General features: G+C 72.0%; 51 protein-coding genes (1 of these 51 running past the window's edge). 17 read left to right on the plus strand and 34 right to left on the minus strand.

Annotation, left to right across the window (positions count from 1 at the left end; translation table 11 throughout):
* Positions 1 to 305 carry the 3' end of a UDP-glucose/GDP-mannose dehydrogenase family protein gene (locus ACFYYW_RS09370; protein WP_352321611.1) on the plus strand. It extends 1,009 nt beyond the left edge of the window, so 305 of the gene's 1,314 nt are visible here — the last part of the coding sequence; its start codon lies beyond the left edge, outside the window; the stop codon is at positions 303 to 305.
* 214 nt (positions 306 to 519) lie between these two features.
* Here ACFYYW_RS09370 and purE read toward each other — a convergent pair whose 3' ends face one another.
* The 3 genes from purE to ACFYYW_RS09385 are packed head-to-tail and all read right to left on the minus strand — an operon-like array spanning position 520 to position 2,993.
* On the minus strand, positions 520 to 1,032 hold the full coding sequence (gene purE / locus ACFYYW_RS09375; protein WP_352321612.1) for a 5-(carboxyamino)imidazole ribonucleotide mutase: 513 nt from the start codon (positions 1,030 to 1,032) through the stop codon (positions 520 to 522).
* On the minus strand, positions 1,029 to 2,177 hold the full coding sequence (locus tag ACFYYW_RS09380; RefSeq protein WP_352321613.1) for a 5-(carboxyamino)imidazole ribonucleotide synthase: 1,149 nt from the start codon (positions 2,175 to 2,177) through the stop codon (positions 1,029 to 1,031). The genes purE and ACFYYW_RS09380 overlap by 4 nt, the downstream gene beginning before the upstream one ends.
* 42 nt (positions 2,178 to 2,219) lie before the next feature.
* Complete coding sequence (locus tag ACFYYW_RS09385; protein ID WP_387646816.1) at positions 2,220 to 2,993, minus strand: hypothetical protein; 774 nt, start codon at positions 2,991 to 2,993, stop codon at positions 2,220 to 2,222.
* A gap of 227 nt (positions 2,994 to 3,220) precedes the next feature.
* Here ACFYYW_RS09385 and ACFYYW_RS09390 point away from each other — a divergent pair, with 227 nt between their 5' ends.
* On the plus strand, positions 3,221 to 3,697 hold the full coding sequence (locus ACFYYW_RS09390; RefSeq protein WP_352321617.1) for a GtrA family protein: 477 nt from the start codon (positions 3,221 to 3,223) through the stop codon (positions 3,695 to 3,697).
* Here ACFYYW_RS09390 and ACFYYW_RS09395 read toward each other — a convergent pair.
* The 10 genes from ACFYYW_RS09395 to ACFYYW_RS09440 all read right to left on the minus strand — a co-directional run bounded on the left by ACFYYW_RS09395 (position 3,681) and on the right by ACFYYW_RS09440 (position 11,517).
* Positions 3,681 to 4,958: an ATP-binding protein gene (locus tag ACFYYW_RS09395; protein WP_352321619.1), complete on the minus strand. Its 1,278-nt coding sequence runs from the start codon at positions 4,956 to 4,958 to the stop codon at positions 3,681 to 3,683. The genes ACFYYW_RS09390 and ACFYYW_RS09395 overlap by 17 nt on opposite strands.
* Positions 4,959 to 4,962: 4 nt before the next feature.
* Positions 4,963 to 5,631 carry a response regulator transcription factor gene (locus ACFYYW_RS09400; protein ID WP_043620820.1) on the minus strand — a complete coding sequence of 223 codons (669 nt, stop codon included), beginning with the start codon at positions 5,629 to 5,631 and terminating at the stop codon, positions 4,963 to 4,965.
* Positions 5,632 to 5,898: 267 nt separating this feature from the next.
* Positions 5,899 to 6,438, minus strand: a complete 540-nt coding sequence (locus tag ACFYYW_RS09405) for a hypothetical protein (RefSeq protein ID WP_352321622.1) — start codon at positions 6,436 to 6,438, stop codon at positions 5,899 to 5,901.
* A 149-nt stretch (positions 6,439 to 6,587) separates the two neighbouring features.
* Positions 6,588 to 7,073: a bacterioferritin gene (gene bfr, locus ACFYYW_RS09410; protein ID WP_387646819.1), complete on the minus strand. Its 486-nt coding sequence runs from the start codon at positions 7,071 to 7,073 to the stop codon at positions 6,588 to 6,590.
* 25 nt (positions 7,074 to 7,098) lie between these two features.
* Complete coding sequence (locus tag ACFYYW_RS09415) at positions 7,099 to 7,275, minus strand: bacterioferritin-associated ferredoxin (protein ID WP_125632481.1); 177 nt, start codon at positions 7,273 to 7,275, stop codon at positions 7,099 to 7,101.
* A 121-nt stretch (positions 7,276 to 7,396) separates the two neighbouring features.
* Entirely contained in the window at positions 7,397 to 8,017 is a 621-nt protein-coding gene (locus ACFYYW_RS09420; RefSeq protein WP_387646822.1) for an MBL fold metallo-hydrolase, read from the minus strand.
* Positions 8,017 to 9,102, minus strand: coding sequence for an S-(hydroxymethyl)mycothiol dehydrogenase (locus ACFYYW_RS09425; RefSeq protein ID WP_352361822.1), 1,086 nt, complete (start codon positions 9,100 to 9,102; stop codon positions 8,017 to 8,019). The genes ACFYYW_RS09420 and ACFYYW_RS09425 overlap by 1 nt, the downstream gene beginning before the upstream one ends.
* A gap of 15 nt (positions 9,103 to 9,117) precedes the next feature.
* Positions 9,118 to 10,098: an adenylate/guanylate cyclase domain-containing protein gene (locus ACFYYW_RS09430; protein WP_387646824.1), complete on the minus strand. Its 981-nt coding sequence runs from the start codon at positions 10,096 to 10,098 to the stop codon at positions 9,118 to 9,120.
* Positions 10,099 to 10,119: 21 nt separating this feature from the next.
* Complete coding sequence (locus ACFYYW_RS09435; protein WP_352321630.1) at positions 10,120 to 10,638, minus strand: PH domain-containing protein; 519 nt, start codon at positions 10,636 to 10,638, stop codon at positions 10,120 to 10,122.
* A 57-nt stretch (positions 10,639 to 10,695) separates the two neighbouring features.
* Positions 10,696 to 11,517, minus strand: coding sequence for a biotin--[acetyl-CoA-carboxylase] ligase (locus tag ACFYYW_RS09440; protein ID WP_352321632.1), 822 nt, complete (start codon positions 11,515 to 11,517; stop codon positions 10,696 to 10,698).
* Positions 11,518 to 11,602: 85 nt separating this feature from the next.
* Between ACFYYW_RS09440 and ACFYYW_RS09445 the strand changes: the two genes are divergently transcribed.
* A complete protein-coding gene (locus ACFYYW_RS09445; protein WP_387646827.1) occupies positions 11,603 to 13,807 on the plus strand; it encodes an FdhF/YdeP family oxidoreductase in 2,205 nt (734 codons plus the stop codon).
* Positions 13,804 to 14,646 (plus strand): formate dehydrogenase accessory sulfurtransferase FdhD, encoded by an 843-nt coding sequence (gene fdhD, locus ACFYYW_RS09450; RefSeq protein WP_387646829.1) that lies wholly within the window; start codon positions 13,804 to 13,806, stop codon positions 14,644 to 14,646. Before ACFYYW_RS09445 ends, fdhD begins: the two co-directional genes overlap by 4 nt.
* Here the strand turns inward: fdhD and ACFYYW_RS09455 are convergent, their stop codons facing one another.
* Both ACFYYW_RS09455 and ACFYYW_RS09460 read right to left on the minus strand, forming a co-directional pair.
* On the minus strand, positions 14,647 to 15,684 hold the full coding sequence (locus ACFYYW_RS09455) for a hypothetical protein (RefSeq protein ID WP_387646832.1): 1,038 nt from the start codon (positions 15,682 to 15,684) through the stop codon (positions 14,647 to 14,649).
* A gap of 80 nt (positions 15,685 to 15,764) precedes the next feature.
* The gene (locus ACFYYW_RS09460; RefSeq protein WP_387646835.1) at positions 15,765 to 17,564 is read right to left on the minus strand and encodes a hypothetical protein; all 1,800 of its coding nucleotides are present in this window, start codon (positions 17,562 to 17,564) and stop codon (positions 15,765 to 15,767) included.
* 160 nt (positions 17,565 to 17,724) lie between these two features.
* Here ACFYYW_RS09460 and ACFYYW_RS09465 point away from each other — a divergent pair, with 160 nt between their 5' ends.
* Positions 17,725 to 18,804 carry an epoxide hydrolase family protein gene (locus ACFYYW_RS09465; protein ID WP_352321638.1) on the plus strand — a complete coding sequence of 360 codons (1,080 nt, stop codon included), beginning with the start codon at positions 17,725 to 17,727 and terminating at the stop codon, positions 18,802 to 18,804.
* 51 nt (positions 18,805 to 18,855) lie between these two features.
* Here the strand turns inward: ACFYYW_RS09465 and ACFYYW_RS09470 are convergent, their stop codons facing one another.
* From ACFYYW_RS09470 to ACFYYW_RS09480, 3 genes are all read right to left on the minus strand, one after another.
* Positions 18,856 to 21,432, minus strand: a complete 2,577-nt coding sequence (locus tag ACFYYW_RS09470; protein WP_352321665.1) for a phosphoenolpyruvate carboxylase — start codon at positions 21,430 to 21,432, stop codon at positions 18,856 to 18,858.
* A 113-nt stretch (positions 21,433 to 21,545) separates the two neighbouring features.
* The gene (locus ACFYYW_RS09475; RefSeq protein WP_387646838.1) at positions 21,546 to 23,138 is read right to left on the minus strand and encodes a hypothetical protein; all 1,593 of its coding nucleotides are present in this window, start codon (positions 23,136 to 23,138) and stop codon (positions 21,546 to 21,548) included.
* The gene (locus tag ACFYYW_RS09480) at positions 23,135 to 24,076 is read right to left on the minus strand and encodes an ABC transporter ATP-binding protein (protein WP_387646840.1); all 942 of its coding nucleotides are present in this window, start codon (positions 24,074 to 24,076) and stop codon (positions 23,135 to 23,137) included. Before ACFYYW_RS09480 ends, ACFYYW_RS09475 begins: the two co-directional genes overlap by 4 nt.
* A 36-nt stretch (positions 24,077 to 24,112) precedes the next feature.
* Between ACFYYW_RS09480 and ACFYYW_RS09485 the strand changes: the two genes are divergently transcribed.
* The 3 genes from ACFYYW_RS09485 (at position 24,113) to ACFYYW_RS09495 (ending at position 26,948) form a co-directional block, all read left to right on the plus strand.
* Complete coding sequence (locus ACFYYW_RS09485) at positions 24,113 to 25,702, plus strand: acyl-CoA carboxylase subunit beta (protein ID WP_387646842.1); 1,590 nt, start codon at positions 24,113 to 24,115, stop codon at positions 25,700 to 25,702.
* On the plus strand, positions 25,699 to 25,899 hold the full coding sequence (locus tag ACFYYW_RS09490; RefSeq protein WP_352321646.1) for an acyl-CoA carboxylase subunit epsilon: 201 nt from the start codon (positions 25,699 to 25,701) through the stop codon (positions 25,897 to 25,899). The genes ACFYYW_RS09485 and ACFYYW_RS09490 overlap by 4 nt, the downstream gene beginning before the upstream one ends.
* A gap of 107 nt (positions 25,900 to 26,006) precedes the next feature.
* Complete coding sequence (locus ACFYYW_RS09495; protein WP_352321648.1) at positions 26,007 to 26,948, plus strand: NYN domain-containing protein; 942 nt, start codon at positions 26,007 to 26,009, stop codon at positions 26,946 to 26,948.
* Here the strand turns inward: ACFYYW_RS09495 and ACFYYW_RS09500 are convergent.
* Positions 26,906 to 27,904 (minus strand): DUF5937 family protein, encoded by a 999-nt coding sequence (locus ACFYYW_RS09500; protein WP_352321649.1) that lies wholly within the window; start codon positions 27,902 to 27,904, stop codon positions 26,906 to 26,908. The two genes, ACFYYW_RS09495 and ACFYYW_RS09500, sit on opposite strands and share 43 nt — an antisense overlap.
* 60 nt (positions 27,905 to 27,964) lie before the next feature.
* On the opposite strand from ACFYYW_RS09500, the gene ACFYYW_RS09505 reads away from it, so the two are divergent.
* From ACFYYW_RS09505 to ACFYYW_RS09525, 5 genes are all read left to right on the plus strand, one after another.
* Positions 27,965 to 29,221: an MFS transporter gene (locus ACFYYW_RS09505; RefSeq protein ID WP_387646847.1), complete on the plus strand. Its 1,257-nt coding sequence runs from the start codon at positions 27,965 to 27,967 to the stop codon at positions 29,219 to 29,221.
* 77 nt (positions 29,222 to 29,298) lie between these two features.
* Entirely contained in the window at positions 29,299 to 30,702 is a 1,404-nt protein-coding gene (locus tag ACFYYW_RS09510; protein ID WP_364389261.1) for a DNA-3-methyladenine glycosylase 2 family protein, read from the plus strand.
* Positions 30,699 to 31,211: a methylated-DNA--[protein]-cysteine S-methyltransferase gene (locus ACFYYW_RS09515; protein WP_387646850.1), complete on the plus strand. Its 513-nt coding sequence runs from the start codon at positions 30,699 to 30,701 to the stop codon at positions 31,209 to 31,211. Before ACFYYW_RS09510 ends, ACFYYW_RS09515 begins: the two co-directional genes overlap by 4 nt.
* Before the next feature lie 198 nt (positions 31,212 to 31,409).
* Entirely contained in the window at positions 31,410 to 31,538 is a 129-nt protein-coding gene (locus ACFYYW_RS09520; RefSeq protein ID WP_387646853.1) for a hypothetical protein, read from the plus strand.
* 94 nt (positions 31,539 to 31,632) lie between these two features.
* Positions 31,633 to 32,064 carry a MarR family winged helix-turn-helix transcriptional regulator gene (locus ACFYYW_RS09525; protein WP_387646855.1) on the plus strand — a complete coding sequence of 144 codons (432 nt, stop codon included), beginning with the start codon at positions 31,633 to 31,635 and terminating at the stop codon, positions 32,062 to 32,064.
* Between the two features lie 127 nt (positions 32,065 to 32,191).
* Here ACFYYW_RS09525 and ACFYYW_RS09530 read toward each other — a convergent pair whose 3' ends face one another.
* From ACFYYW_RS09530 to ACFYYW_RS09585, 12 genes are all read right to left on the minus strand, one after another.
* On the minus strand, positions 32,192 to 33,124 hold the full coding sequence (locus ACFYYW_RS09530; protein ID WP_352325825.1) for a hypothetical protein: 933 nt from the start codon (positions 33,122 to 33,124) through the stop codon (positions 32,192 to 32,194).
* A complete protein-coding gene (locus ACFYYW_RS09535; RefSeq protein WP_352325824.1) occupies positions 33,121 to 33,741 on the minus strand; it encodes a hypothetical protein in 621 nt (206 codons plus the stop codon). The genes ACFYYW_RS09530 and ACFYYW_RS09535 overlap by 4 nt, the downstream gene beginning before the upstream one ends.
* Positions 33,738 to 36,473, minus strand: a complete 2,736-nt coding sequence (locus ACFYYW_RS09540; RefSeq protein ID WP_387646859.1) for a BTAD domain-containing putative transcriptional regulator — start codon at positions 36,471 to 36,473, stop codon at positions 33,738 to 33,740. Before ACFYYW_RS09540 ends, ACFYYW_RS09535 begins: the two co-directional genes overlap by 4 nt.
* A gap of 70 nt (positions 36,474 to 36,543) precedes the next feature.
* Positions 36,544 to 36,930, minus strand: a complete 387-nt coding sequence (locus ACFYYW_RS09545; protein ID WP_387646861.1) for a pilus assembly protein TadG-related protein — start codon at positions 36,928 to 36,930, stop codon at positions 36,544 to 36,546.
* A 20-nt stretch (positions 36,931 to 36,950) separates the two neighbouring features.
* Positions 36,951 to 37,346, minus strand: a complete 396-nt coding sequence (locus ACFYYW_RS09550; RefSeq protein ID WP_387646863.1) for a TadE family protein — start codon at positions 37,344 to 37,346, stop codon at positions 36,951 to 36,953.
* Positions 37,343 to 37,765 (minus strand): TadE family protein, encoded by a 423-nt coding sequence (locus tag ACFYYW_RS09555; protein WP_352325819.1) that lies wholly within the window; start codon positions 37,763 to 37,765, stop codon positions 37,343 to 37,345. The genes ACFYYW_RS09550 and ACFYYW_RS09555 overlap by 4 nt, the downstream gene beginning before the upstream one ends.
* Positions 37,749 to 37,982, minus strand: coding sequence for a hypothetical protein (locus ACFYYW_RS09560; RefSeq protein WP_352325818.1), 234 nt, complete (start codon positions 37,980 to 37,982; stop codon positions 37,749 to 37,751). Before ACFYYW_RS09560 ends, ACFYYW_RS09555 begins: the two co-directional genes overlap by 17 nt.
* A complete protein-coding gene (locus tag ACFYYW_RS09565; RefSeq protein ID WP_387646866.1) occupies positions 37,982 to 38,902 on the minus strand; it encodes a type II secretion system F family protein in 921 nt (306 codons plus the stop codon). The genes ACFYYW_RS09560 and ACFYYW_RS09565 overlap by 1 nt, the downstream gene beginning before the upstream one ends.
* Positions 38,895 to 39,743, minus strand: a complete 849-nt coding sequence (locus ACFYYW_RS09570) for a type II secretion system F family protein (protein ID WP_352325815.1) — start codon at positions 39,741 to 39,743, stop codon at positions 38,895 to 38,897. Before ACFYYW_RS09570 ends, ACFYYW_RS09565 begins: the two co-directional genes overlap by 8 nt.
* Positions 39,744 to 39,745: 2 nt before the next feature.
* On the minus strand, positions 39,746 to 41,041 hold the full coding sequence (locus ACFYYW_RS09575; RefSeq protein WP_352325813.1) for an ATPase, T2SS/T4P/T4SS family: 1,296 nt from the start codon (positions 41,039 to 41,041) through the stop codon (positions 39,746 to 39,748).
* The gene (locus tag ACFYYW_RS09580) at positions 41,038 to 41,754 is read right to left on the minus strand and encodes a hypothetical protein (protein ID WP_352325812.1); all 717 of its coding nucleotides are present in this window, start codon (positions 41,752 to 41,754) and stop codon (positions 41,038 to 41,040) included. The genes ACFYYW_RS09575 and ACFYYW_RS09580 overlap by 4 nt, the downstream gene beginning before the upstream one ends.
* A gap of 1 nt (position 41,755) precedes the next feature.
* Complete coding sequence (locus tag ACFYYW_RS09585) at positions 41,756 to 42,433, minus strand: hypothetical protein (RefSeq protein ID WP_364413504.1); 678 nt, start codon at positions 42,431 to 42,433, stop codon at positions 41,756 to 41,758.
* A 351-nt stretch (positions 42,434 to 42,784) separates the two neighbouring features.
* Between ACFYYW_RS09585 and ACFYYW_RS09590 the strand changes: the two genes are divergently transcribed.
* A complete protein-coding gene (locus tag ACFYYW_RS09590) occupies positions 42,785 to 47,458 on the plus strand; it encodes an FtsK/SpoIIIE domain-containing protein (protein ID WP_387646871.1) in 4,674 nt (1,557 codons plus the stop codon).
* A gap of 370 nt (positions 47,459 to 47,828) precedes the next feature.
* On the opposite strand, the gene ACFYYW_RS09595 is transcribed toward ACFYYW_RS09590, so the two are convergent.
* Entirely contained in the window at positions 47,829 to 48,392 is a 564-nt protein-coding gene (locus ACFYYW_RS09595; RefSeq protein WP_352325807.1) for a helix-turn-helix domain-containing protein, read from the minus strand.
* Between the two features lie 829 nt (positions 48,393 to 49,221).
* On the opposite strand from ACFYYW_RS09595, the gene ACFYYW_RS09600 reads away from it, so the two are divergent.
* Positions 49,222 to 50,544 (plus strand): alpha/beta hydrolase family protein, encoded by a 1,323-nt coding sequence (locus ACFYYW_RS09600; RefSeq protein ID WP_387646874.1) that lies wholly within the window; start codon positions 49,222 to 49,224, stop codon positions 50,542 to 50,544.
* Positions 50,545 to 50,600: 56 nt separating this feature from the next.
* Positions 50,601 to 52,007: a type VII secretion protein EccB gene (gene eccB, locus ACFYYW_RS09605; protein ID WP_387646876.1), complete on the plus strand. Its 1,407-nt coding sequence runs from the start codon at positions 50,601 to 50,603 to the stop codon at positions 52,005 to 52,007.
* 43 nt (positions 52,008 to 52,050) lie between these two features.
* Here the strand turns inward: eccB and ACFYYW_RS09610 are convergent, their stop codons facing one another.
* Positions 52,051 to 52,818, minus strand: coding sequence for a hypothetical protein (locus ACFYYW_RS09610; protein WP_387646879.1), 768 nt, complete (start codon positions 52,816 to 52,818; stop codon positions 52,051 to 52,053).
* A 16-nt stretch (positions 52,819 to 52,834) separates the two neighbouring features.
* The gene (locus ACFYYW_RS09615; RefSeq protein ID WP_387646881.1) at positions 52,835 to 53,896 is read right to left on the minus strand and encodes a hypothetical protein; all 1,062 of its coding nucleotides are present in this window, start codon (positions 53,894 to 53,896) and stop codon (positions 52,835 to 52,837) included.
* A gap of 130 nt (positions 53,897 to 54,026) precedes the next feature.
* Here ACFYYW_RS09615 and ACFYYW_RS09620 point away from each other — a divergent pair, with 130 nt between their 5' ends.
* Positions 54,027 to 54,947 carry a M23 family metallopeptidase gene (locus ACFYYW_RS09620; protein WP_352325319.1) on the plus strand — a complete coding sequence of 307 codons (921 nt, stop codon included), beginning with the start codon at positions 54,027 to 54,029 and terminating at the stop codon, positions 54,945 to 54,947.
* The last annotated feature ends 335 nt before the right edge of the window (positions 54,948 to 55,282 follow it).

The following is a 55,282-nucleotide window of genomic DNA, read 5'->3' on the forward strand; positions in this document are numbered from 1 at the left end:
CCGCCCTGGACGTCGCCGTGACGATCGGCCACCAGGGCGGACAGGTCACCGTCTACGACCCGATCGCGCTCGACAACGCTCGTAAGGCTCACCCGGAGCTGAACTACGGCGAGTCGGCCGTCGAGGCGGTCCGCGGGGCGCACGTGGTGCTGCTGCTGACGGAGTGGAAAGAGTTCCTGGAGCTCGATCCGGAGGAGCTGGGCGCGGTGGTCGCGACCCGGCGCATCGTCGACGGCCGCAACGCGCTCAACTCCGAGGTGTGGCGCTCGGCCGGTTGGCACTACCGGGCACTCGGCCGCCCGTAACCCCGCCGCGACACCTCTCCGCGCGCCCGGGCCCCCGCACCACGGGGAACCGGGCGCCCGGAACCCTCACCGCGGGGAACCGGGCGCCCGGAACCCTCACCGCGGGAACGGACGCCCGGAACCCCTCACGACGGGCAACCCGGGCGCCCGGGAAAGAGCCGACCAGGCGCCCGGAAAGACACCATTGGCCCCTGAACGGCCCTGAGTTGCCTGCTCAGAGCCCCGCGGCCTCCGCGCGCAGCTTCTCACCCTTGGCGTACGCCTGCTCCTTGAGACGCCCCTGGAACTCCTCCATGCGCTCACGCAGCCCGGCGTCGGACGCCCCCAGGATGCGGACGGCCAGCAGCCCCGCGTTGCGCGCGCCCCCGACCGCCACCGTGGCCACCGGCACCCCGGCCGGCATCTGGACGATCGACAGCAGGGAGTCCATCCCGTCGAGGTACTTCAGCGGCACCGGCACCCCGATCACCGGCAGCGGCGTCACCGAGGCCAGCATGCCGGGCAGGTGCGCCGCCCCGCCGGCGCCCGCGATGATCACCCGGATGCCGCGGGAGGCCGCCTGCCGGCCGTATTCGATCATCTCGACCGGCATGCGGTGGGCCGAGACGACGTCGGCCTCGAACGACACCCCGAACTCCGCCACGGCCTCGGCCGCGGCCTTCATCACGGGCCAGTCGGAATCCGACCCCATGACGATCCCGATCTTCACGCCGCCTCCGTCTGTCATGCGTACTCCCCGGTCATGAGGTAGACGGCGGCGTGGCGGGCGCGGGCGCGGACCTTGTCGAGGTCGGCGCCCAGGGCCGTGACGTGGCCGATCTTGCGCCCCGGACGCACTTCCTTGCCGTAGAAGTGCAGCTTGATGCCGGGGTCGTGGGCCAGCACGTGCTCGTAGCGCTTGAACAGGTCGGGGTCGTCGCCGCCCAGCAGGTTGGCCATGACGACGACCGGGGCGGTCATCGCGGGCGAGCCGAGCGGCAGGTCGAGCACGGCCCGCAGGTGCTGCTCGAACTGGGACGTGGTGGAGCCCTCGATCGTCCAGTGGCCGCTGTTGTGGGGGCGCATGGCCAGCTCGTTCACCACGAGGCCGTCGGCGGTCTGGAACAGCTCCACCGCCAGCAGCCCGGTCACGCCCAGCTCGTGGGCGATCTTCAGGCCGATGCGCTGGGCGACGGCGGCCTCCTCCGGGTCCATGCCGGGGGCGGGGGCGAGCACCTCGACGCAGATGCCGTCCTGCTGCACGGTCTCCACGACCGGGTAGCTGACGCCCTGCCCGTGGGGCGAGCGCGCCACCAGCACCGCGAGCTCCCGCTCGAACGGCACGAACGCCTCGGCCATCAGCTCGACGCCGGTGGCGAACGCCTCGGCCACGTCGTCGGGGGTGCGGCAGACCCACACGCCGCGCCCGTCGTAGCCGCCGCGCACCGATTTCAGCACGACCGGCCAGCCGTGCTCGTCGGCGAACGCCGCGACGTCCGCCGCCGAGGCGACCCGGGCCCAGGCCGGGCAGGGCACGCCGATGGCGGTCAGCCGTTCGCGCATGACGGCCTTGTCCTGGGCGTGCACGAGCGCGTCGGCGCCCGGGTGCACGGCGTGGCCGTCGGCGATCAGGGCTTTGATGTGCTCGGTGGGCACGTGCTCGTGGTCGAACGTGATCGCGTCGCAGCCCTGGGCGAACGCCCGCAGGTCGGCCAGATCGCGGTAGTCTCCGACGTGGGTGTCGACGATCACTCGTGCGGCGCTCTCGCCGGGGGCGGCGGCCAGCACCCGCAGCTCGATCCCGAGCGCGATGGCCGGCGGCTGCGTCATCCGGGCGAGCTGACCGGCGCCGACGATGCCGACGACCGGCCCGATGGGACTGTAGGAACTCACGTGAGGTGAGCTTACCGGGACGGAACGACTGCCTCGCCGTTGTCAACTCGCGCGTGCCCGGCGCAGCCCGAGCGTCCTGATCCGGCTGCCCGTGCCCACCAGGCTGGCCATCACCACCAGCTCCGTGCGCCCACCTTGGTACGCCAGCCGCAGGGCGTCGAACACCAGGACGGAACCCGCGGCCACCGGGATCGCGAGGGTGCGCGTGCCGAACAGCTCGACGTCGGCGCGGTTCGCGGTGACCTCCTTGAGCAGCCCGCGCAGCGGATCCCCCGCCGGGAAACGTTCGCCCGCCACCCCGGCCGGGTCGGTGAGGTACGTCAGATGCCGCTGCGGCACCAGCCGGGCCTGCCTGACCAGCGACTCCGGCGCCTCGGCGGCCTCCCGCGCCGGCTCGCCGGGCACCGGGACCGGGCCCGCGCCCAGCCGCCAGCGGCCGTCCTCCAGGAAGAACAGGTAGTACGCGGGCGAGGGCTCGCGGGCCAGCGCGGCGAACCAGTCGCCCGCGTCGGGCAGCACGTAGACGGGGTCGGCGGGACGGGCTGGACGGCCGTTCCGGGTCGCCTGGCAGGCACGGCCGTCCAGCGTCCGCTCCGCCCACGTGGTCAGCTCCCGTACGGCGGCGCAGTCCCGCCGCTGCCAGGCCCCCTCGAGCTGCCTGAGCAGCGAGAACGCCTGCTCGGCGGTCGCCGGGTCGACCCGTGGCGCGGCTGCCGGGGCAGGCGTGCGGTCCTCCTGGAGCACGGGGGCGCCGCCGGTCGCGCCACAGCCCGCGGTGAGCAGGGCCAGGATCAACGCGAGCAGTCGAAGCGGCACAGGTGGCTCCCGGGAGGGCGGCCGTCTGGAGCGGCAGGTCCGACATCGCGGGCGGGCCCGCGATCTGAACGGCAGCGTAATGCCGATCTTTCAGAAATGCCGCCCATAAGACGATATTTCTAGAAGTGGTCTTTGCGGGGCATGTTCGGCCCCCTGACACCGGCCGTCCGACATCGCCGGTACGCTGAGGTGGTCAGTCTCGACGAGGGAAAGGACCGAGCGCGGACGTGGAGTTTGCCAAGCGCCTCTACCAGCGGTTCGAGTCCCTGGTTCACGAACTGGCCAAATTCGGGAGCATCGGGGCCGTCGCCTTTCTGCTCGACACGGGTGTCTACAACCTCTTCCTGCTCGGCTTCGAGTGGGGCCCCCTCACCTCCAAGGTGCTCGCCACCACGCTCTCGGCGACCTTCGCCTACCTGGGCAACCGCTTCTGGACCTTCCGCCACCGCGAGCAGAGCGGCCTCGGCCGCGAATACTTCCTGTTCTTCCTGCTCAACGGCGTCGCCCTGCTGTTCGGCCTGCTGGTGATCGGCTTCACCAAGTACACCCTCCACCTGCACGACGGCCTGAGCCTGAACATCGCCAACTTCGCCGGCGTCGGCCTCGGCACGCTGTTCCGCTACTGGTCGTACAAGAAGTGGGTGTTCCTGGAGGCCACCGAGCCGATCCCGGTGGAGCTGCCCGAGATCAGGCAGGACCGCTGACCACGCGGTTCCTGCTGTCCTCCTCGGCCGGGCGCAGGAAGATGGCGAACGTCGCCGGCCGGCGGCGCACCAGTTCCAGCCGTCCGCCGTCGGCGGCGGCCAGCGCGCGGGCGAGGGTGAGCCCGAGGCCGGTGCCGCCGCCCCCGCTGACGTTGCGTTCGAAGATCTTGGGTGCGATCTCGTCGGCGATGCCGGGGCCCTCGTCGGCGACCTCGATCACGATGTAGTTGTCGCCGCAGGTGCTGGTGACGGTGACCGTGCCGCCGCCGTGGCGCAGGGAGTTCTCCAGCAGCGAGGCGATGACCTGGCCGAAGCCGCCGGTGGTGGCCATGGCCTTCAGGCCGCGGGTGCCGTCGAGGTGCAGCGTGCGGCCCGCCTCGCGGAAGACCGGCTCCCACTCGGTGACCTGCTGGATGAGCACCTCGTCGATGGCGACGGGCTCGGCCTGGGCGTGGCGCTGGCGGCGGGCCGCCGCGAGCAGCTCGTCGATCACCGCGGTCAGGCGCTCGGCCTGCACGATGGCCGCCTCGCCCTCCTCCCGGACGACCTCCGGCTCGTTCGAGGCGGCGACGATCTCCTCCAGGCGCATGGTCAGGCCGGTCAGGGGCGTGCGGAGCTGATGGGAGGCGTCGGTGGCGAACTCGCGTTCGCGGGTGAGCAGGTCGGAGATCCGGGTGGCGCTGCGGTCGAGCACCTGGGCCACACGGTCCAGCTCGGGGATGCCGTAGCGGTGCTTGCTGGGCCGCGCGTCGCCCGACCCCAGCCGCTCGGCGATCTTCGCCAGGTCCTGCAGGGGCAGCGTCAGTCTGCGCGACTGTACGACGGCCAGGCTCACGGCCACCGCGAGCGCCGCGACGGCCAGCGCCACGATCAGCAGCAGCCTGGCCCGGACGTCGCGCTCGACCTGATCCCGGTCACGACTTATCCGGACGTAGACCCCGGTGTTGGTCTGGGCGTCCTCGGTCATCAGGTGACCCGACGCCGGCGCTGTGCCGACGACGGTCACCCGCAGAGGGGTTCCGCGTTCCCAGATCTGGATGTACCTGCCCGGATACTTCTGCTCCAGTTGTTGCGGGTCGAGCGGGGTCTCCTGGACCCGGGCGTACTCGACCTCGCCCACGAGACGTTTGGCTTCCGCCCCGAGCTCCTGAGCCGCCTCGTCGACGATCAGACGGCTGACCACGACGCCCAGGGGGACCCCCAGCAACAGGACCGCGATGACCGCGACGACCAGTGTGGAGGAGAGCAGTCGACGGCGCATGCGCCTACTCGCGTTCGAACCGGAAGCCGACTCCCCGGACGGTCGTGATGTATCGGGGCTTGGCGGCATCGTCGCCGAGTTTGCGGCGCAGCCAGGAGATGTGCATGTCGAGGGTCTTGGTCGAACCCCACCAGTTGGTGTCCCACACCTCGCGCATGATCTGCTCCCGGGTGACGACCTTGCCGGCGTCGCGGACCAGCACCCGCAGCAGGTCGAACTCCTTGGTCGTCAGGTGCAGCTCCTTCTCCCCCATCCAGGCGCGGCGGGAGTCGGCGTCGATGCGGACCCCCTGCACGACCGGCGTCTCGGAGGTGCCGCGGCGCAGCAGCGCGCGCACCCGGGCGAGCAGCTCGGCCAGCCGGAACGGCTTGGTCACGTAGTCGTCGGCGCCGGCGTCGAGGCCGACGACGGTGTCCACCTCGTCCACGCGGGCCGTGAGTATCAGAACCGGGGTGCCGTGCCCCTCGGCACGGATCCGGCGGGCGACCTCCAGGCCGTCCATCTCTGGCAGCCCGAGGTCGAGAACGATGAGGTCGATGCCGCCCGACAGGGCCCTCTCCAGGGCCTGCGGGCCGTCGGGGCTCACCTCTACCTGATAGCCCTCGCGGCGTAGCGCACGCGCGAGTGGCTCGGAGATCGAGGTGTCATCCTCGGCGAGAAGTACGCAGGTCATGAAGCGATCGTAGGACCTTAGGCGATCGTTTCCCGGGCACAGCGCGCGGTTTGACTTGTCGTTGACCTATCCATTGACCTGGGCAAACGAAGCTAAATAAGGGTTAGTCGTGATTAAATTACCGCGATTATCGAGGGGAAAACACAAAGCGCTCCAGGCTTTCCCATCACACCACGTACGCCCGCATCCTCGGGACGCGTCGCGCCCGGCGCGGCGCCCGGAGCGTGATACCCCGAGCCGGGCGCCGGAATGCCTGGAACGTGCCGTTCAGAGCCAGCTCGACCGAACGGAGGCGGCCGGGCCGCCGGCCGGCGCCGTGCCGAGCTCGCCGGCGCGTACCCGGTCGAGCAGGCGGCGGACGGTGTCGACGATCTCGGGGGCGGTCTCCCGCAGGCTCGCCGCGTCGCCGGGGCCGACCTCGGCGGGATCGACGCCCGACTGCCGCAGCACGCCGTCGAGGTCGGCCAGCCGCTCCCCCAGCCACTTCAACGGCTCGGCCGACAGCTCCTCGTCGAACACCCGCCGGTCGGGCTCCCAGCCGCTGGAGCCGGGGTGGTGGTGCGTACGGTCGAAGCTGCCCGGCGTGCCGTCGACCGACTCCAGCAGGTCGACCCGCCAGATGAGCTGATCGACGACGATCGGACGGGCCGAGTAGATCGACCCCTTGAGCTCGCCCGGCGCGAGCCTGCGGATCTCCAGGCGCACGCCGTGCTCGGCGCCCTCCTGGTGCTCTCCCGGGTCGGGGTCGACGAAGTACAGGTCGCCGACGGCCACGCCTATGCGCTCGAAGCCGAAGAGATAGAGCATGGAGACCACTCCCTCACAGGTGTCCTGGGCTCGCCTCCCCCAGTATCCGTCAGGCCGCCGCGGGCGGCCCGCGGGCGGCCCGGGAGCGACAGGAAAGGCGACGGCCCCGCTGCCCGGGCGGGCGGCGGGGCCGGAGAGAGCGAGGGGCTCTAGTCGTCGACGGAGCTGGGCTCGGCGTAGCGGGCGAGGTAGAGCTGCTCGCCCAGGCTGCGGATCAGGCCCAGCTCGGTCTCGAGGTAGTCGATGTGCTCCTCCTCGTCCTCGAGGATGTCCTCGAAGATGCGGGCGGAGGTGATGTCGCCCTTCTCCCTCATCAGCTGGATCGCCGGACGCAGCCGTTCGACCACCGCCAGCTCGACCTCAAGGTCGGCCTTGAGCTGCTCCTCCACGGTCTGGCCGATGTGCAGCGTGCCGAGGCGCTGGTAGTTGGGCAGCCCTTCGAGGAACAGGATGCGGTCGGTCAGCCGTTCGGCGTGGCGCATCTCCTCGAAGGACTCGTCGCGCGTGTGCTTGGCCAGCTTGGTGTATCCCCAGTTCTCCTGCATCTTCGCGTGCAGGAAGTACTGGTTGATCGCCGTGAGCTCGGCGGTCAGCTGTTCGTTGAGGAGTTCGATGATCTGCTTGTCGCCCTGCATGAACGGGCCCCTCGTCGCGGTGCGGCTATGCGGTCGTCAGTTCTTCGGACTGCTTCAGGATCGCACAGATCTTCCGTACACAACGGGCACAGTCCCCACCCGCCCCAGTGGTGTCGCGAATCTGTTTCGCGCTCTTCGCCCCGGAGGCGATGCAGTCGTGGACCTCGTTCTCGGTCACAGCACGACAAATGCACACGTACATCCGGGGACAGGCCTCTCAAGCGAGCAGGAAGGGGACGCCTTTAGGTTAGGCACACCTAAGATAGCTCACTTCGGTAAGGCTTGCCTATGTTAGAGGCGTCACATTCACCTGACCCCGCAGGTCAGTGGCCCCTCGCCCGCCACTCCTCCAGGTGCGGCGCCTCCGCCCCGATGGACGTGGAGTCGCCGTGGCCCGTGTGCACGACCGTCTCCGGCGGCAGGGACAGCAGCCGCCCGGCGATCGACTCGATGATCGTGTCGAACGACGAGTACGACCGCCCGGTGGCCCCCGGCCCGCCCTTGAACAGCGTGTCGCCGCTGAACAGCACGCCCGCGTCGGGAGCGTGCAGGCAGACCGCGCCCGGCGAGTGGCCCGGCGTGTGCAGCACCTCCAGCGCCACCCCGCCCACCGTGATCTTCTCGCCGTCGGCCAGCGGCGTGTACCCCACCTCCGGCCCGTACACCTGCTCCCAGAGCACCTGGTCGGCCGGGTGCAGCAGGATCGGCGCGCCGGTCAGCTCGGCCAGCCGGGCGGCGGCGTTGACGTGGTCGTTGTGGGCGTGGGTGCACACGATGGCCTTGACCCGGCGGCCGCCGGCCCGCGCGGCGATGGCGTCGGCGTCGTGCGCGGCGTCGATGATCACGACCTCGCGCGCGTCGCCGACCAGCCAGACGTTGTTGTCGACCTCCCACGTGCCGCCGTCGAGCGAGAACGTGCCGGAGGTGATGACGCGGTCGATCATCAGAGCACCACCACCGAGCGCAGCACCTCGCCGCGGTGCATCTTGGCGAACGCCTCCTCGACCTGGTCGAGCCCGATCGTCTCGGTGACGAACCGGTCGAGCGGCAGCCGGTTCTGCAGGAACAGGTCGATCAGCATCGGGAAGTCCCGCGAGGGCAGGCAGTCGCCGTACCAGGACGACTTCAGCGCGCCGCCGCGGCCGAACACGTCGAGCAGCGGCAGCTCCAGCCGCATCTCCGGCGTCGGCACGCCCACCAGGACGACCGTGCCGGCCAGGTCGCGGGCGTAGAACGCCTGCTCGTACGTCTCCGGCCGGCCGACCGCCTCGATCACCACGTCGGCGCCGAACCCGCCGGTCAGGTCGCGGATCGCCTCGACCGGGTCGTTCTCCCGCGAGTTGACGGTGTGCGTCGCGCCGAACCCGCGGGCCCACTCCAGCTTGCGGTCGTCGACGTCGACGGCGATGATCCGGGACGCCCCGGCCAGCGACGCCCCCAGGATCGCCGCGTCGCCGACCCCGCCGCAGCCGATCACGGCCACGCTGTCGCCGCGCGTCACGCCGCCGGTGTTGATCGCCGCGCCGATGCCGGCCATCACGCCGCACCCCAGCAGGCCCGCGACCTGGGCCGGCGCCTCGGCCGACACCTTCGTGCACTGGCCTGCCGCCACCAGCGTCTTCTCCAGGAACGCGCCGATGCCGAGCGCGGGCGACAGCTCGGTGCCGTCCTTGAGCGTCATCTTCTGGGTGGCGTTGTGGGTGGCGAAGCAGTACCAGGGCCGGCCGCGCAGGCAGGCCCGGCACTGGCCGCACACCGCGCGCCAGTTGAGGATCACGAAGTCGCCGGGCGCGAGCCCGGTGACGCCCTCGCCGACGGCCTCGACCGTGCCCGCGGCCTCGTGGCCCAGCAGGAAGGGGAAGTCGTCGTTGATCCCGCCCTCGCGATAGTGCAGGTCGGTGTGGCAGACCCCGCAGGCCTGCACGTTCACCACCGCCTCGCCCGGCCCGGGGTCGGGGACGACCACCGTCTCCAGCGAAACTTCCTGGCCCTTACCGCGGGCGATCACGCCCTGCACTTCGTACGGCATGGCAGCCATCTTGTGTCAGGAGGATGATCTCCGCAAGACATAGGGCTGGACCACGCCGAGCCCTCTTGCGGGCCGCCTCCTGATCTTGTGCACCGCGACCCCGTCCGACGCTCCGGCCAGGCCCTCGGCCAGCTCGGAGTCGACCAGGATCGTGCCCGGCCGGGCGATGGCCGTGAGCCGGGCGGCCAGGTTGACGGTGGTGCCGAACACGTCGCCCATCATGGGCACGACCGGCCCGTACGCCATGCCGATGCGCAGCTCCAGGCTGTCGGCGAGGTCGAGGGCGATCGCCGCGGCCTGGGCCGGGGCCGGCGCGGTGAACAGCACCTCGTCGCCGAGCGTCTTGACCAGCCGCGCGCCGTGCGCGGCCACCACGTCGGCGGCGCGCGACTCGAAGCCCTCGACCAGCGAGGCCAGCGCCCGCTCGTCCAGCTCGCGCGAGCGGCGGGTGAAGGAGACCAGGTCGGCGAAGCCGACGGCGATCGACACGCGGGCCGGCCCCCGCTCGTCCTGGTCGTCGGCGACGGCCAGCAGCCGGGTGCCGGCGGCGGCGAGCTGGGCCCGCCAGACGTGCACCAGCAGGTGCTCGAAGTCGGGCAGGAGGGCCTTGGCCGTGTCGAGGACACCGTTCAGGTCGGCGTCGGTGCGCGAGTCGGGGACCATCGTGCCGATCACGATCTCGGCCTGCCACTGCGCCAGCCTGGCGGTGGTCTGCCCGAGCGCGCGGGCCATGCGGATGACGGTCTGCTCGTCGAGCAGGCCGCCGTCGATCAGGTTGCGCACCCGGCGCAGCGCGGCCACGTCGGCGTCGCTGAACGCCACGGCGTCGTCGGGGAACTGGGCGAAGCCGAGCGCCCGCCAGATGCGCTGGGCGAGCTCCTGCGACACCCCGGCCCCGGCCGCGACCTGCGCGCGGGTGTGGCGGGCCGGCATGCCGACGAGCGTGCGCTCGATCTGCTCGGCGGTCGGCCTGCCGGGCGGTTGGGTGGCGTTCACGATCAGCAGGCTACGCCAACCTCAGCGGCCGTCGATCTCTCCGTCGGACGCGTCCTCGACCAGCTTGAACAGGTCCATGCGGACGTCCTGGATGCGCGGGATGTCGCGCAGGACGATCTGCCCCCGCTCGCCCGCGGACTCGACGGTCAGCGTGCCGCAGCCGAGCATGCGCTCCATGAACGTCTGGTCGGAGCTGACGGTGTTGACCTTGGCCATCGGGATCTCGTCGGTGGACTTGTTGAGCACGCCCATGCTGATCGTGAACCGGTGGGTCGTCAGGACGTAGCCCGTGTTCTTCCACCGCAGGTAGGGCACGAACGAGAAGATCGTCAGCAGGATCACGGCGATGACGACGACGGCGATCCTGCCGTAGGAGGTGACGCTCTCCCCCCACGCGGTGGGGAAGAAGTAGAGCGCCGCACCCGCTGCCGCGGCGATGAGGATCAGCGCGAAGAACGGGCCGACAAGGCGCTTCCAGTGGGGATGGAAGGATCGGACGCGCTGCTCACCCTGCGTCAGATGGTGGTCGGGAAGGGTCATGCCGCACATGCTGCCACCAACCCGGCCGAGCGGCTACGCCCCGGCTCATCGGGCGGCTCATCGGGCGGCCCGCACGTGCACGACGTCTCCGGCGCCCAGCGTGTAGCGCTCGCCGCCGGACTCCACCTGGAGGTGGCCGGAGCCGTCGATGCCGGTGGCCCGCCCGGTCAGCACCTGCTCGCCCGGCAGCTCCACCCGGACGTCGCGGCCGACCGTGGCGCTGGCGGCGAGGTAGGCGGCGCGCAGCCCGGCGACCTCGGCGTCGCCGCCGGCCGCCTCCCACTCGCGGTAGTGGCTCTCGACCTCGCGCAGCACGGCCCGCAGCAGCGGGTCGCGGTCGAGGCAGGCCGCCTTCTCCATGGCCAGGGAGGTGGCCGTCTCGACCGGGGCCTCCTCCGCGCGCAGGGAGACGTTGAGCCCCATGCCGATGACGACGGCGTCGTCGACCCGCTCGGCCAGCACCCCGGCCAGCTTGCGCTCGCCCACCAGCAGGTCGTTGGGCCACTTCAGGCGCACGTCGACCTCGGCCAGCCGGCGCACGGCCGAGGCGGCGGCCACGCCGTACAGCAGCGGCAGCCACCCCTGGGTCGGCACCGGCGTCGTGGGCCTGAGCAGGACGGAGAACGTCAGCCCCGACCGCGGCGGCGCCGACCAGGCGCGGTCGAGCCGGCCCCGGCCGGCGACCTGCGACTCGGCCACCAGCACCCGGCCCTGCTCGGCCCCGGCCTGGGCGGCCAGGGCCAGGTCGGCGTTGGTCGAGCCGGTGGTCTCGACGACGGTGACGCCGGTCCACAGGGCGCCCGGACGCACGAGCGCGCGGTTGAGCGCGGCCTCCGAGAGCGGCGGACGGTCGAGGTCGGAGAAGCGCGAGGAGGCCATCCCCCTATCTTGGCCGAACCCGCGCCGAGGTCGTCGCACCGCACCGGCTGGTCTCGAAGTCCGCATGAGGGGTAAAGATGGGGGGATGAGCAGACGTCCTGACCCTCGCAACTGGGCTTCGTGGCGGCCCTTCGGCCTCGGGTTGCGCAAGCCGAACAACTACCTGGAGCTGTGGAAGGCGTTCAGGTCGGTCAAGGGGAACAGGCGTTACGCCTGGCGCATACTCAACCAGGGCACCTGCGACGGCTGCGCGCTCGGCACGCACGGCATGCGCGACTGGACGATGGACGAGATCCACCTGTGCAACATCAGGTTGCGCCTGCTGCCGCTGAACACCATGCCCGCGCTCGACGTGTCGCTGCTGCGCGACGTATCCGGGCTGGCCGGGCGCAAGAGCGCGGAGCTGCGGGAGCTGGGGCGGCTGCCGTACCCGATGGTGCGGCGGGCCGGCGAGCCCGGCTTCACCCGCATCACGTGGGACGAGGCGCTGCGGGTGGCGGCCGAACGGCTGCGCGGCGCGCGCTTCGGCACGTACCTGACCAGCCGCGGGGTGCCCAACGAGAACTACTACGCGGCGCAGAAGGCGGTGCGGGCGCTCGGCACGAACAACGTCGACAACGCCGCCCGCATCTGTCACTCGCCCTCGACGGTCGCGCTCAAGCAGACCATCGGCGCGGCGGCCACCACCTGCTCCTACGCCGACTGGATCGGCTCGGACCTGATCGTCTTCATCGGCTCGAACCCGTCGAACAACCAGCCGGTCGCGATGAAGTACCTCTACCACGCCAAGAAGGCCGGCACCCGGATCGCCATGGTCAACGCCTACCGCGAGCCGGGCATGGACAAGTACTGGGTGCCCTCCAACGCCGAGTCCGCGCTGTTCGGCACGAAGATCACCGACGAGTTCTTCGGCGTGAACGTCGGCGGCGACATCGGCTTCCTCAACGGCGTGCTCAAGCACCTCATCGAGAACGACTGGGTGGACAAGGCGTTCGTGAGCGGGCGCACGTCCGGGTTCGAGGAGGCGCGCAAGGCCGTCGAGGCCCAGTCGTGGGCCGAGCTCGAAGCGCTCTCGGGGGCGACCAAGGAGCAGATGTTCCGGCTGGCCGAGCTGCTCGGCCGGGCGCGCTCGGCGGTGCTGGTCTGGTCGATGGGCATCACCCAGCACGCCTACGGCGAGGACAACGTCCGGGCGATCGTCAACCTGGCGCTCGCGCGCGGCTTCCTCGGGCGCGACAAGTGCGGGCTGATGCCGATCCGGGGGCACAGCGGGGTGCAGGGCGGGGCCGAGATGGGCGCGTACGCGACCGGCTTCCCCGGCGGCCTGCCGATCACGTCCGCCAACGCCGCCAAGTTCACCGACCTGTGGGGCTTCCAGGTGCCCGACACGGCCGGGCTGACCGCGACCGACATGATCGACGCGGCCCATCGGGGCGAGCTCGACGCGCTCGTCTCCTCCGGCGGCAACTTCCTGGAGGTGCTGCCCGACCCGGCCTACTGCCGCGAGGCGCTGTCCAGGCTGGGGCTGCGGGTGCACATCGACATCGTGCTGTCCTCGCAGATGCTCGTGCCGGGCGAGGGCGACGTGCTGCTGCTGCCCGCCCAGACGCGTTACGAGATGGTCGGCGGCGTGACCGAGACCTCCACCGAGCGGCGGATCATCTTCTCGCCCGAGGTCGAGGGGCCGCGCGTGGGCGAGGCCTGGCCGGAGTGGAAGATCTTCTCCGAGCTGGCTGCCCGTACCCGTCCGGAGATAGCCGACCATGTGCGGTTCACCGGCACTCCGCAGATCCGTGCGGAGATCGAGCAGGTCGTGCCGTTCTACCAGGGCATCTCCGGGTTGCGGAAGTTCGGGGACAACGTCCAGTACGGCGGCCGCCACCTCTTCGCCGACGGCCGCTTCCAGACGCCCGACGGGCTGGCCGTCTTCTCGGTGGTCGAGCCGCCCGCACTTGAGCGCCCCGATGGCACGTTCAAGGTCGCGACCAGGCGCGGCAAGCAGTTCAACAGCATGGTCCACGAGCGGCTCGACGGCTTCAACGGCGCCGCCCGCGAGGCCGTGCTGATGAGCCCGTACGACGCCGACCGGCTCGGGCTGGCCGACGGCGCGCCGGTCGAGCTGCGCGCGGGCGAGCGCTCCTACCAGGGCAAGGTGCTGCGCGCCCCGCTCATGCCGGGCAACCTGCAGATCCACTGGCCGGAGGGGAACGTCCTGCTCGACGAGGCCCGGCGCTCGCCACAGGCGCGCATCCCCGACTACAACGCGCTCGTCACCGTGCGGCCGCTGTGAAGGCGCGTCCCGGGCCCACCACCCGCGTCCGCATCAGGGAGCTGGCCGGCTCCGGAGCCCGCGACCGGCGCGACGACCTGGCCACGGAGGAGCCGCTGGAGATCCGCCTCACCGGCGGCGACGGCGCCCGCAAGACGGTCGCCATCACCATGCGCACGCCGGGGCACGACTTCGAGCTGGCGGCCGGGTTCCTGAGCGGCGAGGGCCTGGCCGGGCCGGACGACATCGCGGCCATCGCGTACTGCACGGACGACGACCTGCCGCCCGAGGCCCGCTACAACACCGTCACCGTCCGCCTGCACGGCCCGGTGCCCGACCTGCCGGCGCTCGACCGGCACTTCCTCACCTCCAGCGCGTGCGGCGTGTGCGGCTCGGCCGGCCTCGACGCGCTGCACGGCCGGTGCAAGCCGATCCCCAGGGGCTCGCTCGAACTCACCCCCGAGGTCCTCTACGGCCTGCCGGGCGCGCTGCGCGAGGCCCAGGGCGTGTTCGGCAAGACCGGCGGGCTGCACGCGGCGGGCCTGTTCTCGGCGACGGGCACGCTGCTGGCCTTGCGCGAGGACGTCGGCCGGCACAACGCCGTGGACAAGCTGGTCGGCTGGGCGGCGCTGGCGGGCCGGCTGCCGCTGGCCGAGCACGTGCTCATGGTCAGCGGCAGGGCCAGCTACGAGATCATGCAGAAGGCGCTGGCGGCCGGCGTCCCGGCGGTCTGCGCGGTGTCGGCGCCCTCGTCCCTGGCCGTCGATCTGGCCAGGGAGTTCGGGTTGACGCTGGTGGGGTTCCTGCGCGGCGAGCGCTGCAACGTCTACGCCGGGCAGGAGCGGGTCGTCACGTCCTAGTCAGCGGCAGACCACGCGCTGGGTCGAGGTCAGCGTCGGCTGGTTGTTGTTCAGCACTTCGAGCGTGAGGTTCCCCGACTGCTTCGACTCCTGCCGCCACACGGGGGCCTGCACGCGCAGGATCCCGCTCTCGGGCACGGTGAGCGACTTCGTGTCGAGCTGCGTGCCCGCCATCAGCCAGCGGTAGTCGATCCGGGCGCCCGCCGGGGCGCGGAAGGCGGCGTGCGCGGTCAGCCAGGGCGCCTCGGCGCAGTCGCCGTAGTAGGCCATCGGGGTGAACTCGCTGATCCGCACGTACGGCACCGGCGACGGGACCGCCCGGCACGACCAGAGGTAGGTCTCCTCCTTGACGGGCTTGTTGTGGTTGAGGATCTCGACGCGCACCCGGCCGGTGCCGCTCGATCGCGCCGAGCTGTAGAACAGGTCGCCGATCTGGGCCTTGGCCCCTCCCCAGAGCCGCTGCGACCGGACCCAGCCGGGGACGCCGTCCACGACGATCCGGTACTGGATCTCGGTGTCGCGGTCCGCGACCACCACGGCCTCCGCCCGGAGCCCGACGGGGGAGGCGCACTCGCCGACATGGGACGGTGTCAGCATCCCGCTGATGGTGACGTACGCCGGGGGCGCGGCCGGGCCGCAGGCGAAGGTGAAGCCCTGCTCGGCCGTGCCGCCCTGGGCGAGGAGCCGGACGCGGTGGGCGCCGACGTCGGCGGTGCCGAAGTTCCAGGAGGCCGAGGCGGCCTGCGACCTGGGCTGGGCGCTGTCGGGGAAGGAGAGCGTGCCGCCGCGCACCTCCTTGTCGTCGACCTGCCACGAGTAGGTCACGGTGGCGGCCGGTCCGGGCGGGAGCTCCACGTGCCCGGCGACGTTGTAGGTGACGGGCGCGGCGCACGTGCCCGAGTAGCTGCCGGGGGTGAGCCCGTCGATGACCACCTGTGGCACGTCCGCCGCGGCGGCGGTGACAGCGGCGGCGGGCACGGTGACGGCCGGCAGGGCGCCGAGCAGCGCGGCGCCCAGCAGTAGGGTTGTCCATCTCATCCTGGGGTTCCTCCTCGCGAAGACGGAACCCCAGGATGATCAAGGCGGCTTGTGTCCCGGTTGGATGTGCCTTGTGAGGCCTATTCGCAGGTCACCGGATAGGTGCCTTCGATGGATGGCTTGTTGTGGTTCAGCACCTCCAGCCGGACCACGCCGGAGGTCTTCGTGTCCCGGCTCCAGTTGGCCGCCTGCACCTGGAGCAGACCGCCGGAGTTGGTCTTGTACGTGGCCGGCTCCGTGGGCCTGCCGTCGATGACCCAGCGCCAGGTGATCTCGGTGTCCGGCGCGGCGCGGAAGGCGCCGTGGGCGGTCACGTACGGGGCCTCGGCGCAGTCGCCGAAGTAGTGGACCGGACGGAACTCGCTGATCCGCACCGTGCCCGGCGACGGGTCCACCGGCACGCAGGTCACCGTGTACGGCCGCTCCCTGACCAGCTTGTTGTGGTTCAGCACCTCGATGCGGATCACACCGCTTCCGCTGGCCTTCGGGGAGACGTAGAACAGGTCGCCGATCATCTGGGCCCTGCCGGGCTTGGCCTCCTGCGTCCTGACCGGGCCGGGCTTGCCGTCCACGACGACGCGGTAGCGCACCTCGGCCTCGCGGTCGGTGGTGATCCGGGCGTCGGCCCGCATGCCGATCGAGCCGGTGCAGTCGCCCTGGTAGACGGGCGTCAGCAGGTAGGGGATGGCCAGCTTGGCGGGGTCGGGGTCGGTCGTGCAGGACAGGGCGAACGTGCGCTCGGCGGCCTGCGCCGCGGCGGGCTGGGTGGTCAGGGCCAGCTTGTGGGAGCCGGTCTTCGACTGGTCGAGGCTCCAGGCGGCGGTGACGTCCTGCGACCTGGGCTGGGTGCCGGCCGGGAAGCTGACGGTCTGGTGTTGCCACTCGGCGCCGTCGAGGGTCCACCAGTAGCCGACGCTGGCGGCCGGGCCCGCCGGGAGGGTGATGCGGCCGGTGGCCTGGTAGGCGATGGGCTCGTCGCAGTAGCCCGCGTAGTCGCCGGGCGTCAGGGCGCTGATCGCCGCCTGCGGCTGCTGCGCCGGGGGCTCGGCGGTCGTGGTCGGCTTGGGCGTCGAGGAGGTCGTCGGCGTCGGGGTGGGCGTGATGGTGGGCGTCGGGGTGGGCTTCGGGCCCGGCGTGACGCGGCAGGTCACCGCGTACGACGCCCGCGCGGAGTCGTGGCCGCCGGCGTTGAGGATCCGTACCGACTTCCAGCCCGCGGTGGAGGTGCCCACGGACAGCGGCAGCGTGACCTGCCTGCTGCGCGGGCCGCCGGCGGCGAAGTACAGCGACTCCACCGCGCCCTCGCCCGTGGCGCTGTCGATCCACTGGTAGCCGACCTTGGCGGGGGTGCGCGAGACCTGGATGGTCGCAGTGAACGTCACGGTCGTCGGGCAGCGGCCGTCCTGGCGGGGCGGGCTCGCCTGCACGCTCGCGGCCGTCTCCAGCGGCCCGTCCGGCCGAGCGGGCAGCGGGTTGACCACGTCGTACCGCTGCGGGGCTCCGGCGCAGGCGACGCGGAAGCGGGCCTTGGCCGACAAACCGCGCCGGCCGAGCACCTCGACGGCCTGCCAGCCGGTGGTGTCGCGGTCGAAGGTCTGGCGGTCCCTCACGACGACCTTGCGCGCGCCGTTGACGCGGAAGCTCCTGATGGCGCTCTTGCTGCGGTCACCGCGTACCCAGCGGTACCGCACGGTGCCCTTGCCCTTGGCGGCCACCGTGGCGGAGAAGGCCACGGTCGTGGGGCACTCGCCTGCCTGACCGGCGGGAACGGCCCTGACCCGGGTCACCGAGGTCGCCGGGGCGGCGGCGGCCTGGGCCGGAGGAGCGGCCAGCAGGCTGCCGAGCATCACCGCGCCCAGCAGCAAGGCTGTCCTTTTCATGAGGGGGTCCCTTTCTGCGCTGATCAAAGCCCCCATGCTGCTCAGTGATCCTTGGAAGTCACTTGGAGGCGCCTTGTGCAGATTGTGGAATGAAGCGTTCCGTTCTGCTATAGTTGGAACAGAACAAGCCGTTCCGCTTCTTCGGTCGAGAGGACCCCTCATGAGCATCCGCCCGTTCCGCATCGAGATCTCCCAGGCCGACCTCGACGACCTGCGGGCCCGGCTCGCACTGACCCGCTTCGCCGACGAGATCCCGGGCGCCGACCAGGGCGTGGGCGTCGACCGGGTCAAGCGCCTGGTGGCCCACTGGCAGTCCGGCTTCGACTGGCGCGCCCAGGAGGCCAGGCTCAACGCCTACCCGCAGTTCACGACGGAGATCGACGGGCAGAACATCCACTTCATCCACGTACGCTCTGACAACCCCGACGCCCTGCCGCTGATCCTCACCCACGGCTGGCCCGGCACCGTCGCCGAGTACCTCGACGCGATCGAGCCGCTGTCGCGCCACTTCCACGTGGTCGTCCCGTCGCTGCCCGGCTTCGGCTTCTCCGGCCCGACCAAGGAGCTCGGCTGGAACAACCGGCGCATCGCCGGGGCCTGGGCCGAGCTGATGGCCCGTCTGGGCTACGAGCGCTACGGCGCCGTCGGCAACGACGGCGGCTCGATGATCTCCCCCGAGCTGGGCCGGATCGACGCCGAGCACGTCGTCGGCGTGCACGTCACCCAGCTGTTCTCCTTCCCCTCCGGCGACCCGGCCGAGTTCGCCGGCCTGAGCGAGGAGGACCAGGCCGGGCTGGCCGTGCTCGACTGGTTCTGGAAGGAGAAGGGCGCGTTCAACGTCCTGCAGTCGCAGCAGCCGCAGACGCTCGCGCACGCCCTCGCCGACTCCCCCGCCGGGCTCGTCGGCTGGCTCGCCCAGCTCTTCGACGAGGACCTGGACGACGACTTCGTGCTGACCAACGCCTCGATCCACTGGTTCACCGGCACCGCCGGCTCGGCCCTGCGGCTCTACTGGGAGAACGCCCGCATGGAGCAGCCGCAGGAGCCGACGACCACCCCGACCGCGCTGGCCATGGGCGAGGGCGACTTCAAGTCGATCCGCCGCTTCGCCGAGCGCGACCACCACGGCATCGTCTCGTGGAAGACCCTGCCCGCCCCCGCCCGCGGCCACTACACCGCTCACACCGCCACGGAGGCGCTCACCTCCGACATCACGGCCTTCTTCGACAGCCTGCGCTGATTCCGCGCGCTTCGGACGGCCCGGCCCCCCCGCCGGGCCGTCCGCGCGTGCTCAGCCCGTGTTCTGCAGGCCGGCGGCCACGCCGTTGACCGACAGCAGCAGCAGCGTGGACAGCCGCTCGCGCTCCTGCTCCGACAGGTCCTCGGTGCGCATCGCGCGCAGCGCCCGCAGCTGCAGGTGCGACAGCGCGTCGACGTACGGGTCGCGCAGCTGCACGGCCCGCGAGAGCACCTTGCGGTTCTCCAGCAGCCGCGTGTGGCCGGTCACCCGCAGCACCAGCTCGCGGGTGCGGTCGTACTCCTCCAGCACCTGGCGGGCGAAGTCGTCGCGGCCGCCGAGCGCCAGGTAGCGCTTGGCGATCGACCGGTCGGTCTTGGCCAGCGACATCTCGGCGTTGTCCAGCATCGCGTTGAACAGCGGCCATTCGGCGTAGGCCGCGCGCAGCTCGTCGAGGGAGCCGACGGCGGCCAGGCCGGTGCCCAGGCCGTACCAGCCGGGCAGGTTGACGCGGGTCTGGGCCCAGGCGAACACCCACGGGATGGCCCGCAGGTCGTCCAGCGAGCGCGGCGCGCCCAGGCCGCGGCGGGCCGGACGGGAGCCGAGCCGCAGCGAGCCGATCTCCTCCAGCGGGCTGACCAGCGCGAACCACTCGGGGAACCCGGGGGCCTCGGTGAGCGCCCGGTAGGCCTCCTCCGAGGCCGTGGCCACCTGCTGGGCCAGGCCGCGGAACCGCTCGGCGGCGGCCGCCGTACGGGCGCCGACCGTGGGCGAGGAGGCCAGCAGCACGGCGTTGGTGACCTGCTCCAGATGACGGCGGGCGATGGCGATGTGCCCGTAACGAGCGAAGATGACCTCGCCCTGCTCGGTGACCTTGAAGCGACCCGCGACCGAGCCCGGCGCCTGCGCCAGCACCGCCCGGTTGGCCGGGCCGCCGCCGCGGCCGAGCGCGCCGCCGCGGCCGTGGAACATGCGCAGCTTGACGTCGTGCTCGTGGGCCCACACGGTCAGCTCCTCCTGGGCCTCGTAGAGGCGGAGGGTGGCGGCCGCCGGGCCCAGCTCCTTGGCCGAGTCGGAGTAGCCGAGCATGATCTCCATGCGCCGGCCGGTCGCGGCCAGGCGGTCCTGGATCTGCGGGATCTCCAGCATGCCGCTCAGCACGCGCGGCGAGTTCGCCAGGTCCTGGCCGGACTCGAACAGCGGCACCACGTCGAGCACCGGCGCCCGGTCGCCCAGGGCGTGCCCGGCCAGCTCGTAGACGGCCGCGATGTCGTCGGCCGAGCGGGTGAAGGAGACCACGTAGCGGGAGCAGGCCGTGACGCCGAACCGCTCCTGGATCCAGGCGATCACCCGGATCGTGGCCAGCACCTCCTCGGTGCGCTCCGACAGCTCGCCGCCGGCCCTGATCTCCTCCAGGGCCGCCGCGTGCACCTGCGAGTGCTGGCGCACCTCCAGCTCGGCCAGGTGGAAGCCGAACGTCTCGACCTGCCAGACGAGGTGCTGCAGCTCCCCGTACGCCTGCCGCGGCGCGCTGCCCGCCAGCGACTCCTGCACCAGGCGCAGGTCGGCCAGCAGCTCGGCGGGCGCGCGGTAGGCGAGGTCGAGGTCGCGGCGGCGGGTGGCGGCGATGCGGGCGGCCACGTACAGCAGCCACTGGCGGTGCGGCTCGCGCGGCGAGCGGGTGGCCAGCTCGGAGACCAGCTCGGGATGCGCGTCGACGGCCGCGGCCAGCGCGCCCTTCAGCTCGGCCGAGCAGGGCGAGAACTGGGCGGAGGCGGTCAGCGTGCGGGCGATGCGCGTGCAGGCCGTCTCCAGGGCGGTCAGCACGTGCTCGGACTGGATCTGGATCGTGTCGCGGGTGACCTTGGCGGTGACGTTGGGGTTGCCGTCGCGGTCGCCGCCGATCCAGCTTCCGTAGCGGATGAAGGGCCTGGCCAGCGGCGGACGGGTGCCGGTGCCCGCGTCGAGCGCCGCGTCGAGCGAGCGGTAGACCTGGGGCACCATGCGGAACAGCGTCTCGTCGAAGGCGGCCATGGCGGTGCGCACCTCGTCGAGCGGGTCGAGCTTGGTGGAGCGCAGCTGGGCCGTCCGCCACAGCAGGTCGATCTCCTCCAGCAGGCGGCGCCTGCTCTCGGCGCGCTCGGACGCGCCGCGCCCGGGCGCGTTGTACTCGGTCAGCTGGCCGCTGATGCGCTGGATGGCGGTGACGACCGCGCGCCTGCGCGCCTCGGTGGGGTGCGCGGTCAGCACCGGGTGCAGCTCCAGCCCCTGCAGCAGCTCCCGCACGCGCTCCTCGCCGAGCTCGTGGACGGCCTGCGCCAGCGACTCCCGCTGCACCCTCCCCTCGGCGTCACGCTCGCGCAGCGTGCGGATCCGGTAGTGCTCCTCGGCCAGGTTCGCCAGGTGGAAGTAGCAGGTGAACGCGCGGGCGACCGCGACCGCCCGCTCGATCTCCCATCCGGCGACCATTTCGGTGATCTCGTCGGCGGAAATCTCGCCTCTGCGCGCCGCGATGACGGCTTTGCGCAACCGTTCGACGTCGGCCAGCAGGTCTTCGCCACCTTGTTCGGCGATCACCTGGCCGAGCAGCTTGCCGAGCATGCGCACGTCGTGGCGCAGCTCGTCAGGCATCTCGGTCACGGCGGCACTACGACGCTCGAGCCCCTGGTCAATCATGCTTCGAAGGGTATCGACTCGCTTTCGGCGACCGCATGGCGGTCTCGCCCATTGGACTAGACCACTCCCTAGCTGGGCTTCGAGACGGCCGCCAGGAGCTCCGGGAGGCGGGGGAAGCCGATCTTGCCGGCGAGGCGTCTGCCGAGCACTTCGATCAGCAGGCCGTAGAAGGGCGCGAGCACCGACACCCACATCAGCCCGAACGCCAGCGGCAGCACGATCGGCAGCGACATCAGCGCGATCCCGAGCATCGCCCCGATCGACGACGCGAACGCCTGACCGCCCTGGCCGGGCGCGGCGCCGCTGAAGGCGTTCATCCGCTCCGGCAGCGTGTACGGGATCGTCACGCTGGTCACCGAGCCGACCCCGAGCCCGACGCCGAGCGCGCCCAGCCCGGTCAGGAACGCCGGCACGACGGCCTCCTGGCTGCCGGTGAAGAACGCCGCCGCGACCGCCACGAGCAGCAGCAGCGGCGCGGCGACCAGGCAGTTGGCCAGGTGGCGGCCCGCCAGGTCGCGGCGCAGGTCCTCCTCCGAGCCGAAGGCCACGGCGTTCATCCACAGGGAACGCCCGTCGATGCCGAACGCGTTGCCCGACTGCAACGAGATCATCAGCGCGCCCATGCCGGTGATCAGCACCGGCAGCACCGGCCCCGCCTGCCCCTCGGTGCTGTTGTTCAGCGAGAACGCCAGGACGACGGTCACCACCACCGAGGAGAACCAGCCCACGCGGAACCTCGGCTCCCGCCTGATGTACTTCAGCTCCTTGGTCACCACGGCCGCCAGCGGCCCGTCGGGCAGGAGCCGGTCGGCCAGGCCGCGCTCCCGGCGGACGGAGGCCGCCTGCGTGGAGGCGTCCGGCGAGACCAGGGCCCGGCCGAGCGCCTTGATCCACAGCCAGGCGACGACCACGACCAGCACCGCGACGGCGGCCAGCTCCGCCACGCCGACCAGGCCGCCGTCGGCCATGGCGTGCGCGGCCATGCCCGGCGGCGTCCAGCGCAGGACGCCGGCCAGCCGGTGGAGGATCGCGGCGGGGTCGCCGAGGCCGCGGTTCATCAGCAGGTTGGGCAGCTGGGCCAGGAGCACCACGAACAGGGCGGCCACGGCCAGCACGTCACGCCCGCGCCGGCTGCGCAGCGCCCCGGACAGCGAGGTGGTGATCAGCCGCGAGGTGACCACGCAGAGCGCGAACTGCAGCAGCACCGCGGGCACGCCGAGCAGCACGCCCCCGAGGCCCGTGGGCAGCCCGACCAGCGCGCCGGCCGTGACGACGAGCATCGCCAGCGGCCACGCGCCCGTCGCGGACGCGGTGAACAGCCCGACGGCCAGCTCGCGCGTACGCAGCGGGAACAGCGACAGCCGCGCCGGGTCGAGCGTGTCGTCCAGCCCGAACGCCAGCAGCGGCACGATCATCCAGCTCACCAGGAAGAACGCGTACGCGACGATCACCAGCTCGGCGGCGACGTCGGAGGGCGCGAGCCTGAGCAGGCTCATCAGCAGGAACCCCAGCACGGCCAGGCCGGCCGCGGCGAGCAGGGTGAAGACGAAGCCGAGCTTGCGCTGCACGTCGCCGCGCAGGTTGCCGACCAGCAGCCGCAGCTTGAGCCGCGCGAACAGCGCGGCCGTCGCCATGGGCGACCCCGTGACGGCGGCGCTCACGGCGTGTCCTGAGGCGCGGCAGCGGCCGGAGGCACGGACGGCGGCGTGGCAGCGGATGCGGCCGGGGGCGCGGGCGGGGGTGCGGGCGGGGGTGCGGTCGGGTGCGTGGCAGCGGGTGCAGCCGGGAGTGTGGTCGGGGTTGTGGTCGGGGGTGCGGGCGGGGGCTGGTGGCCGGGGCGGGCGCCGAGCCAGCTCAGCCCGGCCTCGCCGTGGGCGCGGGAGCCGCCGCCGACCAGCCGCATGAACGCCTCGTTGAGGCTGGAGCCGCCGCGCACCTGCTCCAGCGGCCCCTGGGCGACGATGTGGCCGCCGCTCATCACCGACACCCAGTCGCACAGCCGCTCGACGAGGTCCATGACGTGGCTGGAGAAGATGACCGTCGAGCCGGAGGCGGTGAAGCGCCGCAGCACCTCGGTCAGGGTGTTGGAGCTGACCGGGTCGACCCCCTCGAACGGCTCGTCGAGGAAGAGCACGGACGGGTTGTGCAGCAGCGCTGCGGCCAGCCCGATCTTCTTGCGCATGCCGGTGGAGTAGTCGACGACGAGCTTGTCGGCGGCCCCGGTCAGGTCCATCACGTCGAGCAGCTCGCCCGCGCGCTGCTCGACGTCGGCCTTGGGGATGCCGCGCAGCCGGCCGTTGTAGAGCAGCAGCTCGCGGCCCGACAGCCGCTCGAACAGCCGCAGCCCCTCGGGCAGCACGCCGATGCGCGCCTTGACGGCGACCGGGTCGCGCCAGACGTCGAACCCGTCGATCGCGGCCTGACCGCCGTCGGGCCGCAGCAGGCCCGTGATCATGCTCAGCGTGGTCGTCTTGCCGGCCCCGTTGGGACCGACCAGGCCCGCGAAACTGCCCGCCGGGACCACGAGGTCGACCCCGGCCACCGCGACCTGCGCGCCGTAGCGCTTGTACAGGCCGTGGGAGCGAACCGCATCCGTCATGGATCCACTCTAGGAGGACGGGTTAGCCTAGCGCGCATGAGCGCAGCCGCCGATCCCATGCCGGACATGCCGGACATCCACACCACCGCAGGCAAGATCGCCGACCTGGAGCGAAGGCTCGACGAGGCCGTGCACGCCGGCTCGGCGTCGGCGGTGGACAAACAGCACGCCAAGGGCAAGATGACCGCGCGCGAGCGGGTGCTCGCGCTGCTCGACGAGGGCTCGTTCGTGGAGTTCGACGAGTTCGCCCGCCACCGGTCCACGATGTTCGGGCTGGAGAAGCGGCGTCCGTACGGCGACGGCGTCATCACCGGCCACGGCACGATCGACGGCCGCCAGGTCTGTGTGTTCTCCCAGGACGTCACGGTCTTCGGCGGCTCCCTCGGCGAGGTGTACGGCGAGAAGATCGTCAAGGTGATCGACCTGGCGCTCAAGACGGGCTGCCCGATCATCGGCATCAACGAGGGCGGCGGCGCGCGCATCCAGGAGGGCGTGGTCGCGCTCGGCCTCTACGCGGAGATCTTCAAGCGGAACGTGCACGCCTCCGGCGTGATCCCGCAGATCTCGCTCATCATGGGCGCCGCGGCCGGCGGCCACGTCTACTCGCCCGCCCTGACCGACTTCGTGGTGATGGTGGATCAGACGTCCCACATGTTCATCACGGGCCCCGACGTGATCAAGACGGTGACCGGCGAGGAGGTCACGTTCGAGGAACTGGGCGGGGCCCGCGCGCACAACACCAAGTCGGGCGTGGCCCACTACCAGGCCGCCGACGAGGAGGACGCCCTCGACTACGTCAAGGCGCTGCTGTCCTACCTGCCCTCCAACAACCTGGACGAGGCCCCGGCCTTCGCCCCCGCCGCCGACCTGGAGCCCGACCCCGAGCTCGACCTGGTGATCCCCGACTCCCCCAACCAGCCGTACGACATGCGCCAGGTGATCGAGCACGTGCTCGACGACGGGGAGTTCCTGGAGGTCCACGCGCTCTTCGCGCCGAACATCGTGGTCGGCTACGGCCGCGTGGACGGCCAGCCGGTCGGGGTCGTCGCCAACCAACCCATGCATTTCGCCGGATGTCTGGATATCGACGCCTCCGAGAAGGCCGCCAGATTTATTCGAACTTGTGATGCCTTTAATATTCCGATCCTGACTTTTGTTGATGTACCGGGATTCCTCCCCGGCACCGACCAGGAATGGAACGGAATCATCCGCCGCGGCGCCAAGCTCCTGTACGCCTACGCCGAGGCCACGGTCCCGCTGGTCACGGTCATCACCCGCAAGGCGTACGGCGGCGCGTACGACGTCATGGGCTCCAAGCACCTCGGCGCGGACGTCAACCTCGCCTGGCCCACCGCCCAGATCGCGGTCATGGGCGCGCAGGGCGCGGTCAACATCCTCTACCGGCGCGAACTGGCGGCCTCCGACGAGCCCGACGCCGAGCGCGCCCGGCTCGTCACCGAGTACGAGGACACTTTGGCCAATCCGTACATCGCGGCCGAACGCGGCTATGTGGACTCGGTGATTCGGCCGTCCGAAACCCGGCCCCAAGTTGTCCGGGCACTTCGCGCGCTGCGTAACAAGAGAGCCTCGCTGCCGCCGAAGAAGCATGGGAACATTCCTCTATGAGCGACCACCTGCGGATAGTCCGCGGCGACGCCACGCCCGAGGAGATCGCGGCCGTGGTGGCCGTGCTCGCCACGCGGCGGAGCTCGTACACCGAACCCGAGAGACCTCGTAGACAAACATGGCGAAACCCCGCCAGAGGCATGCGTAACCCTGGCCTGCCGGGGAAGGCGGCTTGGCGGATGAGCGCACTACCCTAGATAGATCCCGGGAATCGGGTGTCAAGTTCCCCGGGAGTTGGGACTATCTAGAGAAAGTAGGCGTATATAGTCAGCCGATCAACTAACACCGCGGCCTGGAGGACGACATGGCCATCCCAGACCTCATGCCGCATCCTGTGGCAGCCAAGTACGCCGTCCTAGTGGATGTCGGTTATCTCTACGCTGCGGCAGGTGAGGTGCTGCTCGGCGCGAAGGAACGCAAGGAATATCGGGTGGCCGCCGATGAGCTCATCCAGAGTCTACAGAAACATGCAGAGGAACGTATTTCCGGCGAACTTCTGCGGATCTATTGGTATGACGCCGCCCGCGACCGTGTGCCCACCGTCGACCAGCGTGTCATCGCCCAGCTCCCGTGGGTCAAGGTGCGCCTCGGCAACCTCAACGCCCGCGGCCAGCAGAAGGGCGTCGACGCGCAGATCAGGAGCGACCTGGAGGCGCTGGCCCGGCATCACGCGGTGACCGACACGATCCTGCTGGCGGGCGATGAGGACATGGTTCCGGCGGTCGAGGCGGCGCAGGCGTACGGCGTGCGCATCCACCTGTGGGGCGTCGAGCCGCCCTACGGCACCAACCAGGCCGAGCGCCTGGTGTGGGAGTCCGACACGGTGGAAGTGATCTCCGCCGATTTCCTGAGGCCCTTTTTCAGTCGCGCTCCGCAGCCGGTCGCGGTCACCCCGCCCGCCGCGGCTCCCTCGCCCGCCCAGGTGTTCGCCGGGCGCGCGCCGGTCAAGCCGCACGCCAAGCCAGGCCAGGTCGCCAAGCTGGGGCCCAGCCGTCCGCGCGTGGAGGACGTCGGCGAGCACGTCGCCCAGAAGTGGATACTCACCCGCGGCCGCGACAACATCCGCGACCTGCTGCCCGGCCCGATCCTGCCGACGGTGATCGACACCGAGCTGCTGATCGAGGCGGAGAAGGAGCTCGGGCACTCGCTGCGGCCCTACCCGGAGGCCCGGGTCTGGCTGCGTGACGGGTTCTGGGCGCGCGTCTACCGGGAGTTCGACCTGGGGGTGGGGGTCTCCTCCAAGTAGAGCAGCGTCTCGGCGACCGCCGTGCGGGCGTAGAGCACGTACCGGCCGGTGCGGTGCGCGGTGCACAGGCCGGCCTTGCGCAGCGCCGTCAGGTGCTGGTTGACGCCGGGCTCGGAGAGCCCGGCGCGCTGGGCGAGGTCGCGCGTCGAGGCGGGCTGGTCCAGCTCGGCCAGCAGCCGGGCGCGTGTCCTGCCGAGCACGGCGGCCAGCGCCTCGGGCGGGTCCACCTCGCGGCGCTCCCAGAGCGTCGCGATGCCGCGCGGCGCGTAACGCACGGTCGGCTGGTACGGCGGCGTCGTGACCGACAGGACCCGCGGCCAGGCGAACACGCACGGCACCAGCAGCAGCCCGAGCCCTCTCAGTGACCGGCGGCCGGACACGTACCGGTGTTGCAGCCGCAGCGTGCCGTCGTCCCAGGTGACGGAGTCGTCGAGGTCGGCCAGCATGCGCTGGGCGCCGCCCTCGGCCAGCAGCCTGGCGCGGTGCAGGATCTCGCCCTCCAGCAGCGACCTGATCCGCGGCCAGTACGGCGCCATCGCCGCCTCCCAGTAGCCGGCCACCTCTCCGGCCAGGCGTTCGAGGCCCTGTTCCGGGTCGTCGTAGAGGGCCTGCACCCGTTTCGTCCGGGGACCGCCGATGTGGTCCAGGTCCGTGCGGACCCGGGCGGCCGCGCCCCGCATCGTGGCGAGTTCCAGCTCCAGGTCCGGCATGGACGTCGAGGGCGGCGTGCAGGTGAAGCCAGCGATCGAGACGGTGGGCACCGGGACCAGGTCCGACAGCAGCCGCCAGTCCACGTCCTGGAGGCGGCGGCGCACCTGGTCGGCCCAGGGGCGCAGGAGCGGGTGCGCGGCCGGGTTCTTCACCACGCGCGCGCTGGCCACGACCTCGCCGAGCGGGGAGACGGCGAAGCGGATGTTGGCGAGGTCGTGGGCGGTGAACGTCAGATCGAGGGTCATTGAATTTGCTTGTCACTTAATCGATAGCGGCCTTGCCCGACATTTCAGCATCCTGCCGACATGTCAGCAACCTTGGTGGAAGCTCCGCTTCTGCGGCTTCGTGCGTTCCGCAACCTGTTCGTCGCCGGCGCGGTCAGCCAGCTGGGCAGCCAGATCACCTACGTCGCCCTTCCCCTGCTCGCCGTGACCGCCCTCGGGGCGGGCGCGGGCGAGGTCGGGCTGCTCTCGGCGCTCGCCACGCTCACGGCCCTGGTGATCGGGCTGCCTGCCGGGGCCTGGGTGGACCGCGTCCGGCGGCGCCGCCTGATGATCGCGATGGACGCCGCCCGCGCCGTGGCGTTGTTGTCGGTGCCGGTTGCCTGGTGGGCCGGGACGTTGTCCATGGCGCAGCTCTACGTCGTCACGGTGCTCGTGGGGGCGGGGTCGCTGCTGTTCGACGTGGCGTCCATGAGCATCGTGCCGGGGCTGGTCGGGCGCGAGCGGCTGACGTCGGCCAACTCGCTGCTCGTGGGCACGGCCGCGGGCATGGACGTCGCCGGGCGCAGCCTCGCCGGAGTGCTGGCCCAGGTCGTGGGCGCGCCGCTGGCCGTGCTGCTGGACGCGCTGAGCTACCTGTGGTCGGCGGTCTGGCTGCGCGGCGTGCCCGAACCGGCGCTTGCCGGGGACGGCTCGCCGGAGGCCGCGGAGTCCCTGCGGGCCCGGATCGCGGCGGGCGTGCGGTTCATCCTCGGCAACCGGGTGCTGGTCGCGGCCCTGGTCCAGGGCACGATGGCGAACCTGGCGTTCCCGCTCTGCTCGGTCCTGCTGCCGGTGCTCATCGTCGGGCGGCTGGGCTATCCGGAGTGGGTGTTCGGGGCGTACCTGGCGGTGGGCGGGCTCGGCGTGCTCGCCGGGTCGTCGTCGGCCCATCTGCTCGGCCGGCGCTTCGGCACGGGCCGCGCGGTGTGGGTGGTCAGCCTGGCCACCGCCCCGGCCGCGCTGGTGATCCCGTTCCTCGACGCCGGGCCGTGGTTGTGGGCCGCGGCGGCGGCGTGGTTCGTGCTGACGTTCCGTACCGGGGTGAACAACGTGCTGCTGGTGAGCCTGCGGCAGCGCGTCACGCCGGACCACCTGCTCGGCCGGATGACGGCCACCATGCGGCTGCTGCTGATGGGCGCGGTCGGCCTCGGCGGGCTGCTGGCCGGGCTGCTCGGCGAGGTGTGGGGGGTGCGCGCGCCGCTCTGGGCGGGCGCGGTGATCATGGCCGTGAGCTGGTTGCCGATCCACTTCTCAGCCCTTCGCCGATCAGGTCCGAATACCGCTGGTCGGCCGTACTGACCTGCTGACCTGCGTTTTCATGGTGAGGTCCGATTTCCGCCGGTCGGCACCCGCGGCCCGCGCATAGTCTCGGGGGCATGTCACCCCTAGAGCTCGACTTCGACTCCTGTTACCGGGCGGTCTCCGCCAGGGACTCCCGGTTCGACGGGCGCTTCTACACCGCGGTGACGACGACGCGCATCTACTGCCGGCCGATCTGCCCGGCGCGTACCCCCTCCTCCAGGAACGTGCGCTTCTACCGGCACGCGGCCTCGGCCGAGGCGGCCGGGTTCCGGCCGTGCAAACGCTGCCGTCCCGAGCTGTCGCCCGGCGATCCCGGCTGGGACCTGCGCGGCGACCTCGTCGGCCGGGCCCTGCGGCTGATCGACGACGGAGCCGCCGACGAGCGCGGCGTGGCCGGGCTGGCCCGGCGGCTGCACATCACCGAACGCCACCTGCACCGGCTGTTCGTGGCCGAGCTGGGCGTCGGGCCGCTGGCCGTGGCCCGCACCAAGCGGCTCCTGCTGGCCAAGCAGCTGCTGACGGAGACCGGGCTGCCGGTCACCGAGGTGGCGTTCGCGGCCGGGTTCGGCAGCGTGCGGCAGTTCAACGCCACCATGCGGGAGACGTACGGCTTCACGCCGAGCGAGCTGCGCGCCACCGCCGGACGTCCGGCGGCGCCGCCCGAGCCCGAGGCCGCCGGGCCGGTCACGCTGAGGCTGCGGCTGCACCGCCGCGAGCCGTACGACGTGGCGGGCGTGTTCGGGTTCCTGACCTCACGCGCCATCCCCGGCCTCGAGGTCGCGGGCCCCGAGTCGTACTCCAGGGCCGTGCCGGGCGGGACGATCACGCTCACCCCCCGGCCGGACCACATCGCGCTCGACGTGGCCCTGGCCGACACCCGGCAGCTGGCCCGCATCGTCGCCCGCTGCCGCCGCCTGCTCGACCTGGACGCCGACCCCGACGCCATCGCCGAGGCGCTCGGCCAGACCTCGCTGGCCCCGCTCGTCCAGGCGCGGCCCGGACTGCGGGTGCCGGGCACGTTCGACGGCTTCGAGCTGGCCGTACGCGCGGTGGTCGGCCAGCAGATCTCGGTGGCCGGAGCCCGTACGCTGCTCGGCCGCATCGTCGCCAGGACCGGCGGCCCGCTCTTCCCCACCGCGGCCGAGCTTCGGGAGGCGGACCTGACGGGCCTCGGCCTGACCAACCGCAGGATCGCCACCCTCGCCGACCTGGCGGGCCGGGTCGCCGACGGCGACATCGACCTCGACGGCGGCCAGGACCCGGCCGAGGCCGGGTCCGAGCTGCTGAAGGTGCCCGGCATCGGCCCCTGGACCGCCAGCTACATCGCGCTGCGCGCCCTGCGCGACCCCGACGCCTGGCCCACGGGCGACCTCGTGCTGAGAAAGCGCATGGCCGCCCTGGGCATCCCCGACGACCACATCGAACGGTGGCGGCCCTGGCGGGCCTACGCCGCCCTGCACCTCTGGAGCTCCTCATGATCACCGCTCAGGTCCTGCCGACGCCGATCGGCTCGCTCTCGCTGCTCACCCGCGAGGGGGTTCTCGTGGCCGGCGGCTTCACGGCCGACCCGGCGGAGATGTTCGTCCGCCTCACCCCGGCCCTTCAGGCGGAGGGTCTGGACGTGGTGGACGACCTCGGCACCCCCGCCGAAGCCGTCCGGGCCTACTTCGACGGCGACCTCGACGCCCTGGACGCCGTCCCGGTCTCGCAGCCCGGCTCCCCCACCCGCAAGCGCCTGCACGAAGCGCTGCGCGAGGTCCGCGCGGGGACGACGGTCTCGTACGCCGAGCTGGCCCAGGCCGCCGGACTTCCCCGTACCGCCGCCCGCGCCGCCGGCTCCGCCTGCGCCCAGAACCTCATCGCCCCCTTCGTCCCCTGCCACCGCGTCCTGCCCAGCACGGGCGGCTACGGCGGCTACTACTACGGCGTCCCGGTCAAGGAATGGCTCCTCGCCCACGAAAGCGGACAAACCCTCAACCTACAGTAATGGGACGACAGCGTTCGGTAATGTGTTCGCATGTCGCCGACCCTGGGACATGAGGATCTCCCGAGCCGCGTCGCATGGTTCGCCGAAGGGAGGGCCCAAGGCCTGACCTTCGACCAAGCCTTGGGCAGGGCCCAGATCAGGGCCTTGCACAGGTCCAGCAGAGCCAAGGGCATGGCCGAGGCGATCGTTCGGATTCTGATGGCCAGGGGGATCCCCCTGCCCGAGGAGGCGGCCGAGCGGATCCTGCAGTGCCCCGACCCCGAACTCCTCGCGCCCTGGATCGACTGGGCCGTCACCACCGAGAACTCGGACGAGCTCATCGACTGAGCCGCGCGGGGTTGGCGGCATAGAATGGGGGTCGTGCGACGTTAGACGGCGTAGGCATCATTTGCAGGCGCCTGGTAAACGAGGAGGGGTTCACATGCCTCTGGCCGACGACGCCGTGGAGGCGCGTGCCCAGGGGTGGCGCACCCTCGCCGCCCTGCACGCGAAGATCGAGGACAGGCTCGAGAAGGCGCTGCAGAAGGCGCACGGCCTGAGCGTGAGCGAGTACACGGTGCTCGACGTCCTGGCCCGCCAGGACGGCTGGCACATGCGCATGCAGCAGCTCGCCCGCGCCGTCGTGCTCAGCCAGAGCGCCACGACCCGGCTGGTCACCCGGCTGGAGAAGCGCGGCCTGCTCAAGCGCTATCTGTGCGAGGACGACCGGCGCGGCATCTACTCCGAGGTCACCCCCGGCGGCCGCGACCTGCTGACCACCGCGGGCCCGACGCACGACACCGTGCTGAAGGAGGTGCTGGCGGAGGCGGCCGAGCAGCCCGAGCTGGCACCGCTGGCCGCAGTGATCGCCTAGGCTCGCCCAGCCACAGTGATCGCCTAAGCTCGCCCGGCCGTAGTGATCGCCTAGGCTCGTCCGGCGGCAATGATCGCCTGGGCCCGCCGGGTCGAGGTGATCACCTCGGCCCGGGGCCCCGCCGCCGTCAGGGTTTCACGTTGCTCTGGATCTCGCCGACCGGTACGTCCCGGGTCGCCCCCGCCTCGACCGGCGCGAACTGGAACGGCACCGCGTCACCCGTCGTCTCCACCGGCCACGACGTGGTGACGGTGAGCCGGTACGCCTCGCGCGGCTGGTCGATCGAGGCCCGCAGGTAACGCACGCCACAGGTGAACGAGGCCCCCTTGGCGTACGGACGTCCGGCCGCCCCGCAACCCTCCTCGTGCACCTCCGCCCGGTCCTTCGCGGTACCCGGGTCGATCTTGATGCTCTTCAGCGTGGCCACCACGGTCACGCTCATGACGCCCGGGATCTCCGCGGTCACCGATCTGCGCCGCTCGCCCAGGCCCTCCAGCCAGACCCAGGTGGGCAGGTTGACGAAGCTCTTGGCGTCGGGGCTCAGTCTGATCGTGGGCTCGGGAACGGTCAGGGACGCCCTGGCGATCTCGGCGAGCTCCCGGATCGTGATCCCGGCGGGCGGCGTCGTGCCCGGCGGCACGAACACGAACGGGTCGAGCGCCGCGAAGCAGACCTGGCCCTTCGGGTCGGAGGCGTCGTACGCCGGGCCCCACCAGCGTCCGTCCTTGCCGACCTTGTCCTTGAACTGTTTGAGGAAGTCCTGGAACCCCTCCTCGGACGCGTCCTTGGTGTACCTGAACCAGTAGTCGCGCAGAGCCTCCTGCGACTTCAGCATCTCGGCGCCGGTCATGCCGGGCTCGTACCAGCAGGGGCGCTTGAGGACGTATCCGTCCGCGTTGCCGCCCTTGGCGCCGTTGCCGGAGATGACGATCCTGGAGTTGCGCAGCTCGATCCCTCTGGTCCGGCCGTGCTCGATGGGGCTGCCGGCCGTCTCGCCGGGGTCGTCGAGCTGGCCCAGCAGCATCAGCGCCGCGGTGGCCAGCGAGATCACGCGGTTCATCGCGCGCATCCTTCCTTGTCATAGAGGAATTCCCGGATCCGCCACACGCCGTCGTCGCCGCGGTGCGCGAGGGCCCTCTGGAGGTAGGGGGCGCGCATGATGGAGGGCTGGGGCGAGACGGCCTCGCCGCTGCTCGCGCTGACCACGCGTGCCTTCGACTCGTCCACGCAGGTGTCGATCTGCGCGCCCTTGTCCAGCACCTTCGTGACCCGCAGGCCGTACAGTCTGGCGACGCCCTTCACCCTTCTGTCCTCCTCGGTGTACCGGCGTACTCCGTCATACGCCTGGCGCACCGCCTGGAGTTCGAGATCCAGATCCTTCAGGTATCGATCGCTTCCCGAGACCATCACCTTGCGGGAGGCGAGGTACCAGTCGGTGATCACGCGCATGAGCGGGTCGCGCCGGGCGGGCCAGTCGATGTCGACCCGCAGCTTCCCGCCGCCGACCTCGATCGTCTCGACGCCGGGCGCGTCCGCGGAGGGCCGCGCCGAGCCTCCCGCCGTGGGCGCGGTCGCCGGGGTGGTGCCGGACGGGCCCGGCTGCGGCGTGTACGGCCGCTCGGCCTGCCCGCACCCCGCCGCCAGCAGGACGAGCGCGATCACCGTCATACGTCTCATGCGGACGACTCCCTCACCACGTGGATGCGCCACGAGGGCAGCAGTTCCTCGATCAACGCCTCGGTCTCCGGGGCCATCCCACCGCCGTACGGGTGGGAGGCGGCCCTGCGGGTCAGGACCTCGACCACGGCCCGCATGCGGACGGCGTCCCCGGTGGCGTGGGTGGCCCGCAGCAGGTCGCGCCAGAGCCCCTCGTCGTCGGTCGCCAGCAGCAGCGCCGCGCGGACGGCCGCCACCGCCGCGTCCGGCTCGTCCTGGGCCAGCCGCAGCTCGCACAGCCGGTGGGCCGCATCGGCCACGCCGGCCGCGACGTCGTACTCCAGGTCGTCGGCCGCCAGCCAGGCGTACCGGCCGGACGGGCGGTTGGCCAGGAGCGGGCCGCGTACCAGGCCGAGCGCCTTCTCCAGCAGGACGGTGCGGGCCGTCGGATCGTGCTGGGAGCGGCGGACCAGCTCGCGGAACAGGGCCCAGTCCGTACGGACCTCGGGGCCGAGCCTGAGCCGCCCTGCCTCGTCGACGTGCAGGTGCTCGGGGCCGAGCCAGTCGGCGACGCGGGCGATGGTGGCGTCCCTGACCATGGTCTGCACCCCGCGCGGCCACAACACGCCCCCGAGCACGACGGGGTGCACGCCGCCGGGATGCGTGGCCAGGTAGACCAGCAGCTCGGTGGCCAGCGCCATGCGGCCCTCTTCGAGGGGCGCGAGCCCGGTGATCTCGATCGGGCCGAGCATTTTGATCTCGACGGCGGGCGGGTGCAGGCCCTCCAGCGGCTCGGCCTCGGGATAGGCCTCGCCGTCGAGCCGTCCGGCGGTGCGGAAGAGGTCGATCAGCGCCTTGTAGTGGCGGCGCGGCAGGAGCTGGGCCTCGACCTCGAAGCCCAGCTCGGCGATGCGCGCCTTGCCGTCGTCGCCGATCTCCAGCGTCCAGGTGGCGTGCGGGACGTCGCCGGCCACGACGTATCCGGCGGTGTCCCGGCGGGCCAGCAGCGCCAGGCGGCGGGCCTCCTCGTGCGTGGGCGCCACGGCCGACAGCAGGTAGTGGGCCTCGCGCGGGCCGCCGGAGACGCGCCCGGTGAGCACCTCCCTGCGCGGCGCGGCGGTCGCCTCCAGCTCGGGCAGCACCTCGGCCAGGCCGCCGACGGCCCTGATCCGGTCGGGGGCGATCGCGGTCAGCTCCTCGCCGAACCCGACGAGCGTGATGCGCATGCGGTCGGACCAGCGGTTGGTGGCCAGCTCGACGGCGAGCGCGGCCAGGGCCGCGGTGGTCTGCGGGCCGCGCACGTTGATCAGGCCCTGCGCGGCCTCCAGGTCGATCAGCACCCGGCCGCTCGCGTCCGTGCCGATCGAGACCAGCCCCGGGTACGGCGCGCCGCCCGCCTGCTCCTCCAGCAGACGTCCTTCGTGGGCGGGCAGACGCCACACCTGGCCGCCGTCCTGGGCCGTCCACGGCTCGGGCGGGTCGTCGTCCGGCGGGTGGATCCACAGGTCGAGCGTGCGCGGGGACAGGTGGACGCCGTACACGGTGGGCGGGGTGCGGTGCTGGGCGGCCAGCTCGGCGCCGAGCAGCCGCAGCCCGATGTCGAGGATGCGCGCGCCCGGGGCGTCGCCGCCCAGCCTGAGCGCGACCTCGGCCTGGGCGGCGTCGTCGCGCGGCCGGACGATCCGGCGCCCGAACACCCTGCGCCACAACTGCTCCCGCCGCCTCCTGGCCAGCAGGGCCAGCAGCCCGGCGGCGGCCAGCGACGCCCCGGCCAGGTAGTCGATCAGGTCGAGGCTCTGGGCCTCCCTGATGGTGATCTCGGGCTGGTCCTGGCGCACGTCGGGCTTGCGGTGCCTGGCCTGGTCCTTCTCGGTCTTCTCTGCGGTCTTCTTCCCGACGTCGTGCCGGGCGTCGGGCTGGGCACGGGTGTGGGCCACGCCGGGGTGCTCGCGCAACGTCTGCTCGCGGGACTGGCCGGCGGGGACGATGTGCACGTTCCTGGCGTCGTCCGGCATGTCGAGCACCCAGCCGGGCCTGATCAGGTCGGCCATGCGGAGGCGGGTGCCGTCCGGCTGCTCCTTGGCCTGGTTGAGTCGGTAAATTTCGGGATATCGGCGGCCGTCTCCCAGGCACTTCTCCGCGATCTCCCACAGGCTCTCGTGGTGCCGGCCGTGCGGCGGCTGCACGACGTACACCTTCTTGGTCTTGTGGGTCTCCAGCGTCTGCTCGACGATCGGCGCGGAATAGGCGACCGCGGTCACCGGCGGCGCGGCGGGCGGCGCGGCCATCCGCGCGATGGGCGCGATCATGGCCCCGGCCGTGAACAGCAGCAACACCGCGCCGACGAGCTTGTTGGCCAGCGCCTGCGTGCCGCCCGACAGCGGTACGCGGGCAGGCATCCCGACCCTTCGGACACCGGCGTACACCTCGACCAGCACGCACACGAAGAGCTGGAACCAGGCCAGCCACACCAGCAGCACCAGGACGGCCTGGATCGTGCTGGGCCCGGCCTCGGCGGTGAAGAACCGCAGGTCGAGCATCTCGGACGTGACCGGCGGACCGGCGAACCTGAGCAGCGCGTACGGCACCCCGCCCACCAGCGCCACCAGCGCCACCAGTGCCGCGAGCCCGGCGAGCACGTCGCCGAAGGTGCGCCTGGCCGGGATGCGCGCAGGCGGCCGCCTGGGCTGGTGCCGCCCCGGGGGACGCGCCGGCTCTCGCGTCGGCTCTCGCGTCGGCTCTCGCGTCGGCATCGCCGCTCCCTTCTTCCGTCCAGCGTCCTGCCTCGTGCGTTGCCCCGGCCACCGAGTGGCGGGAATCGGTCTACCTGGCTTCCGGGGCGGCCGTGGCCTCGCCGTTCATCTCCGAGCCCGGGAACCCGAGGGCCCCGAGGAAGAACGCCTCCCACCGCACCGAGACGCTGACCGTCACCTGGTCCTGCTGGACCGAGCAGGAGCCGCGGGCCACGCCGTCGCCGCCCTGGGCCGCGACGATCTCGTCGGCCCTGGCGCAGACCTGGCCCTCGTCCAGCAGGGTGACCTCGCCGCCGGTGCGCAGGCGGTCGACGTCGATCTTGTCCGCGCCCGCCCGCGCGGCCTGCTCGGCGACGTCGGCGGCGCGCAGCCGGGCGTTGATCGCCGCGCCGCCGTCGACCAGCAGCCCGGCCAGGAGGAACACCACGACCGAGAAGAGCACCGTGAAGACCGACATGGACCCCCGCTCCCCCGCCTTCACGGCTCCCTCCTGACGAGCTGCTCAAGCGGCACCACGGCGGTGCCGGTCAGCCGCTTGGTGCCGCCGAACCCGAGGAAGCCGAGGTCGAGCTCGCAGGTCACCTCCGCCTGCACCTGGCCGCCCGCCTCCCAGGTGGATCCGTCCAGGTTCACGGCGGTGGCGCCGCACTTGTCGTCCAGTGCGCTCCTGGCGGTGCTCTCCGCCGCGGCGCCGGCGTCGTCGAAGCTGCGCTGCACGGACGCGGCCCGCGCGGCGTCCCTGGCCGCGCCGTTGACCCGCCCCTGCGTCTCCACCAGCACCCCCGCCCCGACCAGGAACATGAGGAACAGCAGGAAGACGGGGGCGAGCATCACCGTCTCCACGGCCATCGACCCGCGCTCGCCCGGCTTCATCGGCAGTCATCACCGCCGTTGTCGGGACGGAAGCACTCGATCGGCCCGCCCGCGGTCGCCGTGATCGTGAACGTGAGCGGCGGCAGCAGCGGCACGACCTGCACGGCGCTGCCCGTGACCGTGACGAAGCGCTGGTCGGGGTCGCGCTCGGAGGTGGTGGCCGCGGCGTTCTCCAGCAGCCGCGGGCCGACCGCCTTGACGATGCCGGTGGCCTTCGCCGTGGCCGCGCCCTGCCAGTCGCCCGAGTCGAACGGCGCCGCCCTGGCCACCCGCGCGCCTTCCCTGGCCGCCGCCTCGGCGATCTGGCGACCGTGGAACCAGAGCGCGACCTGCACGACGAGGAGCGCGACCGCGAGGATGACCGGCATCAGCAACGCCAGCTCGATCACGGTCGCGCCCCGCTCACGAGTCCGCGCCACCACCGCCGCCGCCACCGCCGAACGTGCCCTGGATCTCGCTGGACTTCTGCTCGACCAGGGTCTTGATCAGCGTGGCCAGCCCGAGCGCGACGCCCGCGATGATGGCCGTGATGATCACCCATTCGACGGCGGAGGCGCCCCTGCTGGGCGCGGTGCGGGCGCGCTGGATCCGCACCCCCAGGTAGGCGGTGAGATAGACGATCCAGGGATGGTTCATCAGGCCCCCAACATCTTCATCGCGGCGGGAAAACTGAGAAAGATCACGAAACCGGCGCACAGGAGGAGCTGGGCCACGAGCATCGACTGCGAACGTTCGCCCGCGCGTCCCTCGATCTCGGCCAGTTCGCGCCGGCGCAGGGTGGCGGCCCTGGCGGTGAGCGAGGCGCGCACCTTGGCGCCGTCGTCGGCCACCAGGCCGAGCGCGGCCGACAGGTCGCGCAGCTCGTCGACGTTGATCTCCTCGCCGAGCTGGCCGAGCGCCTGCCACGGGGTGATGCCGACGATCCGGGCGCCGCCGAGCGCGTCGCGGATGCGGCCCATCGCCCAGTTGGGCTGCTCGCCGCTGACCGACACGGCCATCATCAGCGCCTCGGGCACGCCGCGCCCGCCCGCCAGGTTCATCGAGACCAGGTCGAGGAAGGCGCCCACGACGTGCCGGAAGTCGCGTCGCATGGCCGCGGCCTCCTTGCGGATCTGCAGGTCGGGCAGGAAGAAGAAGAGCAGCGCCACGAGCACGGCCGACCAGAACGGCACCGTGAACGACACGCCCCACCCCATGAGCGCCAGCCAGCCGAGCAGGATCGGGAAGGCCAGCAGGCCGCTCGCGGCGAGCAGCACCTTGGTGGCCAGGAACGCCTCGAACGAGCGGCCGAGCAGGGCCAGGTCGGACCTGACCGAGCGGGCCTCCCAGCCGCGGGCGCCGTAGAGGCGGGCCAGGCGGGCGCCGAGACCGCGGCGGAACGCGCTGACCTCCTCGTCGGGCAGCAGGAGCTGGATGTGCGGGGCGCCCGCGTCCTCGCGCACGGCGTCGAGCGCCAGCAGCCGCGCCACCAGCCCGGGACGGGCCGGGAACAACGCGCGGACCAGCACGAACAGGCCGAGGCCGAGCACCGCTCCGGCCAGCACGCCCTCAACCATGGCCGCCTCCCCCCATCAGCAGCCGGGTCGGCTTGTCGAACCTGGCCAGCCGCCGCATCCACGCGAACCCGGCGCCGAACAGGCCGCCGACGACCACGAGGACGGCCTGGCCGAGGGTGGAGCCGTACTCGCTGACGTAGGCGGGGTTGAACAGGATGAGCAGCCCGGCGAAGACCAGTGCCGTGATCACCACGATCTGCACGCTGCGCCTGGTCGAGCGGCGTTCGGCCTCGACGCGGCGGCGCATGTCGAGCTCTTCGCGGGCCGAGACGGCGAGCGCGCCGAGCACGTCGCGCAGGCCGGGGCCGCGCAGCCGGGAGTTGAGGATGAGCGCGGCGATCACCAGGTCGGCCGAGGGGTCGTCGAGCTCGTCGGCGAAGCGGGACAGCGCCTCCGGCAGCGCCATCCGGGTGTGCAGGCGGTCGACCATGGCCCGCAGGTGGGGCCGGAGCGTGGGCGCGGCGGCCCTGATGGAGGACGGGATGGCCTGCTCCAGCCCGGCCGCCCCGGCGATGGTGTCGCGCAGCGACTCGGTCCAGGCGGCCAGCCCTTCCAGGCGGCGCATGGCGGCGCGTTCCTCGGCCGCGCCGCCGGACAGGCCGCGCCAGGCGAACACGAGCAGCACCGTGCCCACCGCCATGACCGGCCAGCCCGTGACCACCAGGACCAGGCCGGCGGCCACCGCGGCGACGGCGGTGCGGGTGGTCAGCATCTTGACCAGCGGGCGTCTGGGCTGGGACGGGCGGCGGCGCAGGCCGTACAGGGCCAGGAAGAACAGGAAGAGGCCGCCGCCGGCGGCCGCGCCCGCCACCATCGCCAGCGGGTCGAGGTCGAACGCCATCCTCACCAGCCTCCCGGGTTGTAGCCGTGGGCGACGAGCTCCTCCAGGCACGAGACCGGCGCGTGCGGGACGCCCGTGCCGTCGGGACCGGGCGCGAACACCTCGCTCGACAACACGCGGCCGTCGCAGCCGTTGACCTCGCGGATGCTGGAGACGTAACGGCGCAGGGTGCCGCCGACGTGGTAGTCGTTGCGCTTCTCGATGAAGACGACGAAGTCGATCGCGCCCGCGATGAGCATGTGGGTGGCGTCGATGGGCAGGCGCTCGCCGGCCTGCAGGGCGTAGGTGGCGATGCGGTTGAAGACCTCCATGCTGGAGTTGGCGTGGATCGTCGACAACGAGCCGTCGTTGCCCTGGGTCATCGCGTTGAGCATGGTGACGATCTCGTCGCCCAGCACCTCGCCGACGATGACGCGGCTGGGGTTCATCCGCAGCGAGCGCCTGACCAGCTCGGCCATGGAGATCTCGCCCTGGCCCTCGGAGTTGGGCAGGCGCTGCTCGAAGGCGACCACGTTGGGGTGGAGCTCGGGGAACTGGTCGAGGCCCAGCTCAAGGGCGCGTTCGACGGTGATCAGGCGCTCGCTGGGCGGGATCTCGTTGGCCAGCGCCCGCAGCAGGGTGGTCTTGCCGGCGTTGGTGGACCCGGCGATCATGAGGTTCTTGCGGGCGGCGACGGCCGCCGTCAGGAACCTTCCGATCTCCGGGCTGATCGTGCCGTTTCCGGTCAGGTCGGACAGGAAGACTTTGCCGAGGCGGGAGCGGCGGATCGACACGGCCGGGCGCACGGAGACGTCCATCACCGCGCTCAGCCGGGAGCCGTCGGGCAGCCGCAGGTCGAGCTGGGGGTTGGCGGTGTCGAACGGCCTGCTGGACAGCCCCGAGTACGCCGCCAGGATCTGGATCAGCTCGACCAGCTCGTCGTCGGACTCGGCGACCGGGTCGTGCATGAGCTCCTGGCCGTCGGCGTAGCTGACGAAGACGCGGTCGCAGCCGTTGATGTCGATGTTCTCGACCTCGGGGTCGTCGAGCAGCGGCTGGAGGCGGCCGACGCCGAACAGCGCGGCGTGGATGCCGGCCGCCAGGGCCTCCTCCTCCTCGATGGTGGGCGGCGTGCGGCCGAGGCCGATCTCGTTGCGCGCGTGCTCCTCCAGCACCTGCGAGATCAGCGCCCTGGCGAACTGGCGCTCGTCCTCGCCGGACATCGGCGGGACGCCGCTCGCCTGGTCGATCCGGCGCTGCTGGGCCAGCCGGTCGCCGACCTCCTGGCGGAATCGTTTGACGAGGGAGTGGTCGATCATCGGTGGCTCACCAGCCTCGCGGCGAGGTCCCGGGCCGTGCGGATGAGCAGGGACCGGTCGAGCCGGCCGCCCCACTGCCCGCGCAGCAGCTCGGCGCCCTTGGGGTCGTGGGCCAGTCCGTGGACGAACTGGACGACGGGCCCGACGATCCTGCGCACGTCTTCGATCGAGGCCCGGTAGTTGCGCGGGTCGGCGATCACGACGACGCCGTGCGCCTTGCTGATCTGGAGGCGTTCGCGCAGGTGGGCGACGTGGTCGAGGGTCGCCCTGGTGAGCAGGAGCACCTGCTCGGCCTCGGCGAGGAGGTCGGCGATCTGGGGGTGGGAGCCCAGGCGGCCGCAGTCGGCGATCACGTCGGCGTCGGGGATGGCGGCCAGCGACCTGCCCAGCGGGCCCCAGAGCCAGGTGAGCCCGGCCGCCTGCTCGCCGTGGGTGAGCCCGGCCAGCACGTCGAGCCCGCCGATGATCTTCTGGGTGTGCTGGTGGATCTGGGCGGGTTCGAGGCCCCTGCGGGCGGTCGCGCCGAGCGTGAGCAGGCCCTTGCCCGGGTTGAGCACGCCGCCGTCGGCGGCGGGCAGCCGGTAGGCGAGGTCGCCGCCGGCCGGGTCGCACTCGGCCAGCAGCACGGGCCGCGGCCACACCGCCGCGAGGGCGGTGGCCGCGGTGGTCACGCCGGGCGCGCCCTTGTCGGCGGCCAGAACGATCAGCGCCACGTCAGCGCGCTCCCGGGAGCTCGGCCACCGCGATCTCTCCGCTGGAGGCATAGGCGAGTATTTGCGGTGAGTCCGACGAATCGACGATCACGGTGATCTGCCCGGAATTACCGCCCGTTCGGTTCTTGTCGCCCGCGCTGAACACGAGCGCGCTCTCGGCGAGTACGCGGCTTTGCCCCTGAGCCGTGCGGTTCGGCACGTACACGACCTGGACGCGGTCGCCCTGTTGAATGCCGGCGGGCATTTGGCCGGGTTTGAGGGCGAGGCCGACGGTCGCCTTTCCCGGGCCCAGTTCGTCGCTGGCCTTGCTGCCCATCTGGTTGGTCAGCAGGGTGCCCGGCAGGATCGTGACCGCGGCGAAGCTCTGGGTCACCTCCGACCGCCGGGACCAGGGGACGTAGTCGACGCCCGTGTCCGAGGCGACCTTCACCTCTTCGAGCATGCCGTCCACGAACTTCTGGCCCGCGCCGACCTGCTGGGTGACCCTGATGGCGGAGACGCGGTCGCCGCTGCGCAGCACGAGCAGCGTGGTGGCCAGCGCGCCGCCGAGTATGAGCAGGACCGCCAGCGCGGCGAGGGCCGGCTTGCGTTCGCGTGGGGGCACGGGGAGCTTGCGCGAGGCCGGGCCGGACAACCCCGCCGCCGCGTTGTCGGCGACAGGTTTTTCACTGGTCCTCATGGGTGGGGGGCTCCCATTGTGAAATGCGGAATTCACGCCCATTATGTGGGGCGCCCGGGTGGGGCGTGGGCGGAATGCGAGGACCCATGCTTGTTTCGCAGGTGGCACGATGTCAACTCGGAATAATCGATGCCTATTGTCTCTACCAAGTTGACGAATACCGATTTATCGGCATGCTGGTCACAGTTTTATCTTGAGTCGCAGTGATCACAACTTTTTCAGGCTTGATCGTGACGCTCGGCGCGCGAGTTATCCACAGAACCGCGTTCTCATGCCGGTGCCGTCAACCGGGACGCCTACTCTCGCTTCTGGCGCTACCTTGGCGCCCGAGGTCGAGCGAGGAGACGGCACATGCGGATCATGCTCACCGTGCTCGGCGAGCAGGGCGACCGTGACGTCGTGATCGACGGCGACGGCGGCGCCACGGTGGCCGGGGTGACCGAGGCGCTGAGCGGGCGCACGTCCATGGCGAAGGTCGTCCACCTGCCGCGGACCCGCGCGCCCTACGGCCTGGCGCCCGAGGCCGGTGTGCGGGGCGGGGCCGAGGCGCGCATCCCCCGTCCGCGCGTCCCCGACCGGCTCGGCGTCCCCGCCGGCGTTCCCGGCGATTCCGGCGCGCTGCTGTGGCGTGACGGGCGTCCGCTCGATCCGCGGGCGCCGGCGGCGGCCGTCCTGCGCGACGGCGACAAGGTCACGCTCGACCCGCGCCTGGCCCGCGCCACCGTGGTCGAGGAGCCCGGCGGGGTGGCCGAGATCCGCGTGATCGGCGGCCCGGCGGCGGGGGCCGTCCACCGGCTGGGGCTGGGCGTGCACGTCATCGGGTCCGACCCGACCTGCGCGATGGCCGTCGCCGATCCCCTGCTGGCCGCCGAGGCCGTCGCCGTGCGCGTGACGCCCGACGCGATCACCGTCGAGCGGGCGCACCGGCAGAGCTCCGGGCAGACCTCCAGGCTGAAGCTGAAGGGGCGGTGGGCCGAGGAGGTCGCCGAGCTGACCGCGCGGGTCGCCGAGCGGGAGGCGGCCGAGCTCGCCGCCGAACAGGGCGACATGCCCGAGCTCGACGGCAGGGCGCTCACCGGGCCCGCCGAATGGCCCGACCAGGCGGTGCTGACCTGCGGGTCCTCGGTGTTCGTGCTCACCTCGATCGAGCCGAAGGACGCCCACCTCGCGCCCAGGGCCGAGGGCGGGCTCGCCTACAACCGGCCGCCCAGGCTGCGCCGCCCCGAGCCGGAGCGCACGTTCGTCAGGCCCAAGGAGCCGACCAGGTCCGAGGGCATGCGGCTGCAGTTGCTGGCCGCGCTCCTGCCCGCCGTGCTCGGCGTGACGCTGGCCTTCGCCCTGCACGCCCCCTACTACCTGCTCGTCGCCCTGATGACGCCGATCATCATGATCGGCCAGTGGGTCAGCGACCGCCGTCACGGCAGGAAGAAGCACAAGCAGGCGCTCAAGGAGTTCGGCGAACGCGTCCGGGCCTACGACGAGGAGGTCGAGCGGGCCAGGGCCGCCGACGAGGCCGCGCGCAGGTCCGACGCGCCCGACCCGGCCCAGGTCCTGCTCACGGCGACCGGGCCGCGCAGGCGTCTGTGGGAGCGCCGCATCCACGACGCCGACTCGCTGCGGCTGCGCGTCGGCCTCGCCGACCTGCCCGCCAACCTCGACCTGTCGGAGGAGCAGGGCGGCCCGATCGACCCGCCGCTCTGCCGCGCCGTGCCGGTGGCGCTGGCCATGCGCCGGCTCGGCGTCGCGGGCGTCACCGGCCCGCGCGGGGCCGCGACCAGCCTGGCCGGCTGGCTGATCGCCCAGGCCGCCACCCTGCACAGCCCGCGCGACCTGGCCATCGTGGTCGTGTCCGCGCGCGCCGACGGCGAACGCCGCTGGGGCTGGACGCGCTGGCTGCCGCACTGCGCCCCGCGCTCGGGCGAAGACTGCGTGGCCCTGGTCGGCACCGACCCCGAGTCGGCCGCCCGCCGCGTCGCCGAGCTGGCCGCGCTCATCGACGAACGCCAGAACACCGCCATCCCCGAGTTCGGCAAGATCCCCACAGGCTGGGACGATCTGGGCGGCCCCGAGAAGCCCAGCTTCTCCTCCTACGACGTCCGTCCGCACGACGTCCTGGTGATCCTCGACGGCGCCCAGATCCTGCGCGGCCTGCCCAACATGCCCCAGGTCCTGCGGCAGGGCCCCCGGTCCGGGGTGTTCACCCTCGCCATCGACGACGACCAGCGGCTGTTGCCCGAGGAGTGCCAGACGGTGGCGGCGTGCGGCTCCGACGGCCTGGTCCGCCTGCTCGGCGGCGGTCTCGACGTGATCGGGCCGGTGCTCGGCGACCTGGTCTCGTCCGCCTGGTGCGACCGGCTGGCCAGGGCCCTGTCCCCCATCCGCGACGTGAGCCGGGACGATCCGTCGGGCAACCTGCCCGGAGCCGTCCGCCTGCTCGACCTGATGGGCATGCCCGACCCGTCCGGCAAGGAGCTGGCCGGCCGGTGGCGGGCCCGCGGCACGACCGAGGCACTGATCGGCGTCGGCCCCGACGGCCCGTTCTCGGTCGACCTCAAGCTCGACGGCCCCCACGGGCTGATCGCCGGCACCACCGGCGCGGGCAAGTCCGAGCTGCTGCAGACGCTGATCTGCTCGCTGGCGGTGGCCAACCGGCCCGACCAGCTCACGTTCGTGCTGATCGACTACAAGGGCGGCGCGGCCTTCAAGGAGTGCGTACGCCTGCCGCACACCGTCGGCATGGTCAGCGACCTCGACGGGCACCTGACCCAGCGGGCCCTCGACTCGCTGGCGGCCGAGATCCGACGCAGGGAACGCCTGCTGCTGGCGGCGGGTGCCAAGGACATCGACGACTACGCCGGCCAGGTCCCCATGCCACGCCTGGTGCTGATCATCGACGAGTTCGCCGCGCTGGTGGCCGAGCTGCCCGACTTCGTGGCCGGTCTGGTGGACATCGCGCGGCGGGGCCGTTCGCTGGGCATCCACCTGATCCTGGCCACTCAGCGGCCGGCCGGCGTGGTCACGGCCGACATCCAGGCCAACACCTCGCTGCGGATCGCGCTGCGGGTGACCGAGCCCGCCGAGTCCACCGACGTCATCGACCTGCCCGACGCGGCCACGATCTCCAAGTCCACCCCAGGCCGGTGTTACGTGCGGTCGGGGGCGGGGGCGGCGATCGCCGTCCAGACGGCCAGGGTGGGCGGGCGCAGCCCCGCGCGCGTGCCGTCCGCCGGGGGGCCGGCCGGGCGGGTGCGGGTGCTCGACGTGGACTGGCGCTCGCTCGGCAGGCCGCTTCCGCCGCCTGCGGAGCCGGTGGAGGAGTCGGCGGTCACCGATCTCGGCCTGGTCGCGGACGCGCTGGTCGAGGCAGGGCGGCTGGCGGGCGTCCCGGCCCAGCCGAGCCCGTGGCTCGACCCCCTGCCCACCCACCTGGTGCTCGACCTGCCCGCCGCCCCGCCGGTGCCCGCCTCGCCTGAGGGGGCCGGCGGCGGGTTCGAGGAGGTGGCGCCGTTGGCGTTCGGGGTGACCGACCGTCCGTGGCGGCAGGATCGTTGCCCGCTGGCGCTCGACCTGGCCAACGGCGGCCACCTGCTGATCGCGGGCGCCCCGCGGAGCGGCCGCTCGACGGCGTTGCGGACCATCGCGGGCGCCATCGCGGCCCGGACGTCGCCCGCCGACGTGCACGTCCACGCGGTGGACTGCGGCTCGGGCGCGCTCCTGCCCGTCATGGCGATGCCCCACTGCGGCGCCGTCGTCACCCGCGACCAGATCGAACGGGTGGAGCGGCTGCTCGGCCGGCTGCGCGCCGAGGTGGGCCGCCGCCAGCAACTGCTGGCCGAGGCGGGGCACGCCTCGCTCGCCGAATACCGCCAGGCCGGTCACCGCCTGCCGTGGCTGGTGTTCATGCTCGACCGCTGGGAGGGGTTCGTCGCCGCGTTCGAGAGCTACGACTACGGCCGCCTGATCGAAGCCCTGCTCCAGCTCCTGCGCGAGGGGCCGGCGGTGGGGTTGCGGGCGGTGGTCACCAGCGATCGGTCCGGGCTGCTCGGCCAGGTCTCGACGGTCTTCGACGACCGTCTCCTGCTGCGCCTGTCCGACACGTCCGACTACGGGCTGGCCGGGTTCCCGCTCAAGGGCCTGCCCGCGTCCATGCCTCCGGGGCGTGCCCTGTCGCTGGGCGAGCACGGCATCACCGAACACCACATCGCCCTCCTCTCCGCCGACCCCGCGGGCCCCGCCCAGGTCGCCGCGCTGCAGGCCCTGGCGCGCAGCGCGAGCCCGCAGACCGCCGGAGGCGGGGGCGGGGGCGGGGGCGGGGGGCGTCGCTGGGCGGGCGAACGGCCGCTGCGCGTCGACGCGCTGCCGATGCGGATCACCGCGTCCCAGACGATGGACCTCGATCCGGCGTTCACCCCGCCGTCACCGTTGTGGGCGCTGGCCGGCGCGGGTGGGGACGCGCTCACTCCCCTCGGCGTCGATCTGCTGGCCCACGGGCCGGGCGCGGTGATCGCGGGGCCGTCGCGGTCGGGGCGGTCGTCCGTCCTGGTGACGGCGGCGCGGTCGCTCATCGCCGCCGGCACGCCGGTCGTCGCCGTCGCCCCCCGACGAAGCCCGCTGCGCGACCTCGCGGACGCGGTGGCCGTCCTGGACGGGAACGCCGCCAACCTGCCCGAACTGGTCGCGGACCTGGGCCAGTACGTCGTGGTCGTGGACGACGCCGAGCTGGTCGACCCGGACTCACCGCTGGGCACGTCCCTGGAGGAGGTGCTGCGCTCGGGCCGGGACGGCGATCACGGCCTGCTGATCGCCGGCTCCACCGGTGACCTGGCGGTCGCCTATCGCGGCTTCGTGGCCGAGACCCGCAAGTCCCGTACGGGCGTGCTCCTGTCGGTCCAGGGTCCGACCGACGGCGACCTCTTCAGCATCCGACTGCCCCGCGGGGCGGGCGGCGGCCCTCCCGGACGCGGCCTCCTGGTCACCACCGGCAACATCACCCCCATCCAGACAGCCCTCCCCGACACCCCCTGACCCACCCACCCAGCCTCCCGCCCCGCCCCGCCTGAGCCTCCCGCCCCGCCCCAACCCGAGCCGCCTGAACTGCTCAGCCGTAGCCATCCGGCCCATCCCACGTCGCCCACCCGTTGAGGGACGCCGGCGCCGGCCTGGCCTGTGCGTGGCATCCAAGATCAGGATTGCCGGACGGGAGGGTGTACGCGCCTGCCCATTCCGAGCCAGCCCTTCCTAGTCCCCACCGCGTGTAAGCCACGGACGTCTGGCGGACCTTGTCTGGCGTCCAGGATCGGGGGCGTCGGACGGCGAGGGTGTGCGGGCCCACGCCGCTCCGCGCCGCCTCCCTGGGGCCCGGCGCGTGGGGGCGGCGGGGGTGTGGGGGGTGGGGTCAGGTGTCGTCGGCGGGGAGGGTGTACATGCGGACGTACAGGGGGCGAGCGTCGGGTGGGGCCTCGTCCGCGGGATGGCTGTATTTCAGGAGCAGGGCCACGTAAGCGTCGTGGAACTCCCTGAGCTCGTCCTTGGTCATGCGGGCGAGGCCCCGGGAGCCCTTCACCCAGTCGGGGTCGGTCTGGAAGGCGGCGGGGAGGCGGTCCAGCAAGGCGCGGTCCTCCTCGAGTCCGATTCGGTGGAACTCGGTCAGGACCGCCTGATCCTCCGGGCCGAGGTCGCCGGGCTCGGGGAGGCGGATGTCCCTGGGGAGGTCGGCGCGGCGCCACCAGCGTTCGCGGCCGGAGGAACGTTCGGGGATCTCCTCGATGAAGCCGTACTTCTCCAGCTGGCGCAGGTGGTAGCTGGTGGTGCCGGTCTTGGCGCCGAGCAGTTCGCCGAGGGTGGTGGAGGTGGCGGGGCCGTGGATGTTCAGGTGGGTCAGCATGCGGCGGCGCATGGGATGGGCCAGGGCTTTGAGCCGGTCGGGATCGTGGAGCACCAGGGGCTCGTCGTCCTTCATGAGGAGCAGGCTAGTCCTTGAGAACGATATCTGCAGACATGTCTTTGCCGACATCTCTCTGCAGACTACTGTCGGCATTATGCGAAACGTCTTCACGGCCTCTGCCGCCGTCTCCCTCAGCGCCGTCGCCGGTGCCCTGTTATGGCTCAGTACGCCCGGGCTGGGGCGTGCCGCCCCCGCCGCCGACCTCACGTCGAACGCCGCAACGACCGCCGATCTCGCTCAGAAGGCCGCGACGGTCGGCGAGGGAAGGCGCGCCGCCGGGGCCGGGTCGGTTCTGCCCGATCGCGCGGGCCCGGCGGTTTCGGGCGCCCTGCCGACTCTCAGTGGCCAGGCCGCTCCAGGCGGCGCGGCGGCCCCAGGCGGCTTGGCGGCTCTGGGGGGGCAGGCGGCCCCCGGTGGCCTCGCGGCTCCTGGTGGACACGCGGCTCTTGGTGGCCCCGCGGTTCCGGGTGACCTGACGGTTCATGAGGTGACGTTCCGCGGCAGCGGCGGGCTTGAGCTGCGCGGCAGCGTGATCAGCCCGTCAGCCAGCGCGATCAACCGCTCAGGCGCCGGCAGCGCGGCACAGCCCGCGAGTCCGCCGCAGCCCGGAGACACAGCCCAGACCCGGAGTACGCGCCAGATCGGAGGCACAGCACAGACCGCCGGCACAGCCCAGGTCGGAGGTACAGCGCAGGTCGGGGGTACAGGCCAGGTCGGGACTGAGGATCAGCTCGGAAACAAGGCCCAGGCTGGGGGCGCGTCCCAGACCGAGGGCACGTCGCAGACCGGGCGGGCGACTGGGGAGAGCCGGAACGGGGTGGCCGGGCGGGCTGGGGTTGTTCTGGTGCATGGGGCGGGGACGGGGACGCCTCGGGAGAAGCTGCTGGGTGAGGCCGTCGCCTTCGCCCGGCAGGGCCTGACCGTCCTGATCTACGACAAGCGTTCGGTGGGCTATTCGCTGTTCCAGCGGTCGTACGCGCAGCTCGCCGAGGACGCGCTCGGCGCGGTCGCGACGCTGCGCAAGGAGCCCGGGGTCGATCCCGGCAAGGTTGGCGTCTGGGGGCTCAGCGAGGGCGGGTGGGTGGCGCCGCTCGCCGCCTCCAAGTCCAAGGACATCGCGTTCGTGGTGGTGGTCGGGGCCAACGCGTTGCGACCCCTGCGTCAGCAGTCGTGGGCCGTGGCGGCCGGGTTGCGCAAGGCGGGGGTCGGCGGGTCGCTGGTCGATCACGCCGAGCCGAACCTGTACCGGGTGATCGCGGACGGGGGCATGTTCCCGGAGCCCTACTACGACCCCGAGCCGGTCCTGGCCGCGGTACGGCAGCCGGTGCTGGCGATCTGGGGCGTGCACGACCTGCTGACCCCGCCCCGCGAGACGCCGCCGCTGTTCCGCGCGGCGTTGGAGAAGGGCAGCAACAGGCGGTACACGTTCCGGTTCTTCGAGAAGGCCGATCACGCGGCTCACGTGACCCCGGACGGCGGCGTCACGCGTCTGCCCGAGCTCGCTCCCGGTTACGCCGAGCTGGTGGGCGGCTGGGTGGCGAAGGCGACCTCGGGTCGGGCTCCGGTCGCGGAGGTGTCGGGGCCGGCGCCCGTCCAGGCGGAGGACTCCGTCGGGACGCCGCCTCCCGCCTGGTGGGAGTCGGCCTCCGCGCAGATGGCGGTGCTGGCGCTGTTCCTGGCCGGGTTCGCCGGATATCCGGCGGTCGCCGCGGTCCGGCGGATCCGGGGCCGCGGCGCAGCCCGGGGCACGCCGACCAAAGAAACGACACCGGCCCAAGGCGCGCCGGTCAAAGAAAGGACACCGACCCGAGGCACGCCGACCGGACAAGCGGGAGCGGCCCCAGCCACGTCGGTCACAGGGACGGTGGCGGCTCGGGTGGTCAGTGCTGGCGGGCTCGTGGCGGTGATCGGCGGGTTCGCCTACCTGTTCTATCTGATCTCCACCGGCGGGAAGCTGGCCGCGCCCGGGCCGATGCTTCTCGGCAGGCCGCTCGTCTGGCTGGCGCTGCAGGCCCTGGCGGTGGCCACCGTCGTGGCGACGGTGTTCGCGGCCCGCACGTGGCGGCGGGCACGCGCGACCGGTGAGCGGGTACGGCTGGGCCTGCTCGTCGTGGCGGGTGTGGCGTTCGTTCCGTGGGCGTTCTATTGGGGTTTGCTACTTCCGTAGGGGTTCATGACACAAGAGCGTTCTATGCTGATCCCTGCGATACGGGGAGAGGTGACATGCAGACCCGGAAGGACCTCTACCAGGCTCATCGGCTGATGCAGCAGCGCCTGGGCATGGCGTTGCTGCAGGCTGAGCCCGATGTGCCGGAGACGCCCATGCGGCGGCTCAACGTGGCGATGTTCTGCGGCGTGCTCGTGGGCGTGCTCATCGCGGCGGTGTTCGGGATCTGGGGGCTGCTCAAGCCAGGGGGCGCGACGAACCTGACCGACGCCGGCCAGCTGCTGGTCGAGGAGGAGACGGGCGCCACCTACGTCTACAGCCAGGAGCAGGGGCGGCTGCTGCCGACGGCCAACTACGTCTCGGCGCTGCTGCTGCTCGACGCGACCGATTTCAAGGTGCGCAACGTCTCCGCCGCGTCGCTGGCGACGCTGCCGCGCGGGCCGCTGGTGGGCATCGCGGGCGCGCCGGACAGCCTTCCGGCCCGCGAGAAGCTGGTGAAGGGCCCGTGGTCGGCCTGCGTGACCGAGCCGGCGCAGGCCGCCGGGGCGCGGGGGCCGTACGTCACGCTGGTGGGCGGACAGGACGTCGGCGGGACACCCGTGGGCGGCGACGCGCTGGTCGTCACGGACGGGCAGCAGGGCTGGGTGGTCTGGAACGACCGGCGCATGAAGGTGAGCGACACGGGTGTGCGCGCGCTCAACGCGCATCCCAGAAGGGTGCCCTCGACCTGGATCAACGCGATCCCTCCCGGCCCCGACTTCATGCCGCCGGCCATCACCGGCCTGGGCCGGCGCGCCGTCGCCCCCGGGGGCGGCAGGGGCGCGGTCGGTCAGGTCTACACCGTGAAGGGCATGGGCGGGGCTCCCGACCGCTGGTACGTGCTGCTCGCCGACGGCCTCGCCCCCGTCAACCTCACCCAGGCGACGCTGCTGCTCGCCGACCCGAAGACCAAGGCCGCGTACGGCAGGCGCGCCGCCGTCCCGATCGAGATCGACGCGGCCACCGCGAACGGCAGGGCCTCCCGCGCGATCCTCACGGTCGGCGGCCTGCCGACGAGCCTGCCCAGAACGGTCACGTCCTCGGCGGCGCTGTGCGCGGTGTACGCCGACACGCAGAACGGCTCCGCGCAGGCGAAGATCACGGTCGGCGCGACGATGGCCATTCCCGTGCCCGCGGCCCGCAGCGACCAGGAGCACTTCGACCAGGTGCTGCTGCCCGCCGGAGGCGCGGCGCTGGGCGGTCTGCTGCCCGGGGACGGCCAGAAGGCGTTCATGCAGACCTACTTCCTGCTCACCGACCAGGGCAGGAAGTTCCCGCTGCAGAGCGGGGACCAGATCAACAAGCTGGGGTACGGCGCCGAGGACGTCACGCCGGTGCCCTACAACCTCGTCCACCTGATCCCGGAGGGCCCGGCGCTCGACCCGGCGGCGGCGCGCTCACCGATGCAGGTGACGGCCCAGTGAGCGACGCCCCGCCCGGAGACCGCCGGGCGGGGGTGCGACCCGGCTAGATGAGGCCGCCGCCGGGCAGGTTCATGCTCGGCATGCCGCCGTTCTTGCGCTGCAGGGTGCCGGGCGCCTCCTCGCTGGTGGGGGGCGCGTACTCCAGGGCGGCGGGTGCGAAGTCGGGCTTGGGGCGGCCCTTGTCGATGGACTGGGTCATCATGGCGCACATGCCGTTCACCATGACGAGGACGCCGGTCAGCATGGCCACGGACTTGACCTTCTTGCTGACGACGTTCCTGAGGGCATGCCCGAGCGCGGTGAGGAAGCCGCTGATCGTGATCCTGGCCGCGAGCTTTCCTGGGCCGGGGATGAGATAGGACGCCAGCTCCCACACGGCTGCGAGCCCCATGGCGAAGGCCACCGCGACGGCGACCAGCACGGCCCAGTGGTAGAGCGTGGCCATGTGCTCCATGCCGCCGCCGACGCCCTTGAAGTACGTCGAGGCGGCTTCCAGTTGCTCGGCGAACAGGTCCACGGACTCGCTGAACACGAACCAGGCCGGCCCCTTCCAGTACCCCTTCTCCTCGATGTCCTTCTTCAGCTTGACGAGCTCCGTCTTGATGGACTCGAAGTCCACCCCCGAATGGCCGTCGGTCGGCGCCACCCACTCCACCGCCGCCTTGGCTATGTCCCCCGGGTTGGACACGAGCGTCCCGATCATGAGCGCCAGGTTCCTGGCTATCGGGTACTGGCTCAGCACCAAGGCGGATGCGCCGGCCATGGCGGCCGCCGAGAGGATCTGCCACCGGTCGCTGTCGTATTGGGCCATCTCGTCCTGCCCCTTCTCACTCGCCGATGACCGGCGGTGCGATGTCCATGTCGTCCACCCAGTCGTTCTCGTCGCCGCGTACGTACTCGGCCTTCTCCCGATCGCGGTTCTGGTCGTTGCCGGCCGCGCCGCCCGACATGGGCATGAATGGCATGCCTGACATGCCCGGCATGCCAGCGCCGCGCCCGGCGGCGGCCGCGCCCGCGCCCGTGGTGGTCCCGCCGGGGCCCGACGAGCCGCCGTAGCCGCCCGTCGTGGGGTAATCGATGGGACGGCCGGTCAGATTGCCGGTGCCGGGAATGGCGGAGTTCAGGGCGTTGGGGTCCAGACCGGACAGCTTGGTCTGGGACGGGTCCGGGATGCCGTGGTTGAGCTGGTCCTCGATGGACGGCGTCTTCGGCAGGTTCGTGTTCAGCCCGTTGGGGTCCGGCAGGTTCGGGTTCAGCTTGCTGGGGTCGGGATAGTCGGGCTTCGGGATGTTCTGGTCCGGCAGCTTGTTGTCCGGCAACTTGTCGTCGGGCAACTTGTCGTCGGGGAGCTTGTCGTCCGGCAGCTTGTTGTCGGGGAGCTTGTTGTCCGGCAGCTTGTTGTCCGGGAGCTTGTCGTCCGGCATGTCGATCGGTGGCATCTTGCCGCCCCCGCCGCCCAAGCTGTTCGGGTCGATGCCGCCCGGACCGGGCCCGGTGGGCCCGCCGGGACCGGTGGGATTGTCGTCGCCGTACTGGCTGATCAGGCCGTCGTTGTCCTTGTCGACCTTCTCGTAGTTCTTCTCCAGCTGCTCCAGCGCGGTCTTGTAGTCGCGCAGGGCGGTCCTGGCCATGCTGATCGCGCCGCTCGCGCCACCCTTGATCTGCTCGTGGGCGTACGAGAGGCCGATGCCGACGATGCCGAACCCGGGGAAGTCGACGCTGATCGCCTTGGTGTTCGTCTCGATCGTGCCCATGCCGGGCTCCTGCTCGGCCATGTTGCTGCCGAGCTCGCTGATCTTCTTGTCCTTGAACTGGATCGTGGCCCCGGCGAGGGAGCCCCCCTGCGGGTATTGCCCCAAACCAGGCGTGGTGCTCTCCCCTGCGCCCATCCGACCCTCCCTGTCCGAAAACTGCGTTTTGCACAGTCCTGGCTACGATATCGACAAATATCAACTTTTAGCGTGAACACTTTGCGAATGATCTAGACTGGCCGTTGATCAGGATGGCAGCCTTTCCCATATGCGGATCAAGACCCTGATTGTGGGCGTGTGCGGCATCGCCGCGTTGCCCCTCACCGGCACCAGCGCGGCCAGCGCCAGCGCCGCCGTCGTCCACCAGCTTCCGTTCCCATGTGGCGAGACCTGGACCGGCGACAGCAACGACAGCAGCGCGCACACCGGTGGCTACGAGATCGACTTCAACGGCTCGTACAACGACGGCAACGCCGACATGGGCCGTACCGTGGTGGCCTCGGCGGCCGGCAAGGTCATCATGTCGGAGTACCGGACCACCGACGGCTTCGGCAACGTGGTCAAGATCCGGCACGCCGACGGCAGCGTCTCGCTGTACGCCCACATGAAGAAGCGCACGGTCTCCGTGGGCGCGAACGTCGCGCAGGGCCAGCAGGTCGGCCAGGTGGGCAACACCTCGGCCAAGTACAAGGGCATCATCGCCCACCTGCACTACGAGCAGCGCACGTCGTCGGGCAAGATCGTGGCGGCCAGGTTCAACGGCGCCACCTTCGGCTACACCCACCAGACGCTGAAGTCGAACAACTGCCAGGGCGGCGGCGGCACGCCCGCGCCGGCCAACCCGGGCAAGCCCAGCACCGGCGGCGGCAACCCGTACTCGGCCGAGCAGGTCTGCGGCGCGGGCTACAAGCAGATCGACTCCGCGCCGCTCGGCAACCAGGGCCGGGTCGTCCTGCTGTACTCCGCCTCCACCGGCCAGAACTGCGTCACCACGCTGCGCAACAGCGGCGCGGGCAAGGCGGCCGTGCGGGCCTACCTGGAGGTCAAGGGCAAGGCCAGGAGCACCGACGCGGGCAGCTACCAGTACTACGCCGGTCCGGTCCGGGCCAAGGCCCTGCGTACCTGCGTGAAGTGGGGCGGCGCGATCGGCTCCAACGCGTACGACAGCCCCTTCGAGCACTGCGGCTGACGCTGCGGCCGACACCGGGGCCGGCACTGGGGCCGACACTGGGGCCGACACTGGGGCCGACACCGGGGCCGACACCGGGGCCGACACCGGGGCCGACACCGGGGCCGACACTGGGGCCGACACTGGGGCCGACACTGGGGCCGACACTGGGGCCGATACTGCGGCTGCCACTGGGGCTGACGCGACCGCGCGTCCATGAGCGGGGCGGCGCCTGCGGGCGCCCCGCGCACTTGCGTTCCCCGCACTTGCGTTCCCCGCACTTGCGTTCCCCGCACTTGCGTTCCCCGCGCTTGCGTTCCCCGCGCTTGCGTTCCCCGCGCTTGCGTTCCCCGCGC

Origin of the sequence: Nonomuraea sp. NPDC001831 (assembly GCF_042892035.1) — a bacterium.
Lineage (GTDB): Bacteria > Actinomycetota > Actinomycetes > Streptosporangiales > Streptosporangiaceae > Nonomuraea.

Excerpts from the sequence above, each read along its gene's own strand:
- purE (WP_352321612.1), bottom strand. The coding sequence starts at position 1,032 with ATGACAGACGGAGGCGGCGTGAAGATCGGGATCGTCATGGGGTCGGAT.
- ACFYYW_RS09395 (WP_352321619.1), bottom strand. The coding sequence starts at position 4,958 with ATGCGCCGTCGACTGCTCTCCTCCACACTGGTCGTCGCGGTCATCGCG.
- ACFYYW_RS09400 (WP_043620820.1), bottom strand. The coding sequence starts at position 5,631 with ATGACCTGCGTACTTCTCGCCGAGGATGACACCTCGATCTCCGAGCCA.
- ACFYYW_RS09405 (WP_352321622.1), bottom strand. The coding sequence starts at position 6,438 with ATGCTCTATCTCTTCGGCTTCGAGCGCATAGGCGTGGCCGTCGGCGAC.
- bfr (WP_387646819.1), bottom strand. The coding sequence starts at position 7,073 with ATGCAGGGCGACAAGCAGATCATCGAACTCCTCAACGAACAGCTGACC.
- ACFYYW_RS09415 (WP_125632481.1), bottom strand. The coding sequence starts at position 7,275 with ATGTACGTGTGCATTTGTCGTGCTGTGACCGAGAACGAGGTCCACGAC.
- ACFYYW_RS09420 (WP_387646822.1), bottom strand. The coding sequence starts at position 8,017 with ATGATCGACCGCGTCATCACCTCCGGCACGTTCTCGCTCGACGGCGGC.
- ACFYYW_RS09425 (WP_352361822.1), bottom strand. The coding sequence starts at position 9,102 with ATGCCGTACGAAGTGCAGGGCGTGATCGCCCGCGGTAAGGGCCAGGAA.
- ACFYYW_RS09435 (WP_352321630.1), bottom strand. The coding sequence starts at position 10,638 with ATGACCCTTCCCGACCACCATCTGACGCAGGGTGAGCAGCGCGTCCGA.
- ACFYYW_RS09440 (WP_352321632.1), bottom strand. The coding sequence starts at position 11,517 with ATGGCCTCCTCGCGCTTCTCCGACCTCGACCGTCCGCCGCTCTCGGAG.
- ACFYYW_RS09445 (WP_387646827.1), top strand. The coding sequence starts at position 11,603 with ATGAGCAGACGTCCTGACCCTCGCAACTGGGCTTCGTGGCGGCCCTTC.
- ACFYYW_RS09455 (WP_387646832.1), bottom strand. The coding sequence starts at position 15,684 with ATGAGATGGACAACCCTACTGCTGGGCGCCGCGCTGCTCGGCGCCCTG.
- ACFYYW_RS09460 (WP_387646835.1), bottom strand. The coding sequence starts at position 17,564 with ATGAAAAGGACAGCCTTGCTGCTGGGCGCGGTGATGCTCGGCAGCCTG.
- ACFYYW_RS09465 (WP_352321638.1), top strand. The coding sequence starts at position 17,725 with ATGAGCATCCGCCCGTTCCGCATCGAGATCTCCCAGGCCGACCTCGAC.
- ACFYYW_RS09470 (WP_352321665.1), bottom strand. The coding sequence starts at position 21,432 with ATGCCTGACGAGCTGCGCCACGACGTGCGCATGCTCGGCAAGCTGCTC.
- ACFYYW_RS09480 (WP_387646840.1), bottom strand. The coding sequence starts at position 24,076 with ATGACGGATGCGGTTCGCTCCCACGGCCTGTACAAGCGCTACGGCGCG.
- ACFYYW_RS09485 (WP_387646842.1), top strand. The coding sequence starts at position 24,113 with ATGAGCGCAGCCGCCGATCCCATGCCGGACATGCCGGACATCCACACC.
- ACFYYW_RS09490 (WP_352321646.1), top strand. The coding sequence starts at position 25,699 with ATGAGCGACCACCTGCGGATAGTCCGCGGCGACGCCACGCCCGAGGAG.
- ACFYYW_RS09495 (WP_352321648.1), top strand. The coding sequence starts at position 26,007 with ATGGCCATCCCAGACCTCATGCCGCATCCTGTGGCAGCCAAGTACGCC.
- ACFYYW_RS09500 (WP_352321649.1), bottom strand. The coding sequence starts at position 27,904 with ATGACCCTCGATCTGACGTTCACCGCCCACGACCTCGCCAACATCCGC.
- ACFYYW_RS09505 (WP_387646847.1), top strand. The coding sequence starts at position 27,965 with ATGTCAGCAACCTTGGTGGAAGCTCCGCTTCTGCGGCTTCGTGCGTTC.
- ACFYYW_RS09510 (WP_364389261.1), top strand. The coding sequence starts at position 29,299 with ATGTCACCCCTAGAGCTCGACTTCGACTCCTGTTACCGGGCGGTCTCC.
- ACFYYW_RS09515 (WP_387646850.1), top strand. The coding sequence starts at position 30,699 with ATGATCACCGCTCAGGTCCTGCCGACGCCGATCGGCTCGCTCTCGCTG.
- ACFYYW_RS09520 (WP_387646853.1), top strand. The coding sequence starts at position 31,410 with ATGGCCAGGGGGATCCCCCTGCCCGAGGAGGCGGCCGAGCGGATCCTG.
- ACFYYW_RS09525 (WP_387646855.1), top strand. The coding sequence starts at position 31,633 with ATGCCTCTGGCCGACGACGCCGTGGAGGCGCGTGCCCAGGGGTGGCGC.
- ACFYYW_RS09530 (WP_352325825.1), bottom strand. The coding sequence starts at position 33,124 with ATGAACCGCGTGATCTCGCTGGCCACCGCGGCGCTGATGCTGCTGGGC.
- ACFYYW_RS09535 (WP_352325824.1), bottom strand. The coding sequence starts at position 33,741 with ATGAGACGTATGACGGTGATCGCGCTCGTCCTGCTGGCGGCGGGGTGC.
- ACFYYW_RS09540 (WP_387646859.1), bottom strand. The coding sequence starts at position 36,473 with ATGCCGACGCGAGAGCCGACGCGAGAGCCGACGCGAGAGCCGGCGCGT.
- ACFYYW_RS09545 (WP_387646861.1), bottom strand. The coding sequence starts at position 36,930 with ATGTCGGTCTTCACGGTGCTCTTCTCGGTCGTGGTGTTCCTCCTGGCC.
- ACFYYW_RS09550 (WP_387646863.1), bottom strand. The coding sequence starts at position 37,346 with ATGAAGCCGGGCGAGCGCGGGTCGATGGCCGTGGAGACGGTGATGCTC.
- ACFYYW_RS09560 (WP_352325818.1), bottom strand. The coding sequence starts at position 37,982 with ATGAACCATCCCTGGATCGTCTATCTCACCGCCTACCTGGGGGTGCGG.
- ACFYYW_RS09565 (WP_387646866.1), bottom strand. The coding sequence starts at position 38,902 with ATGGTTGAGGGCGTGCTGGCCGGAGCGGTGCTCGGCCTCGGCCTGTTC.
- ACFYYW_RS09570 (WP_352325815.1), bottom strand. The coding sequence starts at position 39,743 with ATGGCGTTCGACCTCGACCCGCTGGCGATGGTGGCGGGCGCGGCCGCC.
- ACFYYW_RS09575 (WP_352325813.1), bottom strand. The coding sequence starts at position 41,041 with ATGATCGACCACTCCCTCGTCAAACGATTCCGCCAGGAGGTCGGCGAC.
- ACFYYW_RS09585 (WP_364413504.1), bottom strand. The coding sequence starts at position 42,433 with ATGAGGACCAGTGAAAAACCTGTCGCCGACAACGCGGCGGCGGGGTTG.
- ACFYYW_RS09590 (WP_387646871.1), top strand. The coding sequence starts at position 42,785 with ATGCGGATCATGCTCACCGTGCTCGGCGAGCAGGGCGACCGTGACGTC.
- ACFYYW_RS09595 (WP_352325807.1), bottom strand. The coding sequence starts at position 48,392 with ATGAAGGACGACGAGCCCCTGGTGCTCCACGATCCCGACCGGCTCAAA.
- eccB (WP_387646876.1), top strand. The coding sequence starts at position 50,601 with ATGCAGACCCGGAAGGACCTCTACCAGGCTCATCGGCTGATGCAGCAG.
- ACFYYW_RS09610 (WP_387646879.1), bottom strand. The coding sequence starts at position 52,818 with ATGGCCCAATACGACAGCGACCGGTGGCAGATCCTCTCGGCGGCCGCC.
- ACFYYW_RS09615 (WP_387646881.1), bottom strand. The coding sequence starts at position 53,896 with ATGGGCGCAGGGGAGAGCACCACGCCTGGTTTGGGGCAATACCCGCAG.
- ACFYYW_RS09620 (WP_352325319.1), top strand. The coding sequence starts at position 54,027 with ATGCGGATCAAGACCCTGATTGTGGGCGTGTGCGGCATCGCCGCGTTG.